The 56970-nt window shown below is 61.3% G+C and carries 49 protein-coding genes, 1 tRNA gene and 1 riboswitch (2 of these 51 cut by a window edge); of the genes, 28 read left to right on the forward strand and 22 right to left on the reverse strand.

The features are described 5' to 3' along the window. The 6 genes from ACTRWK_RS13340 to urtE all read left to right on the forward strand — a co-directional run. A protein-coding gene (locus ACTRWK_RS13340; protein WP_289081461.1) for a TRAP transporter permease crosses the window boundary here: on the forward strand, positions 1-1884 show its 3' portion. 111 nt of this gene lie to the left of the window's left edge; the window shows 1884 of its 1995 coding nt (coding positions 112-1995); its start codon lies beyond the left edge, outside the window; the stop codon is at positions 1882-1884. 339 nt (positions 1885-2223) lie between these two features. Then, positions 2224-3516 (forward strand): urea ABC transporter substrate-binding protein, encoded by a 1293-nt coding sequence (urtA, locus tag ACTRWK_RS13345; RefSeq protein WP_289081462.1) that lies wholly within the window; start codon positions 2224-2226, stop codon positions 3514-3516. Between the two features lie 75 nt (positions 3517-3591). Then, entirely contained in the window at positions 3592-5526 is a 1935-nt protein-coding gene (gene urtB, locus ACTRWK_RS13350; protein ID WP_289081463.1) for an urea ABC transporter permease subunit UrtB, read from the forward strand. A gap of 3 nt (positions 5527-5529) precedes the next feature. Next, the gene (urtC, locus tag ACTRWK_RS13355) at positions 5530-6696 is read left to right on the forward strand and encodes an urea ABC transporter permease subunit UrtC (RefSeq protein ID WP_289080540.1); all 1167 of its coding nucleotides are present in this window, start codon (positions 5530-5532) and stop codon (positions 6694-6696) included. After that, positions 6693-7445, forward strand: a complete 753-nt coding sequence (gene urtD, locus ACTRWK_RS13360; protein ID WP_005851852.1) for an urea ABC transporter ATP-binding protein UrtD — start codon at positions 6693-6695, stop codon at positions 7443-7445. Before urtC ends, urtD begins: the two co-directional genes overlap by 4 nt. Next, positions 7438-8133, forward strand: coding sequence for an urea ABC transporter ATP-binding subunit UrtE (urtE, locus tag ACTRWK_RS13365; protein ID WP_289081464.1), 696 nt, complete (start codon positions 7438-7440; stop codon positions 8131-8133). The genes urtD and urtE overlap by 8 nt, the downstream gene beginning before the upstream one ends. On the opposite strand, the gene ACTRWK_RS13370 is transcribed toward urtE, so the two are convergent. After that, a complete protein-coding gene (locus tag ACTRWK_RS13370) occupies positions 8130-10526 on the reverse strand; it encodes a PAS domain-containing sensor histidine kinase (protein ID WP_289081465.1) in 2397 nt (798 codons plus the stop codon). The genes urtE and ACTRWK_RS13370 overlap by 4 nt on opposite strands. A gap of 282 nt (positions 10527-10808) precedes the next feature. Here ACTRWK_RS13370 and ACTRWK_RS13375 point away from each other — a divergent pair, with 282 nt between their 5' ends. From ACTRWK_RS13375 to ACTRWK_RS13385, 3 genes are all read left to right on the forward strand, one after another. After that, entirely contained in the window at positions 10809-11780 is a 972-nt protein-coding gene (locus tag ACTRWK_RS13375; RefSeq protein ID WP_037943515.1) for a mechanosensitive ion channel family protein, read from the forward strand. A gap of 24 nt (positions 11781-11804) precedes the next feature. Next, a complete protein-coding gene (locus ACTRWK_RS13380; protein WP_037943516.1) occupies positions 11805-12320 on the forward strand; it encodes a DUF421 domain-containing protein in 516 nt (171 codons plus the stop codon). Positions 12321-12381: 61 nt separating this feature from the next. Beyond that, the gene (locus ACTRWK_RS13385) at positions 12382-13476 is read left to right on the forward strand and encodes an alpha-hydroxy acid oxidase (RefSeq protein ID WP_051843987.1); all 1095 of its coding nucleotides are present in this window, start codon (positions 12382-12384) and stop codon (positions 13474-13476) included. On the opposite strand, the gene ACTRWK_RS13390 is transcribed toward ACTRWK_RS13385, so the two are convergent. The 8 genes from ACTRWK_RS13390 to ACTRWK_RS13425 form a co-directional block, all read right to left on the reverse strand. After that, entirely contained in the window at positions 13457-14272 is an 816-nt protein-coding gene (locus tag ACTRWK_RS13390) for an energy transducer TonB (RefSeq protein ID WP_037943519.1), read from the reverse strand. The two genes, ACTRWK_RS13385 and ACTRWK_RS13390, sit on opposite strands and share 20 nt — an antisense overlap. Beyond that, positions 14269-14760 (reverse strand): TonB system transport protein ExbD, encoded by a 492-nt coding sequence (gene exbD, locus ACTRWK_RS13395; RefSeq protein ID WP_037943520.1) that lies wholly within the window; start codon positions 14758-14760, stop codon positions 14269-14271. The genes ACTRWK_RS13390 and exbD overlap by 4 nt, the downstream gene beginning before the upstream one ends. Positions 14761-14765: 5 nt before the next feature. Beyond that, entirely contained in the window at positions 14766-15629 is an 864-nt protein-coding gene (gene exbB, locus ACTRWK_RS13400) for a tonB-system energizer ExbB (RefSeq protein ID WP_051843917.1), read from the reverse strand. 1 nt (position 15630) lies between these two features. Next, a complete protein-coding gene (locus ACTRWK_RS13405) occupies positions 15631-16314 on the reverse strand; it encodes a Fe2+-dependent dioxygenase (protein WP_009826211.1) in 684 nt (227 codons plus the stop codon). Positions 16315-16378: 64 nt separating this feature from the next. Continuing rightward, the gene (locus tag ACTRWK_RS13410; protein WP_462843952.1) at positions 16379-18805 is read right to left on the reverse strand and encodes a TonB-dependent receptor; all 2427 of its coding nucleotides are present in this window, start codon (positions 18803-18805) and stop codon (positions 16379-16381) included. Between the two features lie 186 nt (positions 18806-18991). Next, on the reverse strand, positions 18992-19468 hold the full coding sequence (locus tag ACTRWK_RS13415; RefSeq protein ID WP_005851872.1) for a hypothetical protein: 477 nt from the start codon (positions 19466-19468) through the stop codon (positions 18992-18994). Next, entirely contained in the window at positions 19465-19629 is a 165-nt protein-coding gene (gene hemP, locus ACTRWK_RS13420) for a hemin uptake protein HemP (protein WP_009826214.1), read from the reverse strand. Before hemP ends, ACTRWK_RS13415 begins: the two co-directional genes overlap by 4 nt. 357 nt (positions 19630-19986) lie before the next feature. Further along, positions 19987-21630: a BCCT family transporter gene (locus tag ACTRWK_RS13425; protein ID WP_289081468.1), complete on the reverse strand. Its 1644-nt coding sequence runs from the start codon at positions 21628-21630 to the stop codon at positions 19987-19989. 366 nt (positions 21631-21996) lie between these two features. Between ACTRWK_RS13425 and ACTRWK_RS13430 the strand changes: the two genes are divergently transcribed. The 3 genes from ACTRWK_RS13430 to ACTRWK_RS13440 all read left to right on the forward strand — a co-directional run bounded on the left by ACTRWK_RS13430 (position 21997) and on the right by ACTRWK_RS13440 (position 24940). Continuing rightward, positions 21997-22758, forward strand: a complete 762-nt coding sequence (locus tag ACTRWK_RS13430; RefSeq protein ID WP_037943526.1) for a lysozyme family protein — start codon at positions 21997-21999, stop codon at positions 22756-22758. Between the two features lie 36 nt (positions 22759-22794). Next, a riboswitch (cobalamin riboswitch) is annotated at positions 22795-22972 on the forward strand. A gap of 50 nt (positions 22973-23022) precedes the next feature. Then, positions 23023-23703 (forward strand): 5,6-dimethylbenzimidazole synthase, encoded by a 681-nt coding sequence (gene bluB / locus ACTRWK_RS13435; RefSeq protein ID WP_289081469.1) that lies wholly within the window; start codon positions 23023-23025, stop codon positions 23701-23703. 238 nt (positions 23704-23941) lie between these two features. Then, on the forward strand, positions 23942-24940 hold the full coding sequence (locus ACTRWK_RS13440; RefSeq protein WP_462843953.1) for a hypothetical protein: 999 nt from the start codon (positions 23942-23944) through the stop codon (positions 24938-24940). Positions 24941-25127: 187 nt separating this feature from the next. Here ACTRWK_RS13440 and ACTRWK_RS13445 read toward each other — a convergent pair. Then, positions 25128-25202, reverse strand: a tRNA-Thr gene (locus ACTRWK_RS13445). Positions 25203-25286: 84 nt separating this feature from the next. On the opposite strand from ACTRWK_RS13445, the gene ACTRWK_RS13450 reads away from it, so the two are divergent. The 6 genes from ACTRWK_RS13450 to ACTRWK_RS13475 all read left to right on the forward strand — a co-directional run bounded on the left by ACTRWK_RS13450 (position 25287) and on the right by ACTRWK_RS13475 (position 29651). Then, positions 25287-25487: a hypothetical protein gene (locus ACTRWK_RS13450; protein WP_037943532.1), complete on the forward strand. Its 201-nt coding sequence runs from the start codon at positions 25287-25289 to the stop codon at positions 25485-25487. Between the two features lie 3 nt (positions 25488-25490). Further along, positions 25491-26762 (forward strand): UDP-N-acetylglucosamine 1-carboxyvinyltransferase, encoded by a 1272-nt coding sequence (murA, locus tag ACTRWK_RS13455; protein WP_064216724.1) that lies wholly within the window; start codon positions 25491-25493, stop codon positions 26760-26762. Continuing rightward, complete coding sequence (locus tag ACTRWK_RS13460) at positions 26759-27229, forward strand: DUF2948 family protein (protein ID WP_289081470.1); 471 nt, start codon at positions 26759-26761, stop codon at positions 27227-27229. The genes murA and ACTRWK_RS13460 overlap by 4 nt, the downstream gene beginning before the upstream one ends. A gap of 81 nt (positions 27230-27310) precedes the next feature. Beyond that, positions 27311-28612, forward strand: coding sequence for a histidinol dehydrogenase (hisD, locus tag ACTRWK_RS13465; protein WP_289081471.1), 1302 nt, complete (start codon positions 27311-27313; stop codon positions 28610-28612). Positions 28613-28706: 94 nt separating this feature from the next. Then, positions 28707-29186 (forward strand): UPF0262 family protein, encoded by a 480-nt coding sequence (locus ACTRWK_RS13470; RefSeq protein WP_009826222.1) that lies wholly within the window; start codon positions 28707-28709, stop codon positions 29184-29186. Next, on the forward strand, positions 29187-29651 hold the full coding sequence (locus tag ACTRWK_RS13475) for an arsenate-mycothiol transferase ArsC (protein WP_005851897.1): 465 nt from the start codon (positions 29187-29189) through the stop codon (positions 29649-29651). A 35-nt stretch (positions 29652-29686) separates the two neighbouring features. Here the strand turns inward: ACTRWK_RS13475 and ACTRWK_RS13480 are convergent, their stop codons facing one another. Both ACTRWK_RS13480 and ACTRWK_RS13485 read right to left on the reverse strand, forming a co-directional pair. Beyond that, complete coding sequence (locus ACTRWK_RS13480; protein WP_107277672.1) at positions 29687-30046, reverse strand: hypothetical protein; 360 nt, start codon at positions 30044-30046, stop codon at positions 29687-29689. Positions 30047-30202: 156 nt separating this feature from the next. After that, on the reverse strand, positions 30203-31297 hold the full coding sequence (locus tag ACTRWK_RS13485) for a porin (protein WP_132997040.1): 1095 nt from the start codon (positions 31295-31297) through the stop codon (positions 30203-30205). Between the two features lie 355 nt (positions 31298-31652). On the opposite strand from ACTRWK_RS13485, the gene lepA reads away from it, so the two are divergent. Continuing rightward, entirely contained in the window at positions 31653-33452 is a 1800-nt protein-coding gene (gene lepA, locus ACTRWK_RS13490) for a translation elongation factor 4 (RefSeq protein WP_005851903.1), read from the forward strand. A 59-nt stretch (positions 33453-33511) separates the two neighbouring features. On the opposite strand, the gene ACTRWK_RS13495 is transcribed toward lepA, so the two are convergent. The 6 genes from ACTRWK_RS13495 to ACTRWK_RS13520 are packed head-to-tail and all read right to left on the reverse strand — an operon-like array spanning position 33512 to position 39497. Continuing rightward, positions 33512-34261: a polysaccharide deacetylase family protein gene (locus ACTRWK_RS13495; RefSeq protein WP_289081472.1), complete on the reverse strand. Its 750-nt coding sequence runs from the start codon at positions 34259-34261 to the stop codon at positions 33512-33514. Beyond that, positions 34258-35397, reverse strand: a complete 1140-nt coding sequence (locus ACTRWK_RS13500; RefSeq protein WP_289081473.1) for a glycosyltransferase family protein — start codon at positions 35395-35397, stop codon at positions 34258-34260. The genes ACTRWK_RS13495 and ACTRWK_RS13500 overlap by 4 nt, the downstream gene beginning before the upstream one ends. After that, on the reverse strand, positions 35394-35975 hold the full coding sequence (locus ACTRWK_RS13505; protein ID WP_289081474.1) for a histidine phosphatase family protein: 582 nt from the start codon (positions 35973-35975) through the stop codon (positions 35394-35396). Before ACTRWK_RS13505 ends, ACTRWK_RS13500 begins: the two co-directional genes overlap by 4 nt. Further along, complete coding sequence (locus ACTRWK_RS13510; protein ID WP_353935655.1) at positions 35972-37048, reverse strand: glycosyltransferase family 4 protein; 1077 nt, start codon at positions 37046-37048, stop codon at positions 35972-35974. Before ACTRWK_RS13510 ends, ACTRWK_RS13505 begins: the two co-directional genes overlap by 4 nt. Then, positions 37048-38295: a glycosyltransferase family 4 protein gene (locus tag ACTRWK_RS13515; RefSeq protein WP_289081476.1), complete on the reverse strand. Its 1248-nt coding sequence runs from the start codon at positions 38293-38295 to the stop codon at positions 37048-37050. Before ACTRWK_RS13515 ends, ACTRWK_RS13510 begins: the two co-directional genes overlap by 1 nt. Then, on the reverse strand, positions 38292-39497 hold the full coding sequence (locus tag ACTRWK_RS13520; RefSeq protein ID WP_289081477.1) for a glycosyltransferase family protein: 1206 nt from the start codon (positions 39495-39497) through the stop codon (positions 38292-38294). The genes ACTRWK_RS13515 and ACTRWK_RS13520 overlap by 4 nt, the downstream gene beginning before the upstream one ends. A gap of 411 nt (positions 39498-39908) precedes the next feature. Here ACTRWK_RS13520 and ACTRWK_RS13525 point away from each other — a divergent pair, with 411 nt between their 5' ends. Together ACTRWK_RS13525 and ACTRWK_RS13530 are read left to right on the forward strand one after the other, a co-directional pair. Next, on the forward strand, positions 39909-42341 hold the full coding sequence (locus ACTRWK_RS13525) for a mechanosensitive ion channel family protein (protein WP_289081478.1): 2433 nt from the start codon (positions 39909-39911) through the stop codon (positions 42339-42341). Positions 42342-42420: 79 nt separating this feature from the next. After that, positions 42421-43191: an MBL fold metallo-hydrolase gene (locus tag ACTRWK_RS13530; RefSeq protein ID WP_037963512.1), complete on the forward strand. Its 771-nt coding sequence runs from the start codon at positions 42421-42423 to the stop codon at positions 43189-43191. 73 nt (positions 43192-43264) lie between these two features. Here the strand turns inward: ACTRWK_RS13530 and ACTRWK_RS13535 are convergent, their stop codons facing one another. The 4 genes from ACTRWK_RS13535 to ACTRWK_RS13550 are packed head-to-tail and all read right to left on the reverse strand — an operon-like array spanning position 43265 to position 49134. Then, positions 43265-44419 (reverse strand): ABC transporter permease, encoded by a 1155-nt coding sequence (locus ACTRWK_RS13535; RefSeq protein WP_289081479.1) that lies wholly within the window; start codon positions 44417-44419, stop codon positions 43265-43267. Next, a complete protein-coding gene (locus ACTRWK_RS13540; RefSeq protein WP_005851921.1) occupies positions 44416-45444 on the reverse strand; it encodes an ABC transporter permease in 1029 nt (342 codons plus the stop codon). Before ACTRWK_RS13540 ends, ACTRWK_RS13535 begins: the two co-directional genes overlap by 4 nt. Further along, positions 45441-47366: an ABC transporter substrate-binding protein gene (locus ACTRWK_RS13545; protein ID WP_037943561.1), complete on the reverse strand. Its 1926-nt coding sequence runs from the start codon at positions 47364-47366 to the stop codon at positions 45441-45443. Before ACTRWK_RS13545 ends, ACTRWK_RS13540 begins: the two co-directional genes overlap by 4 nt. Further along, positions 47359-49134: an ABC transporter ATP-binding protein gene (locus ACTRWK_RS13550; RefSeq protein ID WP_037943563.1), complete on the reverse strand. Its 1776-nt coding sequence runs from the start codon at positions 49132-49134 to the stop codon at positions 47359-47361. Before ACTRWK_RS13550 ends, ACTRWK_RS13545 begins: the two co-directional genes overlap by 8 nt. A gap of 160 nt (positions 49135-49294) precedes the next feature. Here ACTRWK_RS13550 and ACTRWK_RS13555 point away from each other — a divergent pair, with 160 nt between their 5' ends. From ACTRWK_RS13555 to ACTRWK_RS13585, 7 genes are all read left to right on the forward strand, one after another. After that, positions 49295-49789: a class I SAM-dependent methyltransferase gene (locus ACTRWK_RS13555; protein ID WP_037943565.1), complete on the forward strand. Its 495-nt coding sequence runs from the start codon at positions 49295-49297 to the stop codon at positions 49787-49789. Between the two features lie 165 nt (positions 49790-49954). Then, complete coding sequence (locus tag ACTRWK_RS13560; protein WP_037943567.1) at positions 49955-51010, forward strand: C4-dicarboxylate TRAP transporter substrate-binding protein; 1056 nt, start codon at positions 49955-49957, stop codon at positions 51008-51010. Between the two features lie 27 nt (positions 51011-51037). After that, a complete protein-coding gene (locus tag ACTRWK_RS13565; protein ID WP_005851926.1) occupies positions 51038-51571 on the forward strand; it encodes a TRAP transporter small permease in 534 nt (177 codons plus the stop codon). Then, the gene (locus ACTRWK_RS13570; protein WP_005851928.1) at positions 51571-52911 is read left to right on the forward strand and encodes a TRAP transporter large permease; all 1341 of its coding nucleotides are present in this window, start codon (positions 51571-51573) and stop codon (positions 52909-52911) included. Before ACTRWK_RS13565 ends, ACTRWK_RS13570 begins: the two co-directional genes overlap by 1 nt. Further along, positions 52908-53684, forward strand: a complete 777-nt coding sequence (locus ACTRWK_RS13575; protein WP_037943569.1) for an IclR family transcriptional regulator — start codon at positions 52908-52910, stop codon at positions 53682-53684. The genes ACTRWK_RS13570 and ACTRWK_RS13575 overlap by 4 nt, the downstream gene beginning before the upstream one ends. 28 nt (positions 53685-53712) lie before the next feature. Next, positions 53713-55809, forward strand: a complete 2097-nt coding sequence (locus ACTRWK_RS13580) for an FAD-dependent oxidoreductase (RefSeq protein WP_288960867.1) — start codon at positions 53713-53715, stop codon at positions 55807-55809. 46 nt (positions 55810-55855) lie between these two features. Beyond that, positions 55856-56970, forward strand: partial view of an acyl-CoA dehydrogenase family protein gene (locus ACTRWK_RS13585; protein WP_005851934.1) — the 5' portion only. 91 nt of this gene lie beyond the right edge of the window; 1115 of the gene's 1206 nt are visible here — the first part of the coding sequence; the start codon lies at positions 55856-55858; the stop codon falls past the right edge of the window.

Below are 56970 nucleotides of genomic sequence, written 5' to 3' on the forward strand. Positions count from 1 at the left end.
ATCACCACGCTGCTGTCGCTGGTGCTGGTGGTCAACCAGCTGTTCAACCTTCAGCTTTTCGGGATTGTGCTGATCGACGGGCGGTATCTGTATATCCTCGGGGGGATGTTCCTAGCGTTGACGTTCCTTATCTTTCAGGCCCGCGGCGGCAAGGGGGGGGAGCCAACACTGCTGGACTGGGTACTGTTTGCCGCTTCGGTCGGGACCACGGGCTATCTGGCGCAGACCGCGCAGCAGAACCTGTCGCAGGGGTGGGAATATGCAGCCCCTGAAACGGCGCAATATGTCTCGGTCATATTCTTCTTTCTGATCCTGGAGGCAACGCGGCGGGCAGGGGGGCTGGTGCTGTTTCTAATCGTCACGCTTTTTGCGTTCTATCCAACCTTCGCGGGCCACGTGCCGGACCCGTTTTCGGGCTTTCAAAGCACGTTTCTGCAAACGGTGCCCTACCATATCTATTCCGCCGAAAGCTCTTTCGGCATTCCGATGAAGGCGTTCGGCGGCGTTGTCATCGGCTTCATCCTGTTCGGCGCGGTGCTGCAACGGACAGGCGGCGGGCAGTTTTTCAATGATCTGGCGCTTGGCCTCGTGGGCGGCTACCGCGGGGGCGCGGCGAAGGTCTCTATCTTTGCCAGCGGCTTTATGGGGTCGATGTCCGGCTCTGTCATCTCAAATGTCTTGACCACGGGGGCGGTGTCGATCCCTGCGATGCGCAAGACCGGGTTCTCGGCCAAGACCGCCGCCGCGACAGAGGCCTGCGCCTCGACTGGCGGGGTATTGATGCCGCCGATCATGGGGGCGACGGCCTTTGTCATGGCGTCCTTCCTGTCACGCCCCTATGTCGAAATCGCACTGGCCGCCGCGATCCCCAGCCTGTTGTTTTACTGGGGCCTGTTTGCGCAGATCGACGCCTACTCCGCGAAACGCGGGCTGCGCGGGTTGCCCAAGCCTGACCTTCCGCGCCTGCGTCAGGTGATGATCGAAGGCTGGCCCTATATCTTCGTTTTCGCGCTGCTGCTCTATATGATGATCGGGCTGCGGCAGGAATCCTCTGCGCCATTCTATGCGACGGCGCTGCTGTTGGTGGTGAACCAGTTCCGCGCCAGCCATCGTCTGAACCTGAGCCGCCTTGGCAATATGATTGTCGGTGTCGGCATGGGGCTGTCAGAGCTGACCGCGATCCTGCTGGGCGTCGGGCTGATCGTGGGGTCGTTCTCGGCCACGGGGCTGGCGGGCACATTGGTGAACGAGCTGGTGTTTCTTGCCGGCGACAGCACGTTGATCCTGTTGCTGATGGGGGCGATCACCGCCTTTATCTTCGGCATGGGGATGACGGTGACCGCCTGCTATATCTTCCTTGCGGTGGTGCTGGCCCCCGCGCTTGAGGCCGGCGGGCTGAACCAACTGGCAGTGCATCTGTTCATTCTCTACTGGGGCATGGTCAGCTATATCACACCTCCGGTAGCGCTTGGCGCTTTTGCGGCCTCGACCATGGCGGGGTCCAACCCGATTGCCACGGGGTTCGAGGCGATGCGTCTTGGCGGTGTCATCTATATCGCGCCCTTCTTCTTTGTGCTGAACCCTGCGTTGATTGGTCAGGCTCCCGCGTGGGAGGTCGTCGTCGCGCTGAGCTGTGCGATGATCGGGGTGACCCTGATCTCGGCGGCGCTGCAGGGTTACATCAGCCTTGTCGGCCCGATTGAAGGCCGTGGGGCGCTACCGATGCGGGTGGCGCTGTTCTTTGGCGGTGTGCTGATCGCCATGCCGCAGAACGATCTGGCCGGTTTGGGCTACAGCCTGTCCTTTCTCATCGGGGTCGCCCTTTGTGCGCTGCCGATGTTGCGGGCGTGGCAGGCGACCTCCGCCGCGCGCGTCACCCCCTAAGGCGAAGGTGCTGGCGCGCGCTTGTCGCGCGCCTTTCCCCGCAGCCGTGTGCCTGCCGGTTACATTTTAAGCGATCCCGATCTTTGGTGCCAAAAAATGAGGCGCGGCTAGGGGCGTGTCCTGAGACATGCCATTTTTTCTAGCGACTCCGCCACTGCCCTAGGCATCTTGGCCTTGTGCCGACACAGGCAACACCGTCGCACGGCAAGCGATCCTGGCAGATGTAACAAGCCATGCGACGATCACAACAATATGCTGCGCCTCCTGTCTAACGTGCTTGGGGGCCCCGGAAAAGTGCGTTCTGACGCGCGGGGTAGCAGCGCCAACAGGGGATAGAAGATGACAACATTCACCAAACTCGCCGCCTGCGCGACCGCCGCATTGATGGGCTCCACCTCGCTGGTGATGGCGCAGGACTGTGCCGATCCGGTCAAGGTCGGCGTGCTACACTCGCTGTCGGGGACCATGGCGATTTCCGAGACGACGCTGAAAGACACCATGCTGATGTTGATCGACGCGCAGAACGAAAAGGGTGGCGTATTGGGCTGCGAAATTGAGGCGGTCGTGGTTGACCCTGCCTCCGACTGGCCCTTGTTCGCAGAGAAGGCGCGCGAGTTGCTGACCGTGAACGAGGTCGACGTGATCTTTGGCAACTGGACCTCTGTGTCGCGCAAATCCGTGCTGCCCGTGATTGAAGAGCTGAACGGCCTGCTGTTCTACCCCGTGCAATACGAGGGCGAGGAATCATCCAAGAACGTGTTCTACACGGGTGCCGCGCCCAACCAGCAGGCGATCCCCGCGGTTGATTACTTCCTCGAAGAGCTGGGGGTCGAGAAATTCGCCCTGCTCGGGACCGACTATGTCTACCCGCGTACCACCAATAACATTCTGAAATCCTATCTGATGTCCAAGGGCATTGCCGAAGAAGACATCTTTGTGAACTACACCCCGTTTGGCCATTCCGATTGGGCCACGATCGTGGGCGATGTCGTGGCACTGGGCCAGGACGGCAAGCAGGTGGGCGTTGTGTCGACCATCAACGGTGACGCGAACATCGGTTTCTACAAAGAGCTCGCCGCGGCAGATGTGTCGGCGGATGATATCCCCGTCGTTGCCTTCTCGGTGGGCGAGGAAGAGCTGTCGGGGCTCGATACATCGAACCTTGTCGGGCATCTGGCGGCGTGGAACTACTTTATGTCCGCAGACACCCCTGCAAACGCTGAATTCATCGAACAGTGGAAAACATCCATCGGCGACGACAAACGCGTGACCAATGACCCGATGGAAGCGCATTACATCGGCTTCAACATGTGGGTGAATGCGGTTGAACAGGCTGGCACCACCGATGTCGATGCCGTGCGCAGCGCGATGTACGGGCAGACCTTCCCGAACCTGACCGGCGGCACCGCCGAGATGCTGGCGAACCACCACCTGTCCAAACCCGTGCTGATCGGCGAGATCACGGCAGACGGTCAGTTCGACATCATCAGCCAGACCGATCCGGTGCCCGGCGACGCCTGGACAGACTTCCTGCCCGAAAGCGCTGTGCTGACCTCCGATTGGAAAGATCTGGAATGCGGCATGTACAACACCGAAACGGAAACCTGCGTTCAGCTGACCTCTAACTACTGATCCTGAACGCCGGGGCGGGCAGGCCGACTGGCCGCCCCATCACCTTATTTCCCAGACTTACCACAAGGGTTCCCTATGTTCCGCCACCTGTTAATGCTCCTCTGTTGGGTGGGCATCGTGGGAACGGCACAGGCGCAAGATTTGCAGCCCGTGCTTCAAGCTCATGCCGATGAAATTGCCAAACCCTCGCGCAGCTCTGTCTCTGTCGCGCTGGATGATCTGGTTGCCTCCGGTGCGCCGCAGGTCAGCGCGTTTCTTGAACGCTGGCAGGACAAAGGGGTCTGGCAACGCGACGCGGATGGTGTGTTCTTTTTCGGCACCGAGACAGGCGACGCGCTGGCCTTGCGCGATATCGACAGCGATGCGGAAAGCACGGCACCGGCAAGCGGGTTTTCGCAGCTGAAACCCAATGGCGGAGTGCGCCGCCTGATCGGCACCGCGCTTGTGCAGTTCCAACTGACCGACCCTGATCTTGCACGCCGTCAAAGTGCCGTCGATTCCATCGCCCGCCGCCCGGAGGCGGACCAACTGGCCCCCCTGCGCGCCTCGATCGAGGCAGAGACAGATGCGGCGCTGAAGGCCCGCAAGATCCAGCTGACCAACTTCCTCTCTGCCAGTTTTGGCGACACAGCCGCCGATCGTATCGCCGCGATCACGTCAATGGCCAGCGATACCTCGATCGAGGCGCGGGCGGTGATGAACCAGATTCTATCGACCAAAACAGCGACGCCGTCTGAAACACCCAGCGGCAACGTCGCGCGGGTGCTGTCACCGGGGGAGGATATTTCACCCGATGCGGCCTATGCGCAGCTTGTGGCGGCTGATCTGGCCCCGGCGCCTGTGCCCCCCGCCGCGATCCGCGACGCTTTGGCGGCGAACGTTTTCAACGGGCGTGTGGGTGGTATCCCGACAGCGCGGCTGAATACCGATGCGGCGCGTGCGACCGCCTATGCCGCACTCGCCGCTGCGGGCACCGTGCCGCCGCTGGTGACTGCGCGGGACCAGCAAGATGCCATCGCGGGCATGACGTTCTACGAGGTGTATGACGAGCCCGACAGCGCCGTCACAGACGCCGCGCGGGCCACGCTCGACAGTATTGAGACCCGCGTCGCCGCCGCGCAAACCGTTGACCTGACGCTGGACGCGCTGTCGCTCGCGTCGATCTATTTCCTTGCGGCTATCGGCCTTGCCATCACCTTTGGCGTCATGGGGGTCATCAACATGGCCCATGGCGAGTTTATCATGATGGGGGCCTATACCGGCTATGTCGTGCAGCTGTTCGTGCCCGATTACACGCTGTCGATCATCATCGCCCTGCCGCTGGCCTTTACGGTCACATTTGCCGCCGGTGTGGTGATGGAGCGATTGGTGATCCGGCACCTCTACCACCGTCCGCTGGAGACGCTGCTGGCGACTTTCGGCATCTCTATCGCGCTGCAGCAACTGGCCAAGAACATCTTTGGCACGCAGGCACGCCCGCTGACCTCTCCGGCTTGGCTGGACGGGGCGTGGGTGATCTCGGATGTGATCCAGATCAGCTATATCCGCATCGCGATCTTCGTGTTGGCGCTGCTGTTCCTGGGGCTGATCCTGTTTGTGCTGAAACGCACGCGACTGGGGCTAGAGGTGCGCGCGGTGACGCAGAACCCCGGTATGGCGGCCAGTATGGGCATCAACCCCGACCGTATCAACATGATGACCTTTGGCCTTGGCTCGGGCATCGCGGGGATCGCGGGGGTAGCCATCGGGCTTTATGCCAAGGTCACGTCCGAGATGGGGGCCGATTACATCGTGCAATCCTTCATGACCGTGGTCGTGGGCGGCGTGGGCAACGTCTGGGGCACGCTAGCCGGGGCCTCGCTCATCGGGTTCCTGCAAAAGGGGATCGAATGGTTCAACCCGTCCAATACCCTCGCGGCACAGACCTATATGGTGCTGTTCATCATCCTGTTCATTCAATTCCGTCCCAAGGGCATCGTTGCCCAAAAGGGTCGGGCAGCGGCGGATTGATCCATGCGTAAAACATTCATTTCTGAAAACCCTTCCGTCCTGTGGTTCATTGCGCTGTTGGGGCTGTTTACCCTCGCGGTCGCCATCGGGTCTGAGGCGACAGGCACGGGCCTGATCTCTACCTCTATGGTCAAGACATTGGGCAAGACGCTGTGCCTGTGTCTGATCGCCATCGCGATGGATGTGGTCTGGGGCTACTGCGGTATCCTGAGCCTCGGGCATTTCGCCTTCTTCGGCATCGGCGGTTATGCCATCGGCATGTGGCTGATGTATGCGCGGACCGAAGGCATCGTATTGTCGAGCCTTGAAGGTCAGGTGATCCCGCCCACACCGCAAGAGGTGCAGGACGCCATCGGCAACCAGATCTTCGGCGTCGTTGGCAGCTCTGACTTTCCGTGGCTCTGGGCCTTCTCCGACAGTCTGTTCCTGCAACTGCTGATGGTGGTGATTGTGCCGGGGCTGCTTGCGCTGGTCTTTGGCTGGCTGGCGTTCCGCAGCCGTGTCACGGGCGTTTACCTGTCGATCCTGACGCAGGCGATGACGCTGGCGCTGTCGCTGTGGCTGTTCCAGAACGACAGTGGCCTGCGCGGCAACAACGGGCTTTCCGGTTTGCAGAATATTCCGGGGTACGAAGACACCTCGCAGGCGACCATCAGCCTGGTGTTCTTTATGGGGTCGGCGCTGGCGCTGGCGCTTGGGTATATCCTGTTTGCATGGGTGGTATCGGGCAAGATGGGCAGCGTGGTGCAAGGCATCCGCGATAACGAGGCCCGCGTTCGCTTCCTTGGCTACCGTGTGGAACGCTACAAGCTGTTCATCTTTACCCTTACGGCCGTGATCGCCGGTATCGCCGGGGCGCTTTATTACCCGCAGGCCGGTATCATCAACCCGGCAGAGATCGCGCCGATTGCATCGATCTATCTGGCGGTCTGGGTCGCGATTGGCGGGCGCGGGCGGCTTTACGGCGCGGTGATCGGGGCGGCATTCGTATCCTTGCTGTCCAGCTGGTTCACAGGGGGCGGTGCCCCTGCCATCGATCTGGGGTTCTATACGATCCTATGGACCGACTGGTGGCTGGTACTGCTTGGCGTATCCTTTGTTTGCGTCACCTTGTTCTTCCCCAAGGGGATCGGCGGCCTGTTTGATTATTTGGTGAGGAAACCGTCATGAACGATACCCTGTTAGAAGTCTCCGGCGTGTCGAAATCCTTTGACGGGTTCAAGGCGATCAACAACCTGTCGATCCAGATCGCAGAGCCGGAACTGCGCGCTGTGATCGGGCCGAACGGGGCGGGCAAGACCACCTTTATGGACATCATCACCGGCAAGACGCGCCCCGACAGCGGCCATGTCGTCTGGGGGGAGCGGAACATATCGCTGCTTGGTATGTCAGAGGCGGATATCGCGAACGAAGGGGTGGGGCGCAAGTTTCAGAAACCCACGGTGTTCGAGGCGCAGACCGTGCGGCAAAACCTTGCGATGGCGCTGAAGAACCCGAGGGGGCCGCTGGCCGTCCTGCTGCACCGCAAGACCCCGTCCAACGCTGCGCGGATCGAAGGCATCGCGGCAGAGATCGGCCTGACCGAGAGCCTGACCCGCATCGCCGGCGAGTTGAGCCACGGCCAGAAGCAATGGCTCGAGATCGGCATGCTGCTGGCGCAGGAGCCGCGTCTGCTGCTGGTCGACGAACCCGCCGCCGGCATGACGGTAGAGGAACGCGAAAAGACCACCGACATTCTGAAACGCGCCGCCAAGACCCGCGCCGTGGTAGTGGTCGAACATGACATGGAATTCGTGCGCAGGCTCGACTGCAAGGTCACGGTGCTGCACGAAGGATCGGTGCTGGCCGAAGGCAGTCTTGACCACGTGACATCCAACCCGAAAGTGATCGAAGTTTATCTGGGGCGCGGCCATGCTTGAAGTTGAAAATCTGGACCTGCACTATGGTCAAAGCCGCATTCTTTACGAGGTGTCTTTTCAGGCCCCCAAGGGGCAGATCACGACCTTGATCGGTAACAACGGGGTGGGCAAGACCTCCACCCTCAAGGCGATTGCCGGGCGGCATCCGGCGTCGGCGGGCACGATCACCGTTGATGGAACTTCCGTGCGTTTGACCACGGCCTTTCAGGCGGCGAATGCGGGCATTGCCTATGTGCCACAGGGGCGCGAGGTTTTCCCGATGATGACGGTGGAGGAGAACTTGGAGACGGGGTTTGCCTGCCTGCCCAAGGCCGACCACCACATTCCCGATCACATTTACGATCTGTTCCCTGTCTTGCGGGATATGAAGGCGCGGCGCGGGGGGGATCTGTCGGGCGGGCAGCAGCAGCAGCTTGCCATCGCACGGGCGCTGATCACGCGACCGCGGGTCTTGTTGCTGGACGAACCGACTGAAGGTATCCAGCCCAATGTGATCCAGCAGATCGGGGATGCGCTGCGGTTGCTGCGCACCCAGGGCGAGATGGCAATTGTATTGGTCGAACAGAATGCCGATTTCGCCTATGCGCTGGGCGATAGCTTTATCGTGGTCGAAGGCGGGCGCAACGGGTCGCGCAAGCTGAAGGCCGACTACACCAAGGATATGCTGATCGCCGATCTGGCGCTTTAGGCCACCATCGCTACGTCGGGGTCTTCGGTCGAGGGGCAGGTGAACCAGAATACGGTTTCCTCCCCCGGCACACTGTCGAACCCGATTTCCCCGCCCATGGCCTCTACCAGATGGCGCGAGATATTGAGCCCAAGCCCGGTGCCACCGCGCTGTCGCGTGTTCGATGCCTCGGCCTGCGAGAACGGCTGGAAGATGCGTTCGCGGAACTCCTCCGAAATGCCGTTGCCCAGATTGGTGACAGAGATTTTGGTCATGTCGCCCACCGGGGCTGTGGTCACTGTCACGGCGGTTTCGGGGTAGGCGAACTTGCAGGCATTGGACAGGAGGTTGGTCAGCACCTGCATGATGCGGTTCTTGTCGGTCAGCACGTGGTGATCGGGATCGGGCGTGTCTACGTCGATCTCGACCTTCCATTCGCTGGCATAAGGCTCTACCTGCTCGGCGGCGAGGGTGACGATATCGCCCAGCTTCTCCGGTTTCGGTACAACGGTCATGCTGCCTGCGTTGATCTTTTCCATGTCCAGAATGTCATTCACCAACGCGACAAGCCGGTCGCAGTTGGCCGTGGCGATCTGCACCAGACGCACCGCGCCGGCATCCGGATCGTCCTGTGTCTGGGCCTCGAGCAGCCCCAACGCCCCCTTGATCGAGGTCAGCGGCGTGCGCAGCTCATGGCTGACGGTGGCGACAAAGTCGTGCTTCATCTGTTCAAGCTTGTTGCTTTCGGTGATGTCGATCTGAATACCCAGCATCCGCAGGGCGCGCCCGTTCTTCGCCCGCTCTACCACGACCGCATCCGATTTGATCCAGCGCCAGTTGTCCTGACCGACGCGGATGCGAAAGCGGGCCTCGGCGCGGTCGGTCATCCCGTTCAGACAGGCGAGCTCGATTTTCTTGACCACCGCCGCATCGTCGGGATGCACATGCTGCATCTTATCGTAATAAGGGTTCTGACAGGCGGGGTCAGCGGGGTGGTGCATGATGTCGCGCCATGTGTCCGACACCACAGATGTGCCATTTTCCAGATCAATGTCGAAGACCCCGATATGTGCACTGCTGAGCGCGAGGCTCCACCGTTGTTCGGTTTCCGCGATCTTGAGCGTGCGGCGTTCGCTGTCGGTGATATCGCGCAGCATCAAGGTGATACGGGTCTCTGCGTCGGCGGTAAGCCAGGTGTTCTTCTCGACCTCAAGTGTGCGGGGTTCTGTCGTACCTTTGTGGGGCGGCACCACGACTTTCACACCGCCGTCGGCACGGTGGATGTCGACCTCGGGCAGCAGATCTTGCACGAAGTCGCCCGTCGCGTCCTTGCGATGCCCGGCCGCGATCAGATGCTGTCGCGCGGCATCGTTCAGATGCAGGATTTCCCCCGATTGCCGGACCGAGATAATCGGCAGCATCGCGTTTTCGAGGATCGATCGTTTCTCTTGGTGTTGCGTCTCAAGCTCGCGGGTTTTGTCGGCCACCGTCTGGTTGATTGTCAGATTACGTTTCAGGATCACCGACTGGATGATCAGGATCAGCGCCGTGATGGTCAGCGACAGCGCCAGCACGATCCATTTGGCGTTGTTCGGTTGCGCGGCCTCGAACGCCGGGGTGCTGGCCCAGTTCAGGGTCATGCGTTGGCCATAGCCCGTATGGTCACGCGAAAACTCAAAGGCCGGGGCGGGGGCATCGCTGGCGACGGTCGGGTGGTGCTGGAACGGGGTGCCATTCTCATCATAGAAGGACACATCCAGCGTGATGAGGTCATTTTGCGCGGCGAAGAGATCGCTAAAGATTTCGTCCACGTCGACCATCGCAAAGGCGACGCCCAGAAACGCCGCATCCGGATCGCGGGTGCCGTCAGAAGCGGTGCCGGGGCGGAAAATCGGTTTGATCAGCAGGGCATGGCAGTTTTCACCGTGGAGCGCAGGGGTTGTCGAAAGCGTCTCGCCGCTTTCATAGGTGGCGAGGGCCGTGGCCAGAAGATCTGCGTTGCTTGAAAACTCTGTCCCGACCATGCCGGCGAAGTTTTCCGTCGGTGTGGCGCGCTGGATCACGAAATCCTTCAGCGTGCCGTCGGTTTCGTCATACACAGGCACGGCGAAGCCGATGGCGTCCAGCACGTAGGAACCGTCGGCAATATGGACCGACGTGGCGTAGGTCTCCATATCCTGCGCCGTCACCTCGTCAGAGGCAGCGACAAAGCCCGCGACACCGTCGAGCGTCCTGCCGTATTCGTCGGCGCGCCGCCCCATTGACGACAACCCTTGGCTGACCAACGCGTGAAACCTGTCCTGCGCTTGGACCTGCACAGTATTGCCCGCCACAAAGAAGAACAAAAAGGAAAGCCCGATGCAGACGCAAAGGGTAAACAGTTGGAAGTAGGCTAGCTTGCGCGGAATTGTCATCGTTGCCCTGTCACTCAGTCCTGCACAGAGGGTTGTACGCTCTGCATCTCTTGAAATTCTCTGCCATCGTTAATGGTTTCTGAAACTGGCGGAATTATGGCGCTGTTGCTCATTTCACACAAAGCGCTTGCGGCCTTGGACGTGTTTGCAGCGCATATACCAAGGGTGTTTCGGGAACCCGCCGCTGTTTCGGGTCGTTTGTCTTGGGGATGTGATCAAATAGCCACGTGAGAACGGGTCTTTTGTGCTCCCGCTGATTCAGTAATGAGTAAGGAAGAACCCATGGAAGAAGTCGACGCCAACCCCGGCCTGATTTTCGATAAACTTGACGGCTGGTTGGACGGCTTTTTCAGATTGCTCCCGAATATCGGCGTCGCGCTGGTTGTGGTCGTGGTGTTCTGGTTTCTGGGAATGGGCATCGGCGCGCTGATCCGCAAATCCGCCGGGCGCCGCGGACGCGAGAACTTGGGCGACGTGGGCGGGGCACTGATGCGGTGGGCCGTGACTATTATCGGCTTCATGCTGGCGGTGACCATCGTCGCCCCGACGGTCACACCGGGGGATCTAATTGCCGGTTTGGGCGTCAGCTCTGTCGCGATCGGCTTCGCGTTCAAGGATATTTTGCAGAACATGCTGGCAGGTATCCTGATCCTGCTGCGTCAGCCCTTTGAAGTCGGCGACCAGATCGTGTCGGGCGGGCATGAAGGCACGGTCGAAAAGATCGAGACCCGCGCCACGATGATCAAAACCTATGACGGTCGCCGCGTGGTGATCCCGAATTCGGACATTTATACAGACAGCGTGGTGGTCAATACCGCCTTTGACACGCGCCGGTCGGAATATGACATCGGCATCGGCTGCAGCGACGACTGGGATACCGCGCGCAAGGTCATGCAGGATGCCTGCGCCAGCGTTGAGGGTGTAGAGACCGACCCAGCCCCCGAAACGATACCGGTCGAACTGGGCGATTCCGCCAACATCGTCCGCTTGCGGTGGTGGACGAAGTCGGACCGTGCGTCGCAGATCCATACCTTCGGGGCGGTGCTGCAGGCAGTCTATAAAGCGCTGGATGAAAAAGGGATCGATATGCCCTATCCAACGCAGGTGCATCTGTTCCACGACCAGACCGAAGCGACCGACGGCGACCGCCGCGCGCAGCGCGAGGGGTGGCCCGCAGGCGAGGGCGACGTGCCGAAATCGCGCGCTCAGCAACGCGACGAGAAAGAAGAGAAAGCGCGTCGATCCGACGCCTGATCAATCCAGAGAAGAAGGGATTATATGTTTTTCGACAACACGGTACTGGATGTTCTGGCCCGCGGCTTCGTGCTCAGCGGTGTGGCGCTGATCTGGATCATCCTCATGGTTCGGATCGTCGGGCTCAATTCCTTCTCCAAAATGACGAACTTCGACTTTGTGACCACCATCGCCTTCGGCTCTTTGCTGGCGGGGGCGGCGCAAGCGTCGGATTGGAAAGCCTTCTTCCAGACTTTGGTCGCGACCGCTTGCCTGTTCCTTTTCCAGTTCACGCTGTCCTATCTGCGCCGTCGGTCAGAAACCGCTTTGCATACCATCCAGAACGCGCCGGTCTATCTGATGGAGAACGGCAAGATCTGTGAAGAGGCGATGCGGGTCAATCGTGTGTCACGCAGTGACCTGATGGAGAAGCTGCGCGAATCCAACGTCATGCGGCTGAGCGATGTGCGTGCCGCCGTGTTCGAGACGACGGGCGAAGTCTCTGTTCTATGCGGGGACGAGGTGGATGACGCGATGCTGGAATACGTCCAACGCGTCTAACCGATATACCTGAGTATTTAAGTCGCTTGTGGCGGCGGGCGTTTTGCGCGATCTGTGGGTTATGCCTGTGACCTTATCAGATTTCGAAGCCTCCGCCCACGCGACCCTTGCCGCTGATGTGTTTGCCTACCTTGAAGGTGGCGCAGAAGGGGAGCTGTCGCTGCGCCAGAACCGCGCCAGCTTTGGCCGGATAGGATTGTTGCCGCGCCTGTTGGCTGACTGTGCAGGCGGCCATACGCGCACGACGATATCGGGGCAGCCCGCGGCGCATCCGATCATGGTCGCGCCGATGGCGTTCCAACGGCTGTTCCACACCGAAGGCGAAACTGCGACGGCACTGGCCGCTGCCGCGCAGGAGGCGGTGATGGTGGTCAGCTGCCAGACCAGCACCGCGCCCGAAGACATCGCCGCTATCCCCGGCCGACGCTGGTTCCAGCTTTATATGCAGGCGGATCACGATAGCACGATGACATTGGTCAACCGCGCGGTGGACTGCGGGGCAGAGGCGCTGGTGGTGACGCTTGACGCCCCGATCAACGGCCTGCGCGACCGCGAGGTTGCCGCGGGCTTTGCGCTGCCGGATGGCGTGCGCCCCGTGATGCTGGACCCGCTGCCACAACCACCGCGACCGCAGTTGCAAGACGGGCAGAGCGTGGTGTTCGACGGGATGATGGTCTTTGCCCCCACATGGGCAGACCTGACGCGGCTGATTGCGGACAGCCCCGTTCCGGTGATCATCAAAGGCTGTCTGCGTGCCACGGATGCGCGGCGGTTTGTCGATGCCGGTGTTGCGGGGATCATCGTGTCAAACCACGGGGGCAGGGTGCTCGATACTGTTCCGGCCCCCGTCACGCAGTTGGCCGCCGTGGTGCAGGAGGTGGGGCAGGATGTGCCGGTCTATCTGGATGGCGGGATCCGGCGCGGAAGCGACGTGTTCAAGGCGCTGGCGCTTGGGGCCGAGGCTGTGCTGGTCGGTCGCCCCGTGATGCACGGGTTGATCGTCGACGGGGCACGCGGGGCCAGTCAGGTGTTGCGTCGCTTGCGGGACGAGCTGGAAGTGACGATGGCCCTATGCGGCTGCGCAACAGTTGCGGACATCACCCCCGATATGATCACAGCCTTCGGCGGCGACCCGATCAGCGAAAGCGATAGCTGATCGGGATTGCCAGATTGAACGGGCCGGCACCCATGGCAGAGGGCGGGCGCGGCAGTGTTTGCAGCCGGTCAAAGATATCCAGCGCCGCCTGATCCAGCACGGGCCAGCCGGAGGATTTGGACACCTCGCGGCCTTTGATCTGACCGTATTGATCCAGCGTGAAGGCTACGGTTGTGGTCCCCTCGGCGCGGGCCTCGCGGGCGCGGCGGGGGTAATCCTTGGCGGCATTCAACGCCAGAACCAGCGACTTTTGCCAATCCGTGATCTCTGCCCGTTCGGCATCTGTCAGCCCCTGTTCCTTGGCCGCGCTTTGGTCCTGTTCGTCCTGACCTGCGCTTGCCTTGGGGGCGGCAGCCGTGCTTTGCGCGGCGTTCTCGTTTTCGGTCTCTTCCTGCAACTCGGTCGGCGTTTCGGTCGCCTCCTTGTCGGTGTCGACTTCCTGATCGGGGTTGGCGATCTTGAACTGCAGTTCGGGGTCGTCCGGCGTGTGCGGTATCTGTGCCAGCAGCGGATCGTTTGACGCTTTGGCTTCCTCGCGTTCGGCCGGGCTTTCGAGCGTGGCTTGGCTATCCTCGGCGGGTGGCCCGTCGGGGAGGTCGGTTTCAGGCGCGGCCATGATCATCTCGACCTCGGCCAGATCGATCAGCTCGCGGCCCTGAATGCCCGCTTCTTCCGGTGGCTCGTAGGCGGCGGCCTGTGTCAGCCAAAGTGCCACGAGCGCGCCATGCACGCCGATGCTCAGCCCGGCCCCCAGCATCAAGCCGGCACCATATCGCGGGGCGTAGGCAAAGCTCATTCTGCGGCGTCCTGCGCAGCGGGGGCAGGCGAAGCGGTTGCCACGTCACCTGCTGCCGAAGGGGCGGCCCCGCCCTCGTCCTCAAGCCCGACGAGGCCGATCTTCAGATAGCCTTCGCTGCGCATACGGTTCATCACGGCCATCACCTCGCCATAGGGAACCGAACGATCAGCATTGATATAGATGCGCGTGCCCAGATCCAGACGGGTCAGGATGCCAAGCCGCATGTTCAGATCCCCCAAAGACACCTCTTCCTCGCCCACGCTCAGGCTGAGGTCCTGATGGATGGTGACAAAGACCGGATCATCGGGGCGCGGCGCGGGTTTGCCGGTGGCGACCGGCAGCTCTACGTTGACGTCCACGGTAGACAGCGGGGCCGCCACCATAAAGATGATCAGCAGGACCAGCATCACGTCGATAAACGGTGTGATGTTGATATCCGCATTGGGGGCAAGATCGTCGCCGCCGTCAGAGAGTCGCACGCCCATCGGGGTTACTCCGCTGCCAGTTTGGTGGCGATATCAGGGGTGGTATGGGGCACGTCGGTGGTACGCTCTGCACGGTCCAGATCACGCGACAGGCAGCGCTCCACCAGCGCCGCGGCATCCCCCACACGCGCGCGGTAGCCGGTGACGACGCGGGTGATGTGGTTATAAAGCAGCACGGCGGGGATCGCGGCGACCAGACCGATGGCGGTGGCCAGCAGCGCTTCGGCGATACCGGGGGCGACGACTGTCAAGCTGGTGCTGCCGCTTTCAGCGATGCCGATAAAGCTGTTCATGATGCCCCAGACCGTGCCGAAAAGCCCGATGAACGGTGCTGTCGACCCGATGGATCCCAAGATCATCGCACCAGACTGCATCGCGCGCGCGGCCCCTGCCTCGATCCGCGAAAGTTCGGAGGCGACGCGTTCCTTGATACCCGCCTTGTTCAACCCGTCAGAGATGTCGATCTCGGCCAAAGCAGCGCGGATCATGGCGCGCATGGGGCCGGAAAAGGACTTCGCCTGCGCGCCTTTGACGGCACCTGCCTTGGCAAGCTTGCGGTAGGACCGGCGCAGCCGTGCGTTGGCCCAGCAAACCTGCAGGATCTTGCCCGCCCATACGGCCCAACCCAGAACCGAGGCGATGGCCAGCCCGAACATCACCGCTTTCACGACGATATCGGCCCCCATGAACATCGCCAGCGGCGAATGGCCGCCCTGTTGCGCGGCCACGCGCATCGGCTCGGACAGGGCAGGGCCGATCCATTCGTCAGCCCATGTGATCAGCGCGATATTGACCGACGCGGTGTCGGCTGCGGCCAGTTGCGGGGTTGCGACAAGGACGGCCGCCAGAAGGATGCTTGGAAATTTCATATCAGGTCTCTGCCCATTGTCGGATGAGGTTGTGGTAGATGCCGGTCAGGCGCACAGCGGTCGGGTCGTTCAGACCCGCGCTGGCCGACAGCTCTTGGATGGATTGATCCAGATCGAAGAGAATCTCGCGCTGGCCGCCGTCGCGGATCATCGACTGCACCCAGAAGAAGGACGCAACACGCGCACCACGGGTGACAGGCGTGACCTGATGCAGCGAGGTTGACGGATAAAGCACGCAGTGCCCCGCCGGCAGTTTGACCGACTGGGTGCCGTAGTTGTCTTCGATGACCAGCTCGCCACCGTCATAGTCGTCGGGGTCATTCAGGAACAGCGTGCACGACAGGTCGGTCCGCAGCCGCTGGCCGGTTTGCGGGTTTACGCGGATGGCGTTGTCGACATGCACGCCAAAGGTCTCTGCCTCTTCGTAGCGGTTGAACATCGGGGGCAGGACATGCAGCGGGAGGGCAGCGGAAACCCACGTGGGGTTGCCCATCAACCGCTGAAGCACCAGCGTCTGCAGATCAGGCAGAACAGGGCTGTCGAGGGGAATTTGCTGATTGCGCTTGGTTTGCGCCGATTGCGCGCCGGCGGTGTTGCGGCCGTCGTCCCATCGGGCCGTGTCGATCACGGATCGGATATGGGCAACTTCCTGCGGTGACAGGATATTTTCGACGCAAAGCAACATGGTGTATCCTTTCGAGGGGATCGGCTGGCGGCGCGGGTCTGCGCCGCCAGCCTTGGTGTGTGGTTTAGAACTTCATGCTGACAGAGATGGACGCAGAGCGACCCGGTGCCACGTAGACGAACGGCGTGCCGGAGCGGTACAGCGCGTCATAGTAGGTTTCGTCCAGCACGTTATCGATGCGGAAGTTGACCGAGGCATCATCCGTGATGTGGTAATCCGCCATCAGGTCAAAGCGCCAGTAGCTGGGCAGCTCGTTGCCGTTGGTGGCCGCGAATGTGCCGCCCTGAACGCTGCCGCGCCAAGTGGCTTGGCCGCCAAAGCTCCACTGGTCGTTATAGTCGTAACGGGCCAGTACGTTGAACTGCTCGTGCGCGATATTCGCGAACTCTTCGCCAACGTTGTCGGGGTTGCTGCTTTTCAGCACTTCGCTGTCCATCAGGGTCGCACCGCCGAACAGGCTCAGCTTTTCGGTGATGTTACCGCCAAAGCCCAGTTCGATCCCGCGGACGCGGTATTCGCCGGTCGCGGTGGTCACAACAGGTGCGCCGCGGCCGCCTGTGCTTTCACGGGCGTTGTCCTTGGTGGTCTGGAACAGCGCAGCGGTGGCGGTCAGGTTGCCGAACTGCCATTTGGTGCCCAGTTCAATCGCGGTGTTTTCTTCAGGCTCCAGCAGCAGGTTTGAGGAATCGATCCCGTTGTAGCTGCCGCCGCCTGCGTCCAGTTCATCCCCGACAGGATTGGTGGAGGTGGCATAGGACAGGTAGATCGACCCGTTGTCGCGGGGTTTCCAGACAACACCGGCATTCCAGTTGAACATGGTGTCATCGCGCGACAGCGTATCGGCACCGGCTTCCGTGGTGGTCCGGCTGACGCTGTAGTCATCCAGACGGGCACCAAGGTTCAACTGCCACTGCGGATTAAAGGTGATCGTGTCGTTCAGATACAGCGACCGTGTGGTGACATCGGTCAGCGTCGCATCGGCGCTGCGGACAGGTGTCGCTGTGGAACATCCGCTGACATCGGGGTTGTAGATCGCGACGGAGCACCCTTCGAGACGGTCCTCGGCAGTGCCGCCGCCCACTTCGGAGGATAGGCCGACATAGCCGCGCTGGCTGATTTCTTCACGCGACAGCGCAAAGCCCGCAATCATGTCATGGCGCGCCGACCCGGTGTTGAAGCCAAAGGAAAGCTCGCTGGTGTTCGACGCCACTTCGTTGACCTGATACCGGCTTTTGGGAGAGGCCGTCAGCGTCCAGTTCTGCGGGTCGGCATCCGAGGTGTCAGGGCGTTCAGGTGCCGACACGATATAGTCGTTCTCGGTCCGGCTGAGACGGGAGCGGTTGGTGAATGTCATACCCGGTGCGATTTCAAAGGTCGCGCCGAAGGTGGCAACGCTTTGTGTCGCATCGTGGAAATCGCGGTCTGGGTTGCCGTAGAAGGTGTCTCGGTCCAGCGTCGGACGGCCTGCAGCGGATTCGGTGAAGGGCACGCCGTTGGTGCCATCCCATGGCACACCCCAGTCCGGCATCTGTTTCATCTGCAGCTGGTAGGCTTCGAAATCCAGTGTCAGACGGTCGGTCGCTTCGTATTCGGCAGCGATGGACAGACCCAGACGGTCGTCTTTGCTCCCGTCGCGGCCGGCAACGTCGCTGACTTGGGCGACGGCACCGATGCGGGTCTTGAAGCGGTCGTTCCAGACCTTGTTCCAGTCGACTTCCTGACGCGCCAGATCGGCGGTGCCAAAGGTCGTGGTGGTTTTGACAAAGTCCGTATCCTGCGCCTTTTTGGTCACCAGATTGACCGCGCCGCCTGTGGTCGAGCGGCCACCGATGGAGCCAGACGGGCCTTTGGTGATCTCGACCTGTTCGGCCATGAATGTTTCGCGCACGGCGACACCGGAATCACGCACGCCGTCGATGAAGACGTCGTTGGAGGACCGGAAGCCGCGGATGAACAGAACGTCGCCGAATGCGTTGCCGCCTTCGCCGGTGCCCAATGTGATGCCGGGGGTGGTGCGGGCGAGCTCACGCACCGATGTCGCGTTCTTGTCGCGCAGCACTTCCTGGGTAACTGCGGTAACGGTGCGCGGTGTATCGACCAGCGGTTGCGTCAGCAGCGAGTTGCCCGATTGAACGGCCTGATATCCGGCTTCGGGGTTGGCGTAGGGCGACAGACCGTTCTCGCCAGCGACGGGCGCGGCGGGGGCGGCAGCAACGGGGGCCTCGGCCACGACGGGTGCAGGGGCGGGTGCCGGTGTCGCGCGGGGGGCAGGGGCCGCCGTGGCGCGTTTCTTGGCGGGTTGTGGCTTGGGCTTGGCGGCCTGCGGCTCGGAGGTTTCAACCTCGATGCCGGGAAGCAGCAGCGGCTCGTCGCTGGATTGCGCATAAAGTGCTGCAGGAGACGTCGCGCCGATGGCGGCGGCCGTCATCATGCCGATGCTGCGGCTGGCCGTGTGGCCACGCAAGCTGTGTGGTGTTTTCGTCTGAGTCATATCGCCCTCGTCATTGCCCATTCGGGCTGTTTTTAGGGGGCTGGTCTGGACGATTGGCTACCTATTCACGGGCGGGTTACTAAGGCTGATAAAAACAATCAAGTATTAAACTTCGGCAACCTTACAAAAATTTCAATGGGTTGTAGCGTTGCACATAAGGCGTCGATCGGGCGCGAGAAGCGCCCGTTAATGCAGCGTCGGTGCTGCTTCCATTTGCGCGACCTCGCTTGGTGCGCTCAGGCGCATCCGTTTAAGCGCAAGCCCGAAATCCGCAGCAAGCGATGCCACGAGCGGGGCCATATCGGCGCGGACCAGCAGGGTCGCGATCAGCATCGCGTCTTCGCGCTGTCCGTCCGTGGCTGTCGCGATGAAGTTCGCAAAGCAGGATTCGTCCGATCCCAGACATTTGCACGTGACCGAATGGCGCATCAAAGGCCGCCGCCCGAACCGTGCACATAGCGAGCATAGCTGTTCAAACGTAGCGAGCGCCTTGCTCCCGTTGGTGTGGCCGAGGACGCTGGCAAAATCGCTGCTGACTTTTTCCTGTGCGTCAGGCCCATCACACCACATCCGCAAATAGATGACCGACGCGGCCTGAAGGCTGTCCAGCTCTGTGATGAACCCTACCGGGGCACCGCCGGGGTGCTGATGTGCGTCATTCATTTGGTCAGGATCAATTTGCCAGCGCGTGTGATTCGCAAGGTGTAGGTCTGGGTATCCAGCACGATTTGGGCCAGATCTCCGCCTTCGGTCAGGTCGCGGGCAGAGTAGGTCGGCAGCGCGTTCATCGGGGCTTGGGTCTTTGGGGGGGCATGAAATGTCATAGGGCTGCTCTATCAATGGTCATGGAAAAGGAACGTTGCACGCGGCACCGATCATCAGGCAGCCCTGCGGCTTGGTCCTGACGGTGAACGGCAGTTTGCGTTCTGGGGAATGGTCTCATCGTGGGACTCCTCACATCATATGTGTCGGGCGTCCCCGTGGTCACGGGCGGGGTGGCTAGACGTTTCCATAAACCTGATTGAAATTATAGGATATGTCAATCCGACAGTTTTAGTCGGAATACTTTGGGCGTGATTTTATTTGTCTGTGTCGTGCAAAAGAATACCCCCCGCAGCACGGGGCGGCGGGGGGTATCAGGTGCTTTGACCGGCAAAGCACAAACGTCGGTTAGGGGTGCGTTATTGCGTCTTCATCTCGGCGCGCAGGCCGCGGAAGATTGCGTAGCACAGGAACAGCAGCACCACAGTAAAGGGCAATCCGGTTGAGATAACCATCGACTGAAGCGACTTGAGCCCGCCTGCAGACAGCAGCAGCACAATCGCTACGGCACCTTCGAAGATGCACCAGAACACGCGCTGTGGCGCAGGTGCATCGACCTTGCCGCCTGCCGTGATCGTATCGATCACCAGCGAGCCGGAGTCAGACGAGGTTACGAAGAACACGATGACCAAGACGATACCGATCAGCGATGTGATCCCGGCAAGTGGCAGCGCATCCAGCATGGCGAACAGCTGGCGTGGCAGCTCGGCTTCTTGCGCGGCGGTGTAGCCGTCGCTGATCACCTGATCGATTGCCATGCCACCAAAGACGCTCATCCACAGGACGCAAACGAGGCTCGGGATCAGCAGAACGCAGGTCAGGAACTCGCGGACCGAACGGCCACGGCTGACGCGGGCGATGAACATGCCGACGAAAGGGGACCAGCTGATCCACCATGCCCAGTAGAACGATGTCCAGCCTTGCATAAAGTTCACGTCTTCACGGCCGATCGGATTGGACAGACCGGGCAGATATTCCACATAGGCCAGCAGCGATGACCCGAAGGTCGTCAGGATCGCCAGCGTAGGTCCGACCAGCAGCACGAAGGCCAACAGCAAAAACGCCAGACCCATGTTGATCTCTGACAGGACTTTGACGCCGCCATCAAGGCCGCGCAGCACGGATACGGTCGCAATCGCGGTGATGCCGGTGATCAGCAGAACCTGTGTTGTTGGACCTACCGCCACACCAAAGAGCTCGTTCAAGCCCGCGTTGGCTTGCGTGGCACCCAGACCAAGCGATGTCGCCAGACCAAAGAGCGTTGCAAATACGGCGAGAATGTCGATCACGTGACCGGGCCAGCCCCAGACGCGTTCCCCCAGGATCGGGTAAAAGGCAGAGCGGATGGTCAGGGGAAGACCCTTGTTATAGCTGAACAGCGCCAGCGCCAGACCAACAACGGCATAGATCGCCCAGGGGTGCAGGCCCCAGTGGTAGATCGTGGCCGCCATACCCAGACGCACCGCTTCGGCCTGATCGCCCGCTGCCGCGCCCAAAGGTGCCCAATCGGTGCGCAGACCGTCTTCGCCAACAGCAGTGCCGCCCATGGAGCTCGAGAAATGCGATAGCGGTTCAGAGACGCCATAGAACATCAGACCGATGCCCATGCCCGCCGCGAACAGCATCGAGAACCATCCAAGGTAGGTGTAGTCGGGGCTTGCTTCGGCCCCGCCAAGACGCACACGGCCCAAAGGCGTGATGATCAGGAACAGGCAGAACAGCACAAAGATGTTGCCGGCAGAGATAAAGAACCAGTCAAAGCCCTTCGTCACCGACGAGAACAGCCATGTGAACAGCGCGCCAGACTGTTCGGGCAGCGCGAGTGTATAGAATACAAAGGCAACAATACACACACCCGAGATCGCGAAGACCGGGTTGTGAATGTCGAAGCCGAAGGGCCCCACGCTGCCTTCTTTGTTGTCTTGGCCGATCTCATAATCCGTGTCGATTACGGCAGCGGCCCCGTCGGGTGTCGGGATACCCGGCGACGTTTCATCTGTCATTAGATGCTCTCCATTTTATGTATTTGCGACTAATCATAGCGCAACTCCGACAAAACGACCACCGCTGCGCGGGAATTAAGTAAATGAATATCATGGCTTAGCTCCCGGATGCGGGCTTGACGCCCCTTTTGCGGGTCGCGGGCTATGCGTTTTTTCCGTGCTTTACCGCGAATCCCCTCTTTGGATTCGGGTGAAACACCGGGGCGGATCCGCCTGCCGCACTGCCCAGGCCCGTCTGAACGGAGGGGGCAACCGCACCGCGGGATAGCGCCCTATCCCAAAAGATATGCCGCCCTATCCGTCCATGGCCCCGACCCACCTGCTTGCGCAAATGAAAGCGCGGGCGTCTGCGGTCACCATGGTCCCATGACAAATTTTTTCATCATGGGGGATGATATGAAAGTTACTTGCACACTACCAATTATCGCAACCGCGGCACTTCTGGCCGCTACCACTGTCAGCGCCGAAGGGTTCAGCCTGTCCGGTGCGCGCTCTGCCATGCAAAGCGACATCTCGTTCAACGTCATGCAATCCGCAGGGCAGGGCCAGATCAAGCTGCGCCACAAGATCCAGCCCAAAGCGCAGGTCCGGTCCAAAACCGTGAGCAGCCGCAGCCGGTCTTTCCAAGAACTCAGCGGGGTCAGCACGGCCGCGGACCTCAAAAGCCTCATCGCTTGGGCCGAGGCGGGCCCAAAAGGCTATGACGCCGTGCAATACGGGGCCAAACGGCTGCCGCCACAGCGTCCGACGCAAATGACCATCGGCGAAATCTACCGCTGGATCGACCGCACGCCGGGCCAACCGCATGCCATCGGTCGATACCAATTCATTCCATCCACGCTGCGCAGTCTGGTGCGACAGGCGGGGCTAAGCAAGAATGACCGCTTTACCTCGGCCGTGCAGGACGGGCTGGCGGATATCCTTTTGGTCGACGCGGGGTTTAACTCCTTCAAGAAGGGCAAGATCAGCCGCCACCGCTTTATGGAAAACCTCGCACGTATCTGGGCCGGTTTCCCGACCTCTAACGGACGGTCCTATTATCACGGCTATGCAGGCAACAAGGCCGTCATCTCGTGGAACGAGTTCGACGCCGTGATGAAGAAGATTTTCGCAACCAAACGCGGTTGATCCCCGCGTTAGGGCTTGTTCCGGGCGGACAGCCGTGGCCCAATGGCCGGGTCTGGTGTCCGCCTCGCGGAAGAATCGGGAAGCTGGTGAAACTCCGGCACGTGCCCAACGCTGTAATGGGGATGGTTTGCGCATAGGCCACTGGAATATTCCGGGAAGGCGCGCGGACCAGACGACCCTAAGTCAGAAGACCGGCCAGACAGTACAGCTTGCCCCGCATGGACAGCGGGATTGGCGCATAAACGTATTGTTGGGGACTGAACAATGCCGATACCCTCTGCGCTGGCACCCGCCGCGCCTTTTTCAGATGCTGAACGCGACGCCGTCTACAAGGCGATCTTCACCCGCCGCGATGTACGTGATCAGTTTTTACCCGATCCAGTGGCCGAGGACGTGTTGCACCGCATACTGACCGCCGCGCATCACGCACCGTCAGTCGGGTTGTCACAGCCGTGGAATTTCATCGTCATCCGCGATCAGGCCGCACGCGATCAGGTCTGGCAAGCCTTCAACCGCGCAAATGAAGAAGCCGCACAGATGTTCGAGGGCGACCGCCAGACAACCTACAGGTCGCTAAAGCTCGAAGGCATCCGCAAGGCGCCGGTCAATATCTGTGTGACCTGTGACCGCAGCCGTGGCGGCAAGGTCGTGCTGGGGCGCACCCATAATCAAAGCATGGATCTTTATAGCACCGTCTGCGCGATCCAGAACCTCTGGCTTGCCGCCCGCGCCGAGGGCATCGGGATGGGCTGGGTCAGCGTGTTCCGCGATGCCGATCTGCGTGACCTGCTGAAGATTCCCGACCGGATAGAGATCGTCGGCTACCTCTGTCTGGGCCACGTGGACGAGCTTTACCAGACGCCCGAACTTGAGGTGAAAGGCTGGAGCAAACGGCTCCCCGTGGACGAGATGATCTTTGACGGTAAGTGGCAGGGCGACCCGTAGTCACCGCCCGTCCCGCGCACGTTGTCATCTCCCGCAGTACGGGTAATTTGCGCGGTCAGCGGAACTATGCCGGTTCCCTGACGTTGCCTTTGTGAAGCCAGTGCATCCCGCGTCTGGCACGCAAAGAGGAAGTATTCAAAATGGGCGGTATCATTTATCTCGTTGGTCTTGTGGTCGTGGTTATGGCGGTGCTGTCGCTGGTCGGCTTGGCGTAATCAAACGCCGGGGAGGCATTTACATGAACACGACACTTACTGAAAAAACTGCCGATGGATCCTATGTCGACTGGCCCGCAATTTTCGCGGGCACCGTTGTTGCTGTGGCGATTGGCCTCTTGCTGACCACCTTCGGCGCGGCACTTGGCCTGTCGTCGATTACGCTGAACGGAACCGACAATTCATCGACGCTTGAACTGGTGCTGACCGCGCTGTGGATGGTGATAACGCTCGTCGCCTCCTATCTGGCCGGTGGTTATGTCGCGGGCCGCATGCGCCGCCGCGTCGAAAGTGCTACGGATGATGAAGTCACTGCACGTGACGGGATCAACGGTCTGGTTGTTTGGGGCCTCGGGTCTGTGATCACCGCCGTGATGCTATCAAGCGCGCTGAGCTTTGCAGCCAATACCGCGGGCAATGTCGCTGCGGGTGCGGGCAAAGCGGCTGGTACGGTCGTCGAAGCTGCGGGCTCTGCCGTGGGAGGTGCTGCCTCCGGACTGGCCGATGCGGCAGGTGCTGCAATCCCGGATGAGGCCAAGAATGATCCGACAGATTACCTGTCGAACCAGCTTTTGCGCCCCAATCAGGTCGACCCGTTGACAGCCGATCCCGAGCAACTGGCAGAGCAGACCGCCAGCATCGTCGCCAATATCTACCGCACGGGTGAGGTCAGCGAGGAAGACCGGACCTATCTTGCCGGCGCTGTTGCTGCACGCACCGATCTGACCCAGGCCCAGGCGAAAGAGCGTGTGGATCAGATCGTGACCCAAGCGCAGGAAGCACGTCAGGAAGTCGAAGACGCTGTAGCCGCTGCCAAGGCCGAGGCTGAACAAGCCGCAGCAGAGGCGAAAGAAGCAGCGGTTGAAGCTGCGCAAACCGCGCGTAACGCCGGTATCCTGACCGCCTTTGTGCTGGCCGCTGCGTCGCTGATTGCCGGTGTGGCATCCGTTGCAGGGTCGGTCCATGGGGGCCGCCACCGCGATCAGGGCCGTCTGTTTGCCGGTCTGACATATCGCGGCTAAATTGCTTCACGTGAAAATCGAAACCCCGGCGGCGCAAGCGGTCGGGTTTTCTTCTGTCATCGTGATTCGGGATGTTTCGGGGCAGGGGGCGCTGCGACGACTTCAGGCGCATCCATGGCACATGCCAAAACCGCAACGCCAGATAAATAAGGCATCAGGGCAAAGCGATATGTTTAAAGGGGGGATCTGGTGCTGAAGGGGAGGATTGAACTCCCGACCTCGTCATTACCAATGACGCGCTCTACCACTGAGCTACTCCAGCACTGTGGGCGGGTGATTAGACCCATTCGCAATATGGTGCAAGCGTAATCTGGACCATATCGGTCCGCTGCGCTAGACAATCGACATGTCAAAGGATACCGCCCCACAAAAGCCGCCAAAACCCAATGCATTGCGGGAAGACAGGCTGAAAGCCGCGCTGAAAGCCAATATGGGCCGACGCAAGGCGCAAGCGCGTGCGCGCAGCGACAAAAGCCAAAGCGACGACACGCAAAATAATAACGCGCAGACAGATAACGGCCCGACCGGCCAAACCAAGGAAGGCTGAAGGATGGATTCGATTGTGGTCAAAGGCGGCGGTGCGCTGTCGGGACAAATTCCGATTGCGGGGGCCAAGAACGCCTGTCTGACGCTTATGCCCGCGACCCTGCTGTCCGAAGAGCCGCTGACGCTGACCAACGCGCCGCGCCTGTCCGACATCCGCACCATGACCGAATTGCTGCGGTCCCTTGGGGCAGAGGTGACATCGATGCAGGACGGTCAGGTTCTGGCGATGTCGTGTCATGGCGAGATCAACACGCGCGCCGAATATGATATCGTGCGCAAGATGCGCGCGTCGAACCTTGTGCTGGGGCCGCTGCTGGCCCGCGAAGGGCACGCGCAGGTATCGCTGCCGGGCGGCTGCGCGATTGGTGCGCGCCCAATGGATATTCACACCGATGGTCTGGCCCTGATGGGCGCAGAGATCGACTTGCGTGACGGTTATCTGCACGCCAAGGCGCAAGGCGGGGCCTTGAAAGGTGCGGTCATCGACTTCCCCTTTGCCTCTGTCGGCGCGACCGAGAACATTATGATGGCCGCGACCTTGGCCAAGGGCACGACGGTGATCAACAACGCCGCGCGCGAGCCCGAGATCGTGGATCTCGCGGATTGTTTGCGTGCGATGGGCGCGCAGATCGAAGGCGACGGCAGCAGCCGGATCGAGATTCAGGGCGTTGACCGTCTGCATGGGGCGACCCACCGTGTTGTGACCGACCGGATCGAACTGGGCACCTATATGCTCGCTCCGGCGATGTGTGGTGGCGAGGTTGAATTGCTGGGCGGGCGCATCGACCTGCTGTCGGCTTTCTGCGAAAAGCTTGACGCGGCAGGGATCGACGTGACCGAGACGGACAAGGGTCTGAAAGTCGCGCGGCGCAATGGCGTGATCAACGCGGTGAATGTCACGACCGAACCTTTCCCCGGTTTCCCCACCGACCTGCAAGCCCAGATGATGGCGCTGCTGTGTACGGCGGACGGTACCTCGGTGCTGGAAGAAAAAATCTTCGAGAACCGCTTTATGCACGCGCCCGAGCTGATCCGCATGGGGGCCGATATCGAGGTCCACGGCGGCACCGCGACGGTGCACGGCGTCAAAAAGCTGAAAGGTGCGCCGGTGATGGCGACCGATCTGCGCGCATCGATTTCCCTGATCCTTGCCGGTATGGCCGCCGAAGGCGAAACGCGCGTCAGCCGTGTCTACCATCTGGATCGCGGGTACGAACATGTGGTGGCGAAACTGCGCGGCGTGGGCGCAAATATTGAACGGATCAAAGACCAATGACCGAAGATGCACGTTTCGAAGACGGGCGCGAAGCCCCGCTGAACCTCGGCGCGCTGGATGCCGATGACCTCAAGGTGATCTCCTCGCTGGCGCAGGATGCCGTGTTTCCGGGATCGGAAATGCGCTGGCTGCAAAAAGAGGGGCGCTTTGCCCTGCTGCTGAACCGCGTGCGGTGGGAAGACGCGGGCAAATCGCGCCACGCCCCGGAACGCGTGCAAACAATCTTGATGTTCAGCAACGTGCAGCGCGTGTCCAGCCAAGGCGTGAACAAGGGGGATGCGGATACTATCCTGTCGCTGTTGCATATCGAATTTACCGAAACCGATGCGCCCTCGGGCGACGTGCTGCTGACCCTCGCGGGGGACGGTGTGATCCGGCTGACGGTCGAAGCGCTGGATGTGACCTTGAAGGATGTGACGCGCCCCTATGTGGCCCCGTCGCGCAAGCTGCCGGAACATCCGGCCTAAGCGTTCTTCCACATTCTTTGCCGTGCGGGTCGCCCGCGTGGCATCCCTTCAAAGCCCATTGCACGTTGCAAAGGACATCCGATGCCCCAATTCCTAGACTTCGATCAGCCTGATTTCGAACAGGCGTTCACCGCGCTGCTTTCTGCCAAACGTGAAGACAGCCCCGATGTGGACGACACGGTGGCCGAGATCATCTCCCAGGTGCGGTCCAAAGGCGATGCCGCTGTGATCGAGCTGACCCAGAAGTTCGACCGCATCGCGCTGACCCCAGACACCCTGCGCATCACCGCTGCTGAAGTCCACGCCGCGGTTGCCGAAGTCTCGGACGCGGATCGCACAGCGCTTGAACTCGCTGCGGCGCGTATCCGTGCCTATCACGAACGGCAGCTGCCCGAAGATGCGCAGTGGCAGGACGACGTCGGTGCCACGCTTGGCTGGCGGTGGAGCGCGGTATCCGCCGCAGGGCTTTATGTGCCCGGTGGTCTGGCAAGCTATCCTTCCTCTGTCTTGATGAACGCGATCCCGGCCAAGGTCGCGGGGGTAGAACGGCTTGCGATGGTCGTGCCCACGCCGGACGGGGTGCTGAACCCGCTGGTGTTGCTGGCTGCGCGGCTGGCGGGCGTTGACGAGATTTACCGCATCGGTGGGGCGCAGGCGGTGGCGGCGCTGGCCTATGGTACCGACACAATCCCCCCCGTCGACAAGATCACCGGCCCCGGCAATGCCTATGTCGCTGCCGCGAAACGGCGGGTGTTTGGCAAGGTGGGCATCGACATGATCGCGGGCCCGTCCGAGATTCTCGTGATCGCGGATGGCGACAACGATGCTGACTGGATCGCCCTTGATCTGCTCAGCCAGGCCGAGCACGACGAAAGCGCCCAATCGATCCTGATCACCACGGACAAGGCCTTTGGCCGCGCGGTGTCGGATGCTGTGGATGCGCGGTTGGAAACGCTGGAACGGCGCGCGATTGCGGGCACCAGCTGGCGCGAGAACGGGGCAATCATTACCGTGCCGGATCTGGCGACAGCCGCCAAGCTGAGCAACCGTATCGCACCTGAACACCTTGAACTTTGTGTCGCGGATGTGGATGCGCTGAGTGCGCAGATCACCCACGCGGGGGCGATCTTCCTTGGTCAATGGACGCCCGAGGCGATTGGCGATTACGTTGGCGGGCCGAACCACGTGCTGCCCACGGCACGCTCTGCACGGTTTTCCAGCGGGCTGTCGGTGCTGGACTTTATGAAGCGCACGACACTGGCACGGATGACGCCGGACGCGCTGCGCGCGATCGGCCCGTCGGCGGAACGTCTGGCGCGATCCGAAAGCCTTGAGGCGCACGGTCTGTCGGTCACCGCAAGGCTGCGCAAACTGAACGACTGACGCAACGGCCCTTTGCCCGGCCCGCCGATGTCAATTGTAGAACCCCGCCGCCCGGTCTAAGGTCGGCGGGATAGACACTAAATGAGACGTCCCCATGTCCCGGATCACGCATATCGCGCTTGACGACGCGAACCTGCCCCCGCCCACGCCCGAGATAGAGCAAGAGCGCAAGGTCGCCATGTTTGATCTGCTGGAGGACAATGTTTTTACCCTGCCGTCGCGCGATGATCGCCCGGTGCCACAAGGGCCGTACCATCTGGGCCTGTCGATCCGTGACAAACGGCTGGTGTTTGATGTGAACACCGAAAGCGCTGAAAAGGCGGCGGAATTCCATCTGTCGCTGGGGCCGTTCCGGCAAGTTGTCAAAGACTATTTCCAGATTTGCGAATCCTATTTCGAGGCGGTCAAGAAATCCGCCCCCTCGCAGATCGAGACCATCGATATGGCACGGCGCGGGATCCACAACGAAGGGTCTCGGGTGTTGCAAGAGCGGCTTGAAGGCAAGGCCGAGATCGATACAGATACGGCCCGCCGCCTGTTCACCCTCATCTGCGTTCTGCACTACGGCGGCTAGATGACCCAGAAACTGCCCCAATCGGTGCTGTTTTGCTGCGATCACAACGCGGTGCGGTCGCCTATGGCCGAAGGGTTGATGAAAAAGTTCTACGGCACGGGCACCTATGTGCAATCCGTCGGCGTGATGAACGATCTGGAAATCGACGGTTTCTCTATCGCGGTGTGCCAAGAGCTGGACGTGGAACTATCCCGCCACCGGTCCCGCAGTTTCGACGAGATGGAGAATTGGGGCGATGATCTGAGCTCTTTCGATCTGATCATCGCGCTGAGCCCCGCCAGCCAACGCCGCGCGCTGGAACTGACGCGGTTTTATCATCTGACTGTGGAATATTGGCCGATCCTCGACCCGACAGGGTTGGGGGAAACGCGCGATGCCAAGATCGCGCAATACCGCGCCGCCCGTGATCAGATCAAAGACCGTCTGATTGACCGTTTCGGCCCGCCTTCGCGGCCACAGATCTAGGGCAGGGGCGTGCCCCTGCCGCCGGTGTCACGGTCTTAGGTGGCGCTGCACAGGGTCGATGCTGTCTGGCCATAGGCTTTCCATACAGCCCAGAAATCATTGTCGCTTTTGCGGTCGGACTGGCGCGCCTCTTGCAGGCTGTGAGGGTCCGAGAAAACGCGTACGCCACGGCGCTGTTCTGACGAAGAAAGCTCTTTGTCGGCAACGGCTTGGATACAGCCGCAGCGCGCCGCGCTCGCCTGTTTGCGCCCCGATTTCATGCAGGCGTTGTGGATCGGCCCGGTGGCGAACAAGACAGCGCCCCGGCCAAAGCCGCCGCTGGGGTTATAGCCGCGCGGTCCGCCGCAAGCGGCCAGCGTGCCAACAACACAGATCATCGTGAAAAGTCGTACCATCGTTTTGCCTCATCTCTCGGACGCCGGGTTGATCCCGAGGCTGCCCTAACTGCTGCTGGCATTTATGCCGGAAAACTGCAGATTGAGCAATTCACGATTGGGGGCGCAAAACGGAAATGCCTTTGCCCGAACAGGTCGGGCAAAGGCGTGTGTTGCTTAGAACTTCCAGCGCGCACCAACGAAGGTCACGTCCAGATCCTGATAGGAGGCCGACGGATCGTCGAAGTCATAGGTGCGGTGTGTTGCGTAAAGCTCGGTGTTGTACGCGTCGAGGCGCTGAACAACGGCGACACCCACGGAAGAGGTGCTGGACCCTGCGACGACAAAGTCGTTCCCGTCGTAGTAATCAACGGAGAAGGATGTCGAACCCGCCGCGATGTAATCACGGGTGATGCCCGCTTTGATGTAGGCGTAGTCTGCGTCACCCGCAACGCGGCGACCTGCGGAAACCGCGAGGTTCAGACCGGTTGGTTGGTGCAGAACAGCGGCGGAGCCCATGACCAGATCGTTGCTGGTGTCGCGGAACGAATAGCCCAAGCGCGCGTCGACCGAATAGTCACCGTAGTCTTGAACGTAGCGTGTGCCGACATCGGTGTAGTCGTTGTCATCGCCCGAGCTCAGGACTTCCTGACCGTAGGAAACCGATGCGGAGAAGCCGTTGAACACAGGTGTGTCATAGCGCACGCGGAAACGGCGGCTGCCGTCGAAAGAGCTGTTGGTGCCCCCGATTGTAACGGTCGACAGGGTGCCATCCGCGAAACGCAGTTGCTGGCTGCCCGCGATGTCGCTGATGCCCACATAGGCGGCAACACCGGTGCCCGAGAAGTCAGCTTCGGCCGAGCCATCTGTCGATGTGCTGCCTTGACCAAACGAGAAGATACCCGCGTTTGGCGTGCGGTATGTCAGGTCCAGTTTGCGCAGTTCGGTGCGGTGGTAGTCGAAATCCAGGCTGTCGTCGTCGCCATTGATGGCGGAGGACCCGGTCAGGCCAAGGCCTGCTTCGAAGGTCAGACGCAGTTCGGACCCGTTTTGCAGCGCTTGGGTCATGGTCAGACCAACACGGCTGTTGGAGTTGTCGTTGTCGATAAACGTGGTGTTTGTGTCTTCACCATCGTCAACGCTCAGAACGCCAAAGTTCAGTTGGCCGTAAACGTCCCAGACGGGGCCTTCTTGGGCCTGTGCCAGCGCGGGAAGCGACGCCAGACCAAGGGCTGCAACGGTCACTGTGCCAAGCGAGTGTTTCATCTTCATCTCAAAATTCCTTATTCGCCCGATCTGCAAGAGTGCAGACCATTTGAGAAGGCCGATCTAACGCCGCCGCCCGCGGGATAAAACCATAAGGCAGCCATACGAAATGCCGGTGTTGCAACATTGCTAAAGGGGGCGGTACCGCGCAGTACTGCCAAGCGCCTTGATATATTGGCGTTGGCGGCGGTATGCGGTTTCTGCATGGCAGGTGACCGCGAAAAAATCGCATCCCCCCTTTGACGTTTGCGATCAGAATGCAGGTAAATCCGCCGACGCGCGTCAAATGCCCTAAGGATCAAGGGGAACAGGCGATCCAGCCCATTGACCAGCGCTTGAATCCGCACCATATCCTTGCCTCATGACACCACTTTCACATATCCGCAATTTCTCCATCGTCGCGCACATCGATCATGGTAAATCCACGCTCGCCGATCGCCTGATCCAAGAGACGAACACCGTTTCCCTGCGCGATATGAAAGCGCAGATGCTCGACTCGATGGATATCGAGCGCGAGCGCGGGATCACGATCAAGGCCCAGACGGTGCGGATCAACTACACCGCCCAGAACGGCGAGGAATATATCCTCAACCTGATCGACACCCCCGGGCACGTCGACTTTGCCTACGAGGTCTCTCGCTCCATGCGCGCGGTCGAAGGATCGCTGCTGGTCGTGGACAGCACCCAAGGCGTAGAGGCGCAGACGCTCGCCAACGTGTATCACGCGATTGATGCGGATCACGAGATCGTGCCGGTTCTCAACAAGATCGACCTGCCTGCGTCCGACTGCGACCGCGTGGCGGAACAGATCGAGGATGTGATCGGGATCGATGCTTCCGAAGCGATCCGTGTTTCAGCCAAGACAGGTCAGGGCATTGTCGAAACGCTTGAAGCCATCGTGCATAAGCTGCCCGCACCAAAGGGCACGCAGGACGCGCCGTTGAAGGCGATGCTGGTCGATTCATGGTACGACAGCTATCTGGGCGTCATCGTTCTGGTGCGGATCATGGATGGTCAGCTGAAAAAAGGCGACCGTATCCGCATGATGCAGAACGGGTCGGTGCACCATGTTGACCGTATCGGCGTTTTCCGCCCCGCCATGACCGAGATCGACAGCCTCAACCCCGGCGAGATCGGGTTTCTGACCGCATCGATCAAACAGGTCCGCGACACACGGGTCGGGGATACAATCACGCATGAGAAAAAGGGCACCGAAACCCCGCTGCCGGGCTTTAAGCCAGCGCAGCCCGTGGTGTTCTGTGGTCTGTTCCCAGTGGACGCCGCCGAGTTCGAAGACTTGCGCGACAGTATCGAAAAGCTGGCGCTGAACGACGCGTCTTTCAGCTTCGAGATGGAAACATCCGCCGCCCTGGGTTTCGGTTTCCGCTGCGGTTTCCTTGGCCTGCTGCACCTTGAAGTCATTCGTGACCGGATCGAGCGCGAGTATGACATCGACCTGATCACCACCGCGCCGTCGGTTATCTATGACATCCACATGAAAGACGGCACGGTCGAGCAGTTGCACAACCCCGCTGACATGCCCGACCTGACCTTCGTGGACCACATCGAAGAACCCCGCATCAAGGCGACCATCCTTGTACCGGATGAATATCTTGGTGACGTGCTCAAGCTGTGTCAGGACCGTCGCGGCATCCAGATGGACCTGACCTATGCGGGCAGCCGCGCGATGGTTGTCTATGATCTGCCGCTGAACGAAGTGGTTTTCGACTTCTATGACCGGTTAAAGTCTGTGACCAAGGGCTATGCCTCGTTTGACTATCAGATGATCGGCTACCGTCAGGATGCGCTGGTCAAGATGTCTATTCTGGTTAACGACGAACCTGTCGATGCGCTCAGCACTATGGTGCACCGCGACCGTGCCGAAATGCGCGGCCGTGCCATGGTTGAAAAGCTTAAAGATCTGATCCCGCGTCACATGTTCAAGATCCCTATTCAGGCGGCCATCGGCGGCAAGGTGATCGCGCGCGAAACCCTATCGGCGATGCGCAAGGATGTGACCGCGAAATGCTACGGCGGCGACGCCTCGCGGAAACGCAAGCTGTTGGATAAACAGAAGGCGGGTAAGAAGAAAATGCGCCAGTTCGGCAAGGTCGACATCCCGCAAGAGGCATTTATCTCTGCCTTGAAGATGGACAGCTAAGACGATTATTCCAAAAGGGGCGCTTCATGCGCCCCTTTTCGTTGGAACGACACCAAAGGTCAGGGCAGCCTTGTCATCTGTGCAGGCACCGCCCCACCGTCCAGCAGCCGCGCCAGACAAGCGTGGGTGAACCCCCAGATATCTTCGTCGTGCACCAGATGGTGGGTCAAAAACCCCAAGGGTTCCTGCGGGTCCGTCAGCCCTTTGCGGCGGTCCTGCAGCAGTTTGGTGATATCCGCAATCAGCGTGTCCGGTGGCACAAGGCTGCGGGTGCCGCGCCAGAAAATCGGATCGATATGGGTGTTGATCTGCACCAACCCCGGGGCGGCAATCCGGTTATTCCGCGGCAGATAGGTCGACACCCCGACATAGCCTGCGTCTGCCAGCACCGGCAGCAACCCATCGTCCAACCGGTTCCACGGCGGCACAAAGATCGGCAGCAGGTCGTCGCCAAACAGCTGTTGCATCCGGTTCAGCGCTTGGGCAAGCTCGTGGGCCGCATCGGGGCGTGGGTGCCCGAACTCTGCCTTTTTCGCCCCGTCGGGCGCGTGGCTGATATGCTGCCAGCCATGCACCAGCGGACGGATCAGCGGACGGTCCTTGCTATAGGCGGCAAGCGCGGGTTCTGCATGTTTAGGGATCACGGCGATATGCACGGGCAGGGACAGATCCTCGGCCAGTGCGGCAAGGCGATCCAGCGCGGGGGTTGGGGCGATGGCATCATCATCGCGCCACCAGATCGGCAGGTGCAATCCCTCTGCGCGCCATATTGCAAGCTCGGCGTCAAGAGCGGTCCAATCCACGGTCATTGCGTGCCCTTTCGCATCGCCTCGGTCAGGGTGACCGTCCTCGCGGCCCCATCAAACCCGTCTGTCTGCGCAGGTCGGGTCGGGGCGGCGTGCAGAGTTGCCAAGGCGGATAGCAACCTGGCCGGTGTCAGATCAGCGCTGCGCAGCACCTCGATCCCCGGTAGCGCGGACAGCGCATCGGCGCGCAGCCCTTGTTCCACCTCGTTGCCGGCGTCAAAGGGCACAAACAGCGCCCGCACCCCGCTTTGCAGCACATCCAGCGCGGTATTGTAGCCGCACAAAGAGACAGAGGCGGCGGCGTTATACAGCATCTGGCGGAATTCGGGGCGCGCCGGTTCAATCACAACATTCGCGGGGGCATCCTGCATCAGCGCGGCGCTGCGTGCGGCCGCATCCTGCCCCCCTAGCAGCAAGCGCCAGACCCGCCCCGCATCACGCGCGGCCGCGGCGCGGCAGGTGTCGAACACATGCGCGCCCACATCGCCGCCCCCTGCGCTGACGATAATCTCGCCCGCGCCAAGCCGGTCGGGATGGGGGCTGGCGGGGGGCGGTGCAACGAAACCGGTATAGCGCAGTTTGCCCTGCATCGCGTCCGACACCGGCCAACTGAGCGAGAGCGGCGTCACGGCCTCGTCCGCATGGACCAGCACCGCATCGTAATACTGCGCGACCAGATCATCGGCCAGCTGCGCCTTGGCGGGTTTGGATGGCGGCGCGAGGATATCGCGTACCGATGCGCAGATCAGTGGGCGCGTGGGCAGGGCATCTGCGGTATCAAGCAGGGCCAGGAACTCCGCCTTGAGGGTGCGGCGCCCAAAGGGGAACAGTTCGGTGATCAGCAGATCGGGGGCGCGGGTCTGGATGTGGGCGATCAGCATCTCGCGCCGCGCTGCCTTCAACGCTTCAGAGGCAAGCGTGCCGTGTTCATCCAGCAGCCGCGCGAAATCCACACCGTCAGAGCGCAGCGGCGGCAGTTGCACCACGTCAACGCCGTCGCTGTTCAACTGCGGTGCGGGCATCCCGCCCGAGACGACCTGCACATCATGCCCCGCCGCCCCATAGGCGCGGCCAAGGGTCAAGGCGCGGGACAGATGGCCGGTGCCCAGCAGATGTGTGACGACGATGCTGACCTTCATAAGCGCGGCTCCAGTCGGATGGGATCAGGCTGGGCGGCCCAGCCCTTGGGTGAAATATCTAACAGATATAAGCGGTTGCGCTTGATCTGAAAGGGGGCGGGGCCAGCGAAACCCCAGCCGGTCGCATGGGCCAGCAAAACACGCATCACGCCGATATGGCAGACGGCGACAGTGTCGCGCGTCAAGCCGTTGGCCCAAGGGATCAGCCGTTCGCGCAGGCTGTCGGGGCTTTCGCCGCCGGGTGGGGTGTAGCCCCAGCCCCAATCCTCGATATCGCGGAACCCGCTGGCGGGGTCTGCCTTAAGGTCTACGCCGTGCAGCCCTTCCCACTTGCCCCAGTCCATCTCCATCAGCGCGGGCGCGGTTTTCGGCGCGCGGTCTGCGACCAGTCGGGCGGTTTCAGCGGCGCGGGACAGGGGGCTCGACACAAGATCGGCACGGTCCCAAGGCGCGGGCAATGCCAGCGCCGCCAGACCGGCACGGGCGTCATCATCCAGCGGGATATCCGTGCGCCCTTGAATGCGGCCCGCACGGTTCCAGCCTGTATGCCCGTGGCGGAGCAGGGCAAGCCGGATCACGGGCGCACCCCGCAGCTTTCCAACCCCGCCAGCAAGGTCGCGGTGGCAGTGGGAAGCAGATGATGTTGCGCAACAAAATCGCGGGCGGCTTGGGCGCGTGTGTGGCGTAGGGTTGTATCCGACAGCAGGCCTGTGATCTGTGCGGCAAGCGGCGCGGTGCCGCTTTCCGGCGCGGGATAGGAGGCAGGGGCCAGCACATCGCGCACGCCGGGGCGGTCTTGGGCTACGACGGGCAGGCCCGCGGCCTGCGCCTCCAGATAGGCGAGGCCAAAGGCTTCGTTCACCCCGGGCCAGAACAGCAGCGATGCATGGCGATAGGCGGCGGCCATGGCGGTCGCATCAAGCTCCCCAAGAAACCGAACCGCATCGCCAAAGGGGGCCATCATCGTCTCTATCTCGGTGCGGGCGGGGCCGTCACCCGCGATATCCAACCGCCAGCTGTCTGTTGGCAGCAGCGCCAGCGTCTCCGCGATGATCTGATACGAGGCACGTTTGTCCCCGTCGCGCAGCATGCCGACCGCCAGCATCGGGCCATCCAGCGCGGACGGCAGAGGCAAAGCGTCCTGTGCGAGAAACGGCGGCAGATGCACCAGCCGCTGCCCCGCGGTCTGATCGCGGCGCAGCGTTTCGGCATCGCGGTGTGTGAGGTAAAAGATCACATCCGCCGCGTCGCTTGCGGCCTCGGCAGCTTGGGCGAAACCGGCCCACGGGCCTGTCAGCCGTTTGCGCGCGCGGCTGGATTCGACCAGCAGATAGGGGATGCCAAGGGCGCGGGCAACGGCGGGGCCGATCAGGTCGGGGGCCTTGTAATAGTTATGATAGGTGATCCACGCCTGCCAGCATTCGGTACGACCGCGGGCGATGGCTTGGGTCACTTCGGTCTTCGCAGCATTGAACAGCATGGCCTGCGCCGCGCTGTCGCCCGCCCCGTCGCGGCTACGCAGGGTGCTGGCGACTGTGACGGTCGCGCCCCCCCGCTGCAGGGCAGTCATCAACCCACGCGCCATCGCCCGATCCCCCGAGGGTACCGGATGATCAGGCGACTTTAACGGAGCGTAGAACGCAAGCCGCATCAGCCGCCCTGTGCCAGCATGGCCGTCAGCCGTTTGTGTAGCTGGCGAATGCCGGGGGCCATGGTGAACTCTGCATGCAGGCGGTCGTGGGCGGCTTCGGCCAGCCGAGGGCCAAGCGATGGATCCTCCGCAAAACGCTGCATCGCCTCGGCAAGGGCGGCGGGGGCATCGTCGCTTAGCACGCCGGTGGTGCCGCTGGTGATGAACTCGGGGATGGCGGATACGGGCGTGCTGAGCAGCGGAAGCTTCTGGCTTGCCGCTTCCATCAGCACATTGGGCAGCCCGTCGCGGTCGCCGTCCTTGGCAATGCGCGAGGGCAGCACGAACAGATCGGCGGCACGCATGGCCGCGATCACCTCTGGCTGGTCGCAGGCCCCGCGCCAAGTGATCCGGTCGTTGATCCCGTGCATTTCTGCGCGTGCTTTCATCGGTTCCGACAGGTCCCCGCCGCCGATATGGGTCCAGTGCCAGTCAAACTCATTCGGCAGCAGCGCCAGCGCGTCGATCAGGTTATCAAAGCCCTTTTTCTCGACCATGCGCCCGACAGACATCATCTGGAACGGGTCGCTTTTGGCGCGTTGGACCCGGGTTGGCGGTTCGGGGAAACGCGCCAGATCCAGCCCGTGATAGACCAGATCAATCCGGCCCGGGGCGGAGGTAAGACTGCGCAGATGTTGCGCGTTAAAGTCCGTGCAGGTGGCACCAAAGGCGGCACCGTGGCTGGCGGGGTCCAGCTTTTCGCGCAACTCCCATTCGGGCGAGGTCCAGATGTCCTTGGCGTGGGCAGAAAAGCTCCACGGTAGTCCGCGCAGGATCGCGGCATAGCGCGCGACCGAGGACGGGGTGTGCAGGAAATGCGCATAGATGCCGCGGGTCTCGGCGGGAAGCTCATGTGCCATGACGCAGGCCTGACCAAAGCGGCGACGGCGGTTAGGGGTGTCATCGCGGGCAAGGTCTTGTTGGAAAACCTCCCATGCCGCGTCGTAACCGGGCATGGCTTTCGCGGCCTCTTGTGCTGCGGCCACACGCTCGGGATCGTCGCGCAGGTATTCCGGCAAATAGCGCACGCGCGCTTGCAGTCGGTCGTGCAACGGGTGGGTTTTCGTATCGGTCGGGTGGCGCAGCGACCAGATGTCGAACCGCAGACCGGCTTCTTCAAGGGCGACAAGTTCTTGTGCGATGAAGGTCTCGGACAGGCGGGGCCAGCCTTTGACTACAATGGCGAGGGGGGCGGGGTTGTCGGTCATGCGCCACCGCCCATCAGGGCGCGGCCCCGTTCAACCACCACGTCAAGCCCGTCCAGCAGCCCGTCTGCACCGGCTTGCGAGGGTTTGTTCTGATGCGGCAGGTTGCGGATTGCGGCGATCATCGCCTGCGGTGTCATGCCATCACGGGTTTCTTCCAACATGCGGACAAGCCCCAGCTCTTCGGCGCGGCTGGCACGGATCCATTGTTCCAACCGGGGCACGGTGCGCGGCACGATGACGGCGCGTTTGTCAAAAGAAAGCACCTCGCAGAAGGTGTTGTAACCGCCCATGCAAACCACGCCTTCAGCCCCGACATAAAGCTGTTCGATCCGGCTATCAAAGCCAAGCGCGGTCACCCGTCCGCCCAGCTTGGCCACCCGCGCGTCAAAGGCGTCGCGGACGTCGCCGGACAGGAAGGGGCCGTAGATCAGCTTGGCATTTGGCGTCAGGTCGGGGTCTTGCTCGTAGGCGTCCAGCACCAGTGACACCATCGCGGCACCGTCCCCGCCGCCGCCGGGGGTAATCAGCACATAGGGCTCTTCGGCGGGGGGCGTTTCGTCCGGGGCCTCGCGGCGCAGGTAGCCGGTCCAATGCATCCGATCGTGGGCCGCCTGCGACAGGGGCAGCCCCTTGGTCGGGTCATAGACATCGCGCATGCCGTAGACCCAAATCTCGTCATAATATTTCTCGGTCGCTTCAACCGCGCCCTTGCGTTCCCATTCGGCGGCCAGCACCTCGGGTTCATCCAGCACGTCGCGCAGGCCCAGCACGACTTTGGTGGTGCCATGTTCGCGCAGCCAGTTAAGGCTGGGCAGCAGTTCCCCGCGAAAGCCCGTCGGCTCTTTATCCACGATCAGCAGATCGGGGGTGTATTCCTCGATCGCGGTGCGGATCAGACCGGCCCGCAGGGAGGTGACCTCGTCGATATCAAGGCCAAGCGTTTGCGCCACATAGCTGCCGTCGGCCAGCTTCGTCACGCCGGGTAGGCGGATGTGGTCGACGCCTTTGGGAAAGGTGAAACGCCCCGCGACGGGCGATCCGGTCAGGATGATGGCCGAGGCATCTTCGTCGCCGTCCATCAAGGCGGCAGCCAGTGCGCGCGACCGCCGTAAGTGGCCCAATCCAAAGGTGTCGTGGCTATAGAAAAGCACCCGCCGCGCTGGTTTGCCATTGCGGGCGTTGTTCGAGACCGTTTGGCGCATGGGCCGATCCTAACTTAGTCAAATATCCTTGGCCGCACCTATCAGTCTGGCGGCTAGAAAGCGTTTATTGTCGAAGGCAGGTGAACCCGTCCCGCCCGATGCACCCAGAAACCGAATACACTCACATCACCTTGGTCTGCCGGTCGAACAGTCCAATAAGAATACCTTAGGCATCTATGGTGAACATGTCATGCATTTCAGCACCTTCCGCCATCGCCGCCCCTGAATGGGCTGCGAAAACCGGCGTTTGAGGGGGCCAAGCCCGTGGCAAGATGCGGCACGTGTCATATTCGGCGTCCTTCGCGGTTCATCGTCAGGGGGAGTAGGTGGGGCCGGGGGGTAAAGATTGCAATGGCACGGGGGGCGCCTTAGCGTCTCAAGACTGCGCCCCAAGGCCATGAGCGAGGACATATGCGGCATTTCATCTTCACCCTTCTTTTGTCGCTGTGGGTCTTGCCCTTTGCCAACGCCGCGACGGCGCAAGGAGTTCTGTCCCTTTTGCCAACAGCGCAGGAAACTGCCGTCAGCGATGCAGAAGGCGATGCCGCGCGACTGCAAGAGGTCATCAGACAAGCCGCTGAAAGCGGGGTGAGCGTGGTGGTGGTCGATAGCGCGGGCCAGTTGTTGAACCAGCCCGCATCTGCCCAACCGGCCGAGGGCGACCAGCAAGAGGCGGCGCTGGCCAAGGAAACCTCTGCGCTGATGCACCTGCAAGAACGGGGCAACCAGTTCCGCACTGCCTTGATCGAACGCATCGTTCAGTTGCCCGACGCGATCAACGAGGTGATCTATATCCTGCGGGCCGCCAGCCCGGACGGCACGCTTTGGGCCTTTGGTGAGACGCTGCTGGTGGCGCTCGCGCTGTTTGCCGTCGGGGCCGTGGTCGAGGTAGAGCTGTTCGGCAAGCGAATGGCACGCGGCTTCGTCACCGCCAAAGTGCAGGCGAACCCCGTTGGCTATACCGAAAAGATGCCGTTTCTGGTGTTTCGGTTCTTCATGGGGGTCATCGGCGTTCTGGTGTCGATGGTGGTGGCCTATATTCTGGGCGCGCTGCTGTTTGGACCGCTTGAAGACACGGCGATCCAGTTCACTGTCACGCTGATCAACATCGGCTATTTCGTCTGTCGCGTGGCCGCGGGCCTGTGGCGGATGATCCTGTCACCCTTCCTGTCGCAATACCGCATCCCTGTGTTCAGCGACCGCGACGCCAAACGCCTGCACCGCTGGCTGTGGATGATGGCAAGCCTTGATACCGTCGCGATCCTGTTCGGTATCTGGATCGCTGAACTCGGGCTGAACTATGATGTCTATGCCTTCATCGCCTCCCTGATGTCGGCGGCGATCGTCGTGGCGAATATTCTGATGATCTGGGTCAACCGCCGCCCCATTTCAAACGCGCTGCGCCAGGGCAAGCCCGCGTCGGAAAGCAGCGCCGTGGGGCGTTTTATGTCGCGGGCCTGGGCACCGCTGGTGGTGGCCTACGCGATTTTTGCCTGGTTCGAACTGACCTATGATCTGGTGCTCGAGAACCCAAGCTCCGTGCCTCTGATCGCGGGGGCCTATGGTATTCTGGTGTCGATCATCGTGGTCTACGGTGTGATCAACTATGCTATTGAACGCGGCTTTGCCCGCGCGCGCATGATGCGCCGCCTGAACGAGCTGCGCCGCGAGAAGCGCGCTGATGCCGCCCTGGACGAGGATGCGCCCGAGGCCGCCGGCACAGCGCAAACGGATGATACCATGTCGCTGGACGAGGCTGACCGACAGGCGGCAATGGTGCCACGCCAAAGTCTCACCAGCTTTGAAGGTCTGGCGCGGCGCGTAGCCGGTATCCTCGCCTTTGTTACGGGGGCCTATGCGTTCTTCTATATCTGGGACACAGAGGCAACGTTGATGGTCGAAAGCCACGCGGACAAGCTGCTGGACGTGATGGTGATCCTGTTTATCGGCTACGTCGTCTATCACGCCTTCCGCATCTGGATCGACAGCAAGATCGAGGCCGAAACCGCCGACCAGCCCGAGGCGGAACTGGGCGACGAAGGCAGCGGCGCGTCCTCTGCCAGCCGGTTGGCAACGCTGCTGCCGCTGTTTCGCAACTTTGTCCTGATCGTTCTGATCGTGACCATCGCCCTCATCGTGTTGATGGAATTCGGGATCAATGTCGGCCCGCTGTTCGCCGGTGCGGGGATCGTCGGTGTTGCCGTCGGCTTTGGCAGTCAGGCACTGGTGCGCGATATCTTTGCCGGCGCGTTCTTTCTGTTCGACGATGCCTTCCGCAAGGGGGAATACCTTGATGTGGGCGGCGTGAAGGGCACGGTCGAGAAAATCTCGGTCCGGTCGTTCCAGCTGCGCCACCATCTGGGCGCGCTGCACACCATTCCCTTTGGCGAGCTGCAGGTGATGACCAACTACAGCCGCGACTGGGTGATCATGAAGCTGCCGTTGCGGGTGACCTATGACACCGATGTCGAACGCGTTCGCAAGTTGATCAAAAAGCTCGGCATCGCGCTGCTGGATGATCCGGTGATCGGCGACAACTTTATCCAGCCGCTGAAATCGCAGGGCGTGATTGAAATGCAGGATTCCGCCATGATCATCCGGGTCAAGTTCATGACCAAACCGGGGGATCAATGGCTGGTGCGCAAGAAGGTCTATGAGGAAATCCGAGCCTTGTTCGAGCGCGAAGGAATCCGTTTTGCCCATCGGGAGGTCACTGTGCGTCTGGCCGACGGCAAGGTCAAAGACCTGAGCGACGAGGAACGCGATGCGGTGACCGCAGCGGCGCAGGCATCGCTGGAAGAAGAGGCACAAACCGGGCCGGAACCGGGCGGGGACGACCGATAGCCGCGTCTCGCGCAGTTGTGACATTGAAACGACGGCGGCGGGCGCTAGCATCATTGTCACCTGCAACAGGAGATTTCCCATGAAACAGTCCAGACGCCAATTCCTGACGACCACCGTCGCCACCGCCGGGGTTGTGACGCTACTGCCTTATGCCGCGCAAGCCGCGGCTCACGGCGGTAATATGTTCCCCATGACCGGCGGCGAGGTCAAAGTGCACCCCATCGACCACGCGTCCTTTGTGATGGAGACGCCAGCCGGCGTGATCTACTGCGATCCCGTGGGCGAGGTCGCCAACTACAGCGATTTTGCCACCCCCGATCTGATCCTGATCACCCACGAGCACGGCGATCACTATAACGCCGAAACACTGGCCGGTGTGGTGGGCGAAAACACGCAGATCCTTACCAATCCTGCGGTCTACGACATGCTGCCCGAGGCGTTGAAGGCCAAGGCGAATGCACTGGCCAATGGCGAGCAGGCGATGTTCAACGAGGTCTCGATCGAGGCGATCCCCGCCTATAACACCACCGAAGAACGCAAGCAGTTCCACCCGCAGGGGCGTGACAACGGCTATATCGTGAACCTCAGCGATTTCCGCGTGTATATCTCGGGCGATACCGAAGCGACGCCGGAGATGCTGGCGCTAGAGAATATCGATCTGGCGTTTGTCTGTATGAACCTGCCGTTTACCATGGACGCGACCTCGGCCGCGGCTGCGGTGTCGACGTTCAAACCCTCTTTCGTCTACCCCTACCATTACCGTGGGCGCGACGACGGCACGCAAGATCCCGCCGCCTTTGCCGCCATGGTCGGCGAGGGGATCGAAGTCAAAATGGGCGACTGGTACTGATCCGGCGCAGCGGGGGGCCAGCCCCCCGCACCCCCCGGGATTTAGACCATTCGGAACTGAAGGCCCCAGCGGGTCAGGATTTATACGGATCAAGACTTGCGCGCAGACCATCGCCCAGGAAGTTGAACGCCAGCACCACGACGATGATCGGCAGCATGGGAATGGCGGTCCACCAGTAGATCTCGATGCTCGCCAGATTTTGCGCGTCATTCAGCATGACGCCCCAGCTGACCGCGGGCGCGCGTAGGCCCAACCCGAGGAAGCTAAGCGCGGTTTCCCCAAGGATCATCGCCGGGATCGACAGGGTTGCGCTGGCGATCAGATGCGACATGAAATTCGGCAACAGGTGTTTGCGGATCACCCGTGCGGGCGACGCGCCCATCATCTCGGCCGCTTTGACGTATTCCTCTTCACGCAGGCTCAGGAATTTTGACCGCACCGCCCGCGCCAGCCCAGGCCAGTCCAGAATCCCGAGGATGATCGAGATGATAAAGAACACCGACACCGGCCCCCAGTTCGATGGCACCGCCGCCGAAAGCGCCAGCCAGAGCGGGAGCTCTGGCAAGGACCGCAAGATCTCGATCGCGCGGTTGACCAGCCAGTCGGTCTTGCCGCCGAAGTAGCCGGCCAGCGATCCAAAGAAGATCCCCAGCACAAAGCTGACCGTGATGCCGATCAACCCCACCGTCAAGGACAGCTGCGCGCCATAGAGGATGCGGCTGAACACATCGCGCCCCAACCGATCCGATCCCCAGAGAAACACCGTCGCCCCGTCAGGCGCGCAGAACAGGTGGGTGTCGCTGGGGATGACAGCAAAGAGGTGGTAGGTTTCACCCTTACAAAAATACTCAATCTTGCGCGGGTTGCTGGTATCGGTGTCGTATTCCCAGCGGAAATTCACCAGATCCGCAGTGCCCGTCGTCTCGTAGACAAAGGGGCCGATGAAACTGCCCTCGTGCCAAAGGTTGATGCTTTGGGGGGGCGCGTAGATGTGTTCGGCGTTGCGCTCGTTTGGTGTGTAGGGCGCGATGAACCCCGCCACTGGCAGGATCAGATAGCAGAAGGCCAGAAACAGCCCGGATACCAGCGCCAGCTTGTGCCGCCGGAACTTGCGCCACATCAGCCGCGCGACAGAGGCGTCCATCTCGGCCCGCTCAAGCGCGGAAAGATCGGCGTCGTCGGTCCAGGGGGTGGTGTCGACAAAGCGGTTGTCCGGCTGGATGCTCATGAGCTGCGTGCCCCGTAACGGATGCGCGGATCAAGCAGGACCAGCAGCATGTCAGAGATCATCGTGCCGATCAGCGTCAGCAGGGCCACGAACATCAGGATGAACGCCGCGAGGAACTGGTCTTGGGACTTCAGCGCCACCAGCAGATAGGGCCCGATGGTTTGCAGGCCCAGCACCACCGATACCAGCACAGAGCCCGACACCATCGCAGGCAGCAGGTTCCCGATATCCGCGACAAAGGGGTTGAAAGCCACGCGCAGCGGGTATTTCGACAGCAGACGCGCGGGGCCCATACCCTTGGCCTTGGCGGTTTCCACATAGGGTTTATCAAGCTCGTCGAGCATATTCGCCCGCAACCGCTGCATCATCGCGGCGGCTCCGGCGGTGCCGATCACGAAGGTCGGAACGATCAGGTGCAGCAGGACCGAGCGTACTTTCTCCCAAGACATGGGCTGGCCCTCAAGCTCGGGGGCCATAAGCCCGCCAATCGGCAGGTCAAAGTATTTATGGCCATAGTAAAACAGGATCAGTGCCAGCAGGAAGTTCGGTGTCGCGAGCCCGAGGTAGCCCAGAAAGCCAGCGGTATAATCGACCCAGGTCTCGGATTTGGCTGCGGCGAGCACGCCAAGCGGCAAGGCGATAAGATAAACGAATAATACGGCGGCGAGATTGACCAGCACCGTCATCCATAGCGCATCGCCGACGATTTCGCCCACGGGGCGGTCAAACTCGAACGACCAGCCGAAATTGCCTTGGATCAACCCGGCAAACCCCTGCGGCCCCGGCACCATGCCGACCCAGATCAGGTATTGCTTCCAGATCGGTTCATCCAGCGCGTATTCGTGGCGCAGAAACTCGGCCTTGGCGACGCCTTCGGCCTGACCCGTGGCGCGCAACTCGGCGATCTGGTTCGACAGATAGTCGCCGGGTGGCAGGTTGATGATGACGAAGACCAGAAGCGAGACCACCCAGAGGGTCAGTAGCATGGTGATGAAACGCCACACGGCGTATCGGAGGAAGATCATCGGCTTACCTGCACATGGGGGTCTTGGAAGTAGAATTCGTCGATGCGGTGAATGCCGAAATGTGCGCCGGGATCAAAGGCCCAGATTCCATGCTCCGGTACATTCATCAGATCGTTTGAGACGACGACGGGTTGCGGGGCCTCGGCCAGCACGCCGATGGCGAATTGCTGTTCGGCGTGGATGGCGAGCATCCGCTTCCAGATGTCTTCGCGCACCTGTGGGTCGTCGGTGTGGTTCCAGTCATTCGCCAGCAGCATCAGCCGTTTCGCGGGCTGCATATCAGGGGGCGACCCGGCCTGTCCAACTGTTTGGTAGTATTGGCCCCACATCGGCCAGGCAAAGAATTCCTGATTGGTGGGCGCCAGATAGGACGGAGAGGTCGACGGCCCCGGAAGCCCGTTGTCCCAGCCGAACCAGACCGAGGCCATGGTCCGCCCTGCATAGATCCGGTTGCGCAGGATATCGCGGTCCAGCGGGCGCATGATCAGGCGGATGCCCAGATCACGCCATGTGTCCGCGATGATCGCCAGCGCGTTTTCTTCCTCGCTGCGTTCGCCGGCGGTTTCGATCACGAATTCCATCGGGCGGCCATCGGGAAGCTTGCGGAGCCCTGCGGGGGTGCGGTCTGTCAGACCCATATCATCCAACAGCGCGTTGGCATGGGCGAGGTTCATCATGGACCACGCATGTGTGTTGTCGTCGTTGTAAAGCGCGCTTTGCGACAGGGCGGACATGCCACCTTCGCTGGCGAGGCCGAAATAGAGCGCGCGGTTGATCATGCGTCGATCGATGCCGAGGCTCAGGGCGCGGCGAAAACGCACGTCGCGCATGACCTCGCGCCACACGGGGTCGGCGAAATTCAGGTTGGGATAGATGGCGATCTGGCTGGCGGCACCGTTGGCCCAAAGCAGGGTGCGGTATTTGCCGCCGTCCGCCTCGCCTTTCTTGAGGATCGCGACATCGGGGAAATCGAGCCCGCGCGCCTGCAGGTCGACCTCGCCCGCGTTGGCCTTGGCCGCGATCAGCCCACCGCCGACCACGGTCATCTGCACCACATCGATATAGGGCAGCTGCACGCCCCGGCTGTCGATACGGTGGAAATAGGGGTTACGCACAAAGAGCTTGCGCGAGCTGTCCTTGTCCGAGGAGTTGATCCACGGCTGCAGGGTCGGCAGCGCGGGGTTGTCGAACTTGTACATATTGTCGCGCTTGTTGTGCAGCGCGGCCCAGCTTTTGACCCGCGCGGCTTTGACCTTTTCGACCAGCGCATCGGGATCGGCGAACTTCTTATGGAACTGCGACAGGTAGTGGGCGGGGCGATAGATGAACGGTGGGCTTGCTTGCGCCAACAGCGGCAGGAAGTTCGGATTGGGAATCTGCCATTCGAACACGACCGTATGTTCATCGGGGAAGGTGACCTTTCCCATGCGGTTGTCCACGATCATGAAATCCGGCGGCCCGCTGGGGGTGATGTCCGGGTCGTTGGCAACATTTTCCCACCAGTAACGGAAATCATCCGAGGTAAAGGGCATGCCGTCCGACCAGCGGTGACCGGGGCGCAGGTGAAGCGTGAATTTGCGTCCTTCTTCCACGTCCACCGCCGCGAGGATATCGGGGGCAAGCGTGTAGTCAGGCTGATACCCTACCAGCCGCGCATAGCCGTAGACGACCATCTGCCGCACGTCCTTGGTGCGCGAGATCAACGTGCGTAGCGTACCGCCCTGACGCCCAAAGCTGCGGCCCTTGGCTTCGAGGTCGACGACCAGCGGCTCTGACGGGATGCGGTCCTGCACGTGGGGCAGGCTGCCGGCGTTGACCTCTTGCGCCCAAAAGCTGCTTTCTTGCAGCACGGGGCCGTCGCTATGCGCGGCAAGGGGCGCGAAGGCGAGGGTCGCGGCGAGGGCAAGGAGGAACTTACGCATGACAACGTACCTTATGGCCGGGCTCAAGCTCGCGCAGGGCGGGGGCGTGATGGCCTTCAAAACGGAACTGTTCGGGCCAGAGCGTGGGAGAGCCCGCGCCCTTGGCGACCAGATCAAGATCGATGGGCCGGCTGATGTCGGGTTCGGGCTGTGCCGCGATCAAGGCGCGGGTGTAGGGGTGTTGCGGATTGTAGAACAACGTGTCGGGCGGGGCCTGTTCGACGATCACGCCAGCGCGCATAACCGCGACCTCGTCCGCGATGCGGGCAACGACCGCCAGATCGTGGCTGATGAACAGGTAGCTCAGGTTGGCGCGGTCGCGGATGTCTTCGAGCAGGGTTAGAATTTGCTCTTGGACCGAGACATCCAGCGCCGAGGTGGGTTCGTCGCAGATCAGCAGCTTCGGATCGAGCGTCAGCGCGCGGGCAATGGACAGCCGTTGGCGCTGGCCGCCTGAAAACGCATGCGGGAAACGGCCAAGCATATCAGGGTTCAATCCGACCCACCGCAGCATTTCGGCCGCCTTTTCGCGGCGGTCGCGGGCGGTGCCGATGTTGTGCACCTCCATCGGTTCGGTCAGGGCTTGCTGCACGCGCATCCGCGGGCTGAGCGAGGAATACGGGTCCTGAAACACCATCTGCGCTTGCCGTTGGAATGCGGTGCGTTCAGTGGGCGACAGATCATGCACGGCCAGCGGTGCGGCGGCGGGGTCGGGGCGAAACAGCACTTCGCCGCCGGCATCGGGACGTTCGGCCCCCATGGCGATGCGGGCGCAGGTGGTCTTGCCCGATCCGCTTTCGCCAACAATCGCCAGTGTCTTGCCACGGGGCAGTTGCAGGTCAACGTGCTGGCAGGCGGAGACGGACACCGGCTTGCGCCAGCCGCCCGCCCGCATGGTGTAGGTCTTGGACACGTCGCGCAGATCAAGGATCACATCGTCTGCGGGCTTCGTGGATGCGGGGGCAGGGGCGGCCACGGCGGGGATCATCGGGGCGGCGGCGAAAAGCTTGGCGGTATAGGGGTGGGCAGGGCTGCCCAACACCTCTTGCGCATCGCCCCGTTCCATCACGCGGCCCTTGTTCATCACCACGACACGCTGCGCCATATTCGCCACGACGCCCAGATCATGGGTCACAAGGATCACACCCATACCGGTTTCTGCCTGAAGCGACCGGATCAGCCCGAGCACCTGCGCCTGTGTCGTCACATCCAAGGCGGTCGTCGGTTCGTCTGCGATCAACAGCTCGGGCTTGGCGACCATGGCCATAGCGATCATCGCGCGTTGGCGCATCCCGCCGGACATCTCGAACGGATAGCTTTTCCAGGCGCGCAGGGGATCGACAAAGCCGACCTTCTCAAACTGTTCGATCACGGCACGTTTGGCCGCCCTTCGTCCCATATTGCGGTGCAAGCGCAGCACTTCGGCGACCTGATCGCCAAGCCGGTGCAGCGGCGATAGCGACCGCATCGGCTCTTGAAAGATCATCGAGATGCGATCCCCCCGAATGGCGCGCATCTTCTTTTCGGGGAGGGACAGCAGGTTGACGGCACCCTCGGCCCCGTTGAACCGGATCGACCCGCCGCGCATCTGTGCCGCATCGGGCAGCAGTCGCAAAACCGACCGGCAGGACAGCGTTTTGCCAGACCCGCTTTCGCCCACCAACGCGAGGGTTTCGCCCGCGTTCAACGCAAAGCTGACGCCGTCCACGACCGACGGGCCGTTGCCGAAACCGATCGACAGATCATTTACTTCAAGAAGGGGGGCCATTGTTATCCCAAGCGGGTCAGAGCGATCATTATCTATCGAGTGAAGCCGATAAACACCCAAGCGTCTAGGGGGCAGCGCAAAAACCAAGCGTCAGCGGTACACAAAGGGCGGCGGCGTCCCCATGTTGCATCAGTACGACCCAACCCGAAGGAGAACCGCGATGAGCCGCCTGGACATTTTTATCGACCGTATGGTGTCACAGCGTGCGTGTCTCGACCATGCCGCCGCCCTGACGCAGACAATGACGGGGCCGGTGTTCGAGCTGGGATTGGGCAATGGCCGTACCTTTCACCACATCCGTGAAACGATGCCCGACCGCGATATCTTTGTGTTTGAGCGCGCTGTTGCATCGAATCCCGATAGCACGCCCGAGGACCATCAGCTGATCCTGGGCGATGTGCACGAAACCCTGCCTGCGGCACTGACGCGCTTTGGCGCGAATGCGGCTCTGATTCACGCGGATCTTGGCGGGCATAACCTTGCAAAAAACGATGCTTTCGCGCGTGAAATCTCGCCCTTGGTCGAGCCGTTATTGGCCGTCGGGGGCATCATGGTGTCCAGTGACCGGATGTATTTCGACAATTTGATCGAAATCCCCTTACCACCTGAAGCTGTGGAGGGACGCTGCTTCATGTACCGCCGCGAGAAGTCATGATCTGAATTAAGTACTTGATAAGTATTGGTTAAATGGTGAGCGGCGTCGGTATTCCGGCGCCGCTTTAAGTTTCGCTTGCACGTTCCAAATCCCCTCCCTAGTGTGCGCCCGAGACATAGTGAAACGATGTTTCGCATGGTAAAACAATTCTTGGGAGGGAATTACATGTCCTTTTTGAAAAACCTATCTTTCGCTGCTGCAATGACTGTGGCGGCTTCCGTTGCCGGTGCTGAAACCGTGCTTATCCACGGCGAAGCAGGCCCGAATCGCGGTGCCCGTGCAGATGCGTTGCAGTGGTTCGCCGATCAGGTTGCCGAGCGGTCGGAAAACGATCTGCGCCTCGACATCCAGTGGGGCGGCGCGCTGTTCAAGGCGAATGCGGCCGTACAGTCCATCGGTGACGGTGTGGCAGATATGGGGTCGGTGATCGCGGTGTATTACCCGCAGGAAATGGCCGCCTATGGCATCGCCGATCTGCCCGTAAACAACCCGGACGCCTGGGTCGGTATGCGCGCCACGGACGAGCTGATGCGGTCGAACCCCGCGATTGCCGAAAATCTGGCTGAAAAGAACCTCGTGTACATCGGCACATGGACCACAAGTCAGGTGAACATCGGCTGTAAGGGCGACGCGATCCGTTCGGTTGCAGATATCGCCGGCAAGAAAGTACGCGGCACAGGGGCCTACGGTAAGGTCTTTGGTGACGAAGGCGCGAACATGGTCAACATGTCGATCTATGACGCGTACCAAGGGCTCGACACCGGTCTGATCGATTGTAGCCAAGGGTATTCCTACGCTGTTGCCGCGCTGAAGCAGGCCGAAGTCATGGACAACTACACCCTGTTGAACTGGGGCCAGGTTGGCGGCGTCGGCATCTTCATGAACAAAGACATGTTCGATGCGCTGTCCGAAGATCAGCAAGCTGTGCTGCTGGAAACCGGTGCTGATCTGTCCGATGAATTCGGCCGCATGATCACAACCGCGAACGACAACGCCATTGCCGCGATGAAAGAGCAAGGCGTCGAAGTGTTCGAACTGCCCGCGGAAGAGCGCGCCAAGCTGGTCGAAGGCGGCGAGAAGTATCTGGCTGAGTGGGTCGAGACAGCCAACCGCACCGGTCTGCCGGGCGAGCAACTGCTGGAAGACTACAAGGCGCTGATCGCCAAATACACGCAAGAGCGCGACGAGAACGGTTACCCTTGGGCAGCTGACAACAACTAAACACAAGCTTTGGGAGGAGCAGGGACCATGTTGGTACCACTTGAGAAAATCCTGTTGGGGTTGGGCGCGGCTGCGGTCATCCTTTTGGGGATCTTGATCACGTCCAACGTGGTCGCACGCGCCGTCTTCGCATCTAGCGTACCCGATAGCGTCACTTTGGTGCGGGAGCTGATGGTTGCGGCCATCCTCCTGCCCCTTGCGGCAGCGACCGCAAACCGCGCTCACGTTAGTGTGGCTTTTGTGTCCGACCGGTTCGGGCCCAAACTCCGGTCCTGGCTTATTGTGCTGGGGTCGGTCATGGGGATGATCGCCTTGGGCGGTCTGATCTATTCCGGCGGCCGCGAATTCCTGAGCGTTTGGGAAAAGGGCAGCTTTTTCTACGGTGACCTGAACCTGCCCAAATGGCCCGGACGTCTGTTGTTTGTGGTCGGTATCGCCGCCTGCTGGCTGCGTCTGGCGGAACTGGCGATCCGCGATGTGCGGACCATCCTGTCCGGGGGCATCGTCTCGGACGAAGAAAACCACACAATCGAGCTCGTTGCCGAAAAAGAGGTGCTGTAATGGATGCGTCGACCATCGGGCTGATTGCCTTTGCTGCCGTTCTGATCCTGTTGGCGCTGCGTGTGCCGATTGCCTTTGCGCTGGCCAGCGTCGCGACGATTGCGACCTTCTTTATCTTTGCCTTCCGCACTGGCACTTTCATGCCCGAACGTGCCATCCGTGCCACAACGTCGATGGTGTTCTCGAACTCCTTTGACCTGATACACTCTTACGATCTATCGATGATACCGCTGTTTGTCGCCCTTGGGCACATTGCCTATCGCGCGGATATCACGACCAAGATCTACCACGCGGCCAAGGTCTGGCTGACGCGTCTGCCCGGCGGTGTTGCCATGGCAAGTGTCATGGGCTGTGGCGGATTTTCGGCCATTACCGGCAGTTCTATCGCCTGTGCCTCGACCATGGGGAAAATCTGTACGCCCGAGATGCTGCGCATGGGCTATGACCCGCGTCTGGCAACAGCGTCGGTCGCGGCAGGGGGCACGCTGGGGTCGCTGATCCCGCCGTCTGTTCTGTTCATCATCTACGGTATCTTCACCGAGACCTCGATTTCGTCACTGTTCCTCGCGGGTGTTTTGCCGGGGCTGCTGACGCTGGCGGGCTTTATCCTCGTGATTGCCGTCTGGGTCTGGCGTTCGCCCGAAATCGCCCCTTCGACAGCGACACGCTACTCCGCCAAAGAACGCTTTGCGGCGGCGGCTGAAAGCTGGCCTGCGGTCATGCTGTTCGTGTTGATCATCGGCGGTATCTACGGCGGTATCTTTACGGCGACCGAAGCGGCGGCTGTCTGCGTGGTCGCGGCGACGCTGATCGGTTTTGCGCAGCGCAAGCTGACCTTGCAGGGGCTGTGGGACGCGGTGAAAGAGACGTGCATCCAGACCGCGGCGATCTTCTTTATCGCGGCAGGGGCCAAGATCTTTGTGGCCTTTATCGCCCTGACCAACGTTGCCCCGATGATTGTGAACGTCGTGGCCGAGGCAGAGCTGTCCGTCGTGGTCCTGCTGCTGGCGATTGCCGCGATCTATCTGCTGCTTGGCATGTTCCTTGATCCCATTGGCATCATGGTTCTGACCCTGCCGCTGATGATCCCGCTGGTGGAAAGCTATGACATGAACCTGATCTGGTTCGGTGTTGTGGTGATTAAGCTGCTGGAAATCGGGCTGATCACGCCGCCTGTCGGGTTGAACGTCTTTGTCATCGCCAATGTGGTGGGCAAAGAGGCTCCGATCGACAAGATCTTTGCTGGTATCACGCGCTTCCTCAGCGTTGACGTGATCGTGCTGGTGCTGATCATGTCCTTCCCGATGATCTCGCTGCTTATTCCTATGGCGGCGCGATGAGTGGGGACCCCACAGACAGGAAGTTTGCCAACACTTTGGCGCGGGGGCTTGCTGTATTGCGGGCCTTTCGCGCCAGTGACAGCGGGCTGACCCACGCGCAGATTGCCGACCGGACGGGGCTGCCCAAGCCTACGGTGTCGCGGCTGACCTATACGCTGTGCGAATTGGGCTACCTCAGCCACGGCGGGCGCAATGACCGCTTTCGGCTGGGGCCGTCGGCTATCGCGCTTGGCTCTGTCGCATCGGTGGCGGTGAACTTTCTGGATTTGGTGTCCGACGCCATGCAAGAGCTGGCCGATAAAACGGGCACGCTATTGCTGGTCGCCGTGCGCGACGACGAGAAAATGATGCTGGTGCGCACATGGCGGCCACAGAACGCTTCGACCATCTGGCTGGAGCCGGGGCACCGGATTCCCGTGTTCGGATCGTCGTCAGGCATGGCCGTCGTGGCGTCACTTGGCGAAGAGCGCTTTGAGCAGTTGACGCCCGAAGCGGATATGCGAAGGTTCCGGGCGGAGGGATATTCGCAATTGATAGAACAAGGGTTCGCCTACGCGTCGGAGGGCACACGATATGCCAGTACGATCAACGCCGTAAGTGTCCCCTATTTTGCCGAAGAGTTCGGCGAACCGGTATCGTTCACCGCCGGGGCTATGCCACATGATTTGCCCGATTCCCGTATCGTGCAAGAGGTCGGCCCCGCGTTGCGTGAACTGGTGCGCGCGCTTGAGCAGCGCACCGGGCGCACCCCCGCGCTCAGCCGCCGGGACTGAAACAAGACTAGACCAAGGAATATGCTAAATGACTGACAAGATTGGATATACCCGCAAAGGCGACGTGGCCGTACTGCGGATCAAGAACCCCCCGGTCAATGCGTTGTCCCATGCTGTTCGTGAAGGTCTGGTTGCCGGTATGGCGCAGGCCGAGGCCGATGACGGCGTCAAAGCCGTGGTTATCGTCGGCGAGGGCCGCGCCTTTATCGCCGGTGCGGATATCACCGAATTCGGCAAAACGCCGCTGGAACCTTTCCTGCCGGATGTGTGCAAACGGATCGAGGATTCTCCGCTGATCGTTGTCGCCTCCATGCATGGTGTGTCCTTGGGCGGCGGGCTCGAGATCGCGCTGTCGGCGCATTACCGTGTGGCGCAGCCGTCGGCCAAAGTGGGCCTGCCCGAAGTGCATCTGGGCCTGATCCCCGGTGCCGGTGCGACCCAGCGTTTGCCGCGTCTGATCGGTGTGGACCCCTCGCTTGATCTGATCACCTCTGGCCGTCAGGTCAAAGCGGCCGAAGCCGAAAGCCTTGGCATTGTCGATCAGGTCACCGAGGGCGACCCCGAGGATGTGGGCGTCGCCTATGCCGAGAACCTGATCGCCACCAACGCACCGCGCCGCCCCGTCAGCGAGATGGCCGCACCCGCGCCGATCGACTGGGATGCGGCCTATGACGGGACGCTGAAAAAGGGGCGGGGGCAAATCTCTCCGGCGCAGGCGGTCCGCGCGGTTCAGGCCGCGGCAGAGCTGCCCTTTGACGAAGGCATGCTGGCCGAGCGCAAGATTTTCATGGAGTTGATGGAGACAGACCAACGTCAGGGCATGATCCACGCGTTCTTCTCTGAGCGTGCGGTAGGCAACCTGCCGGAACTGAAAGGCGTCGAACCCCGCGCGCTGCAATCCATCGGCATCATCGGCGGCGGCACCATGGGCGCAGGCATCGCCACGGCTGCGCTGTTGGCAGGCTTCAACGTCGTGCTGATCGAGATGAAGGAAGACGCCGCAGAGGCCGCGCGCGGTCGCATCGCGGGCAATCTTTCCGGCGCGCTTAAGCGTGGCAAGATCACGCAGATGAAATACGACGCGATGACCAACACCGCGCTTGAGGTGTCGATCAACTATGACAGCCTCGCCTCGGTCGATCTGGTGATCGAAGCCGTGTTCGAGGACATGGGTGTCAAGAAAGAGGTGTTCGGCAAGCTTGATGCCGTGTGCAAGCCCGGTGCTATTCTGGCGTCCAACACGTCCTATCTGGATGTGGACGAGATCGCGGCCAGCACCTCGCGCCCTGCGGATGTGATCGGGCTGCACTTCTTCTCGCCTGCGCATATCATGAAGCTGCTCGAAGTGGTGGTCGCCGAAAAGACCGCCCCCGATGTGGTTGCCACGGGCTTTGCTCTTGGCAAGGCGCTGAACAAGATTTCCGTGCGCGCCGGTGTCTGCGACGGGTTTATCGGCAACCGTATTCTGGCAACCTACCGCACCGCCGCCGATCACATGGTGCTTGATGGCGCATCGCCGTTCCAGATCGACAAGGCGCTGGTGGATTTCGGCTTTGCCATGGGCCCCTTTGCCGTGGGCGATCTGGCCGGACTCGATATCGGCTGGGCCACACGCAAGCGCAAGGCGGCGACGCGCCACCCTGCCGAACGCGTGCCGACATACCCCGACAAGATCTGCGAAGCGGGCAACTTCGGCCAGAAGACCGGCAAAGGCTACTACATCTATGAGGCCGGATCGCGCGGCGGCGTGCCGAATCCCGAAGTGTCCGAGCTGATCGCCGCAGAACGCGCCGAGCGTGGCATCACCCCGCGTGACTTTACCGACGCAGAGATCGTGCGCCGCTATATGGCCGCGATGGTCAACGAGGCGGCAAAGGTCGTGGGCGAGGGCATCGCAAAGCGGCCCTTGGACGTGGATATGGTCCTGCTCTTTGGCTACGGCTTCCCGCGCTACTGGGGTGGCCCGATGAAATGGGCCGACCTGCAAGGGCTGCCTGCACTGCTGGCCGACATCGAAAGCTACGCCAAGGAAGACGCCTGGTTCTGGGAACCCGCGCCGCTGCTGAAACAGCTGGTGGCCGAAGGGCGCAACTTTGACGACCTGAACAAACAAGCCGCTAAGTAAATGAACAAGGGCGCAATGCCCGACAGTATAAACCGGAGGAAGACAAATGGATCTGAGCTATAGCGACGAAGAAAAGGCTTTCCGCGCCGAAGTGCGGGCCTTTCTTGAGGAAAAGCTCCCCAAGGAAATGAGCGACAAAATCCGCAAGGGTGAAGAGCTGGGTAAAGACGGTCAGGAACAGTGGCATGCTATCCTGAACGCCCAAGGCTGGCTGGCCCCGAACTGGCCCAAGAAATTTGGCGGTGCGGAATGGAACGCGGTGCAGCGTCACATTTTCGAAGAAGAAGCCGCCGCTGCCTATGCGCCGCGCATTGTGCCTTTTGGCCTGTCGATGCTGGCGCCTGTGCTGCAAAAATTCGGCTCGCAAGAGCAGAACGACTACTGGCTGCCCCGCATCCTGTCGGGCGAAGACTGGTGGTGTCAGGGCTATTCCGAGCCGGGTGCGGGGTCCGACCTCGCCTCTCTCAAGACCGAAGCGGTTCTGAACGACGAAGGCACGCACTACATCGTCAACGGCCAGAAGACGTGGACCACGCTGGGTCAGCACGCGAACATGATCTTCTGCCTTGTGCGCACCGACAAGACGGTGAAGCAGCAAGAGGGTATTTCCTTCCTGCTGATCGACATGGACACCCCCGGCGTCGAAGTGCGCCCGATCATCCTGCTCGACGGCACCCACGAGGTGAACGAAGTCTGGTTCTCGGATGTGAAAGTGCCGGTCGAAAACCTTGTCGGCAAAGAGAACGAAGGCTGGACCTATGCCAAGTATCTGCTGACCCACGAACGCACCAACATCGCGGGCGTCGGGTTCTCGCAAGCGGGTCTGACGGCGGTCAAACGTATCGCCAAGGCAGAGATGTCCGGCGGCAAGCCGTTGATGCAGAACCCGCATTTCGCGGCACGTGTGGCACAGGTTGAAATCGACCTGATGGCGATGAGCACGACAAACCTGCGCATCGTCTCAAAGGCGGCCGCGGGTGCGGCACCGGGTGTTGAATCGTCCATGCTGAAGGTCAAAGGCACGATTATCCGTCAGGAGATCAACGACCTCGCACGTCGTGCGGCGGGTGCCTATGCGATGCCATTCGCATCCGAAGCGATCGAAGGGTCGAACCTCGCCCTGCCTGATCCGTTGAATGCCGGCCCCGTCGCCGCGCAATA

The organism is Sulfitobacter sp. G5_S2_6_S6 (genome assembly GCF_054968505.1).

What these genes read in the sequence shown, in the direction of transcription:
- urtA (WP_289081462.1), top strand. Translation starts at nt 2,224, where the DNA reads ATGACAACATTCACCAAACTCGCCGCCTGCGCGACCGCCGCATTGATG.
- urtB (WP_289081463.1), top strand. Translation starts at nt 3,592, where the DNA reads ATGTTCCGCCACCTGTTAATGCTCCTCTGTTGGGTGGGCATCGTGGGA.
- urtC (WP_289080540.1), top strand. Translation starts at nt 5,530, where the DNA reads ATGCGTAAAACATTCATTTCTGAAAACCCTTCCGTCCTGTGGTTCATT.
- urtD (WP_005851852.1), top strand. Translation starts at nt 6,693, where the DNA reads ATGAACGATACCCTGTTAGAAGTCTCCGGCGTGTCGAAATCCTTTGAC.
- urtE (WP_289081464.1), top strand. Translation starts at nt 7,438, where the DNA reads ATGCTTGAAGTTGAAAATCTGGACCTGCACTATGGTCAAAGCCGCATT.
- ACTRWK_RS13370 (WP_289081465.1), bottom strand. Translation starts at nt 10,526, where the DNA reads ATGACAATTCCGCGCAAGCTAGCCTACTTCCAACTGTTTACCCTTTGC.
- ACTRWK_RS13375 (WP_037943515.1), top strand. Translation starts at nt 10,809, where the DNA reads ATGGAAGAAGTCGACGCCAACCCCGGCCTGATTTTCGATAAACTTGAC.
- ACTRWK_RS13380 (WP_037943516.1), top strand. Translation starts at nt 11,805, where the DNA reads ATGTTTTTCGACAACACGGTACTGGATGTTCTGGCCCGCGGCTTCGTG.
- ACTRWK_RS13385 (WP_051843987.1), top strand. Translation starts at nt 12,382, where the DNA reads ATGCCTGTGACCTTATCAGATTTCGAAGCCTCCGCCCACGCGACCCTT.
- ACTRWK_RS13390 (WP_037943519.1), bottom strand. Translation starts at nt 14,272, where the DNA reads ATGAGCTTTGCCTACGCCCCGCGATATGGTGCCGGCTTGATGCTGGGG.
- exbD (WP_037943520.1), bottom strand. Translation starts at nt 14,760, where the DNA reads ATGGGCGTGCGACTCTCTGACGGCGGCGACGATCTTGCCCCCAATGCG.
- exbB (WP_051843917.1), bottom strand. Translation starts at nt 15,629, where the DNA reads ATGAAATTTCCAAGCATCCTTCTGGCGGCCGTCCTTGTCGCAACCCCG.
- ACTRWK_RS13405 (WP_009826211.1), bottom strand. Translation starts at nt 16,314, where the DNA reads ATGTTGCTTTGCGTCGAAAATATCCTGTCACCGCAGGAAGTTGCCCAT.
- ACTRWK_RS13410 (WP_462843952.1), bottom strand. Translation starts at nt 18,805, where the DNA reads ATGACTCAGACGAAAACACCACACAGCTTGCGTGGCCACACGGCCAGC.
- ACTRWK_RS13415 (WP_005851872.1), bottom strand. Translation starts at nt 19,468, where the DNA reads ATGAATGACGCACATCAGCACCCCGGCGGTGCCCCGGTAGGGTTCATC.
- hemP (WP_009826214.1), bottom strand. Translation starts at nt 19,629, where the DNA reads ATGACATTTCATGCCCCCCCAAAGACCCAAGCCCCGATGAACGCGCTG.
- ACTRWK_RS13425 (WP_289081468.1), bottom strand. Translation starts at nt 21,630, where the DNA reads ATGACAGATGAAACGTCGCCGGGTATCCCGACACCCGACGGGGCCGCT.
- ACTRWK_RS13430 (WP_037943526.1), top strand. Translation starts at nt 21,997, where the DNA reads ATGACAAATTTTTTCATCATGGGGGATGATATGAAAGTTACTTGCACA.
- bluB (WP_289081469.1), top strand. Translation starts at nt 23,023, where the DNA reads ATGCCGATACCCTCTGCGCTGGCACCCGCCGCGCCTTTTTCAGATGCT.
- ACTRWK_RS13440 (WP_462843953.1), top strand. Translation starts at nt 23,942, where the DNA reads ATGAACACGACACTTACTGAAAAAACTGCCGATGGATCCTATGTCGAC.
- ACTRWK_RS13450 (WP_037943532.1), top strand. Translation starts at nt 25,287, where the DNA reads ATGTCAAAGGATACCGCCCCACAAAAGCCGCCAAAACCCAATGCATTG.
- murA (WP_064216724.1), top strand. Translation starts at nt 25,491, where the DNA reads ATGGATTCGATTGTGGTCAAAGGCGGCGGTGCGCTGTCGGGACAAATT.
- ACTRWK_RS13460 (WP_289081470.1), top strand. Translation starts at nt 26,759, where the DNA reads ATGACCGAAGATGCACGTTTCGAAGACGGGCGCGAAGCCCCGCTGAAC.
- hisD (WP_289081471.1), top strand. Translation starts at nt 27,311, where the DNA reads ATGCCCCAATTCCTAGACTTCGATCAGCCTGATTTCGAACAGGCGTTC.
- ACTRWK_RS13470 (WP_009826222.1), top strand. Translation starts at nt 28,707, where the DNA reads ATGTCCCGGATCACGCATATCGCGCTTGACGACGCGAACCTGCCCCCG.
- ACTRWK_RS13475 (WP_005851897.1), top strand. Translation starts at nt 29,187, where the DNA reads ATGACCCAGAAACTGCCCCAATCGGTGCTGTTTTGCTGCGATCACAAC.
- ACTRWK_RS13480 (WP_107277672.1), bottom strand. Translation starts at nt 30,046, where the DNA reads ATGGTACGACTTTTCACGATGATCTGTGTTGTTGGCACGCTGGCCGCT.
- ACTRWK_RS13485 (WP_132997040.1), bottom strand. Translation starts at nt 31,297, where the DNA reads ATGAAGATGAAACACTCGCTTGGCACAGTGACCGTTGCAGCCCTTGGT.
- lepA (WP_005851903.1), top strand. Translation starts at nt 31,653, where the DNA reads ATGACACCACTTTCACATATCCGCAATTTCTCCATCGTCGCGCACATC.
- ACTRWK_RS13495 (WP_289081472.1), bottom strand. Translation starts at nt 34,261, where the DNA reads ATGACCGTGGATTGGACCGCTCTTGACGCCGAGCTTGCAATATGGCGC.
- ACTRWK_RS13500 (WP_289081473.1), bottom strand. Translation starts at nt 35,397, where the DNA reads ATGAAGGTCAGCATCGTCGTCACACATCTGCTGGGCACCGGCCATCTG.
- ACTRWK_RS13510 (WP_353935655.1), bottom strand. Translation starts at nt 37,048, where the DNA reads ATGCGGCTTGCGTTCTACGCTCCGTTAAAGTCGCCTGATCATCCGGTA.
- ACTRWK_RS13515 (WP_289081476.1), bottom strand. Translation starts at nt 38,295, where the DNA reads ATGACCGACAACCCCGCCCCCCTCGCCATTGTAGTCAAAGGCTGGCCC.
- ACTRWK_RS13520 (WP_289081477.1), bottom strand. Translation starts at nt 39,497, where the DNA reads ATGCGCCAAACGGTCTCGAACAACGCCCGCAATGGCAAACCAGCGCGG.
- ACTRWK_RS13525 (WP_289081478.1), top strand. Translation starts at nt 39,909, where the DNA reads ATGCGGCATTTCATCTTCACCCTTCTTTTGTCGCTGTGGGTCTTGCCC.
- ACTRWK_RS13530 (WP_037963512.1), top strand. Translation starts at nt 42,421, where the DNA reads ATGAAACAGTCCAGACGCCAATTCCTGACGACCACCGTCGCCACCGCC.
- ACTRWK_RS13535 (WP_289081479.1), bottom strand. Translation starts at nt 44,419, where the DNA reads ATGAGCATCCAGCCGGACAACCGCTTTGTCGACACCACCCCCTGGACC.
- ACTRWK_RS13540 (WP_005851921.1), bottom strand. Translation starts at nt 45,444, where the DNA reads ATGATCTTCCTCCGATACGCCGTGTGGCGTTTCATCACCATGCTACTG.
- ACTRWK_RS13545 (WP_037943561.1), bottom strand. Translation starts at nt 47,366, where the DNA reads ATGCGTAAGTTCCTCCTTGCCCTCGCCGCGACCCTCGCCTTCGCGCCC.
- ACTRWK_RS13550 (WP_037943563.1), bottom strand. Translation starts at nt 49,134, where the DNA reads ATGGCCCCCCTTCTTGAAGTAAATGATCTGTCGATCGGTTTCGGCAAC.
- ACTRWK_RS13555 (WP_037943565.1), top strand. Translation starts at nt 49,295, where the DNA reads ATGAGCCGCCTGGACATTTTTATCGACCGTATGGTGTCACAGCGTGCG.
- ACTRWK_RS13560 (WP_037943567.1), top strand. Translation starts at nt 49,955, where the DNA reads ATGTCCTTTTTGAAAAACCTATCTTTCGCTGCTGCAATGACTGTGGCG.
- ACTRWK_RS13565 (WP_005851926.1), top strand. Translation starts at nt 51,038, where the DNA reads ATGTTGGTACCACTTGAGAAAATCCTGTTGGGGTTGGGCGCGGCTGCG.
- ACTRWK_RS13570 (WP_005851928.1), top strand. Translation starts at nt 51,571, where the DNA reads ATGGATGCGTCGACCATCGGGCTGATTGCCTTTGCTGCCGTTCTGATC.
- ACTRWK_RS13575 (WP_037943569.1), top strand. Translation starts at nt 52,908, where the DNA reads ATGAGTGGGGACCCCACAGACAGGAAGTTTGCCAACACTTTGGCGCGG.
- ACTRWK_RS13580 (WP_288960867.1), top strand. Translation starts at nt 53,713, where the DNA reads ATGACTGACAAGATTGGATATACCCGCAAAGGCGACGTGGCCGTACTG.